The sequence below is a fragment of the Spirosoma arboris genome (assembly GCF_009754945.1).
In the GTDB taxonomy this organism is placed as follows: domain Bacteria; phylum Bacteroidota; class Bacteroidia; order Cytophagales; family Spirosomataceae; genus Spirosoma; species Spirosoma arboris.
Genome location: NZ_WPIN01000005.1, coordinates 288,357 through 346,027, shown reverse-complemented (window position 1 = coordinate 346,027; position 57,671 = coordinate 288,357). Strand labels below are relative to the sequence as shown.

Genomic DNA, 57,671 nt, shown 5'->3' with positions numbered 1-57,671 from the left:
GGTTACCACCAAGCGGGGTACAACGGGAAAGCCGGTCATTCGCTATAGTAACTATGTGGGTATCGAAAACTTCGCGCATATTCTTACGCCACGTAATGGGGCCGAATACGTGCAAAAATACGCCGACTACATGGCGCAAACGGGTCAGACATTGACCAACCCCGTTCCTAACTACAACGAGTTGCCGAATTACAAAGCCGGTATCACCAAGGACTGGTTTAAAGAAGCTACTCAAACGGGCGTTTTGCAGGACCATAACCTGAGTATTTCGGGCGGAACCAGCAATGTTCGCTACTTCATTTCGGGCGAGTTTCTGGATCAGAAAGGCGTAATCAAAGGCTACCAGTACAAGCGGGCAAGTTTCCGTTCGAACCTGGACATTAACCTGACGGATTATCTAACGGTAGGTACGTCGCTGTTTATCACCAATAACAACCGCGATGGCGGACGAGCCAATTTGTTGAATGCAACCGCCATGAGCCCGTATGGTCAGGAATATAATGCGGATGGGAGTTACACCATCTACCCGATGTTCCCGGAGCAGCTTTACACCAACCCAATGCTTGGCCTGAAAACCGATCGTCTTGACCGGAATACGAATCTGAACGGAAATGGCTATCTCGAACTGAAGTTGCCCGGCAAACTCACCGGCTTAAAATACCGTCTGAATGTAGGTTATTCGTACCTGCCTGCGCATAGAGCTAGTTATACTGGGCGGGCGGCCAATGACCTGCTTGGAACGGGGAGCACGTTTTATTCGGAAACCAGTAGCTACACGATTGAGAATATCCTCTCGTATGCTAAAGATTTTGGCAAGCACCACCTGGATTTCACGGGCTTATATAGTGCTCAGCAGCGGAAGTATTCGGAAGCCACCGCTACGGCAGTCGGCTTTGTAAACGATGAATTGTCGTACAATAACCTCGGCGCTGGCGCTACCCAATCGAGCGCTTCATATGCTGACCGCTATGGTCTGAACTCGCAGATGGGTCGGATTAACTACACCTACGACAGTCGCTATCTGTTCACGGTAACGGCTCGTCGCGATGGTTCATCAGTATTCGGTGCCAACACCACGAAGTACGGTTTATTCCCTTCGGCGGCTATTGGCTGGAATATCAGCAATGAATCATTCATGAAAGATATGCGTGCTGTCAGTAACCTGAAATTGCGTTTCTCGTATGGCAAGTCGGGTAACGAAGCTATTAGCGTCTATCGAACCATTACAACCGACGGAACCGTACGTTCGCCCTTCAATGGCATCAGCACAATTGGTGCGCAGCCCGGCAACTTAGGTAACGCTAACCTCCAGTGGGAGAGCACCATAAGTGCGAACCTTGGCGTGGATTTCGGCTTCTTCAATAACCGAATCAACGGTAGCATCGACATGTACAAGAACGACACGAAAGGGCTGCTACTGCTGAGAAGCCTCCCAATCATTACTGGCTATTCGAGTGTGTATGACAACCTGGGCGAAACATCGAACACAGGTATCGAGCTGACATTGAACTCCCGCAACGTAACGCAGGGCGATTTCAAATGGGAAAGCACCGTCATCTTCTCGTCGAACAGAAACCGGATTATCGACCTCTACGGCGACAAGAAAAATGACCTTGGTAACCGTTGGTTCATTGGTCAGCCAATTAGTGTTATCTATGATTACAAAATGGTCGGCGTTTGGCAGAAAGGTGAAGATGCGTCTGTGCAGGACCCTGGGGCTATAGCTGGTGATCTGAAGTTTGCCGATTTGAACGGCGATAAAAAAATTACGGCGGATGGTGACCGTATGATTCTGGGGCAAACAGCTCCTAAATGGACTGGAGGCCTGACAAACACATTCCACTACAAAAATTTCAATTTGAATGTGTTTATCCAGACTGTTCAGGGGGTAACCCAGAACAACGCTGACCTGACCTATGCCGATGAGACGGGCAAACGGAACACGCCGGTTGCCGTCGGCTACTGGACGGCCGAGAACATGAGCAATAGCCGCCCATCACTGGCTTTTAAAAATCCACGGGGGTACGGCTATGCATCGGATGCCAGCTACACACGTATCAAAGACGTGACGTTGAGCTATGTATTCAGCCAAAAACTGCTGGATAAACTGCGGCTGGGCAATCTGACTGCCTACGTGAGCGGACGTAACCTGTACACCTTTACGAACTGGATTGGCTGGGACCCTGAGGCAGCACAATCTACCCGTGGATCGGGCGACTGGACGAACAACTATCCATTGACCCGCTCATTTGTGCTTGGCCTGAACATCAGCCTTCGTTAATCATCGATTTAATTTAGTAGATACAATGAAACTTTACATTAAGCTACTCATCGTGTCGGTTGTGGTACTGGCTTCGTCCTGCAAGGATACGTTCCTGGACGAAAAACCCTACTCATCCTACACCCCAATTACGCTCAACGACTCGTTGGGGTTCGAAGCCTCGCTGGTGGGCCTCTATAACCATACCAGCACTATTTTCTCCTGGTCCGATCAGCAGGGATGGCCCAGTGTTTGGCAGGTTGGTACCGACGTGGCGAATGCGACGGCTCAACAACAGGGTGTCGAGATTCCGTATTACAACTACGCGCTTTTGACGCCTACCGATAATGCGGCAGCCCGTACCTGGAACCGGAACTATATTATGGTGAATCTGACTAACGTCATCATCAATGGAGCCGAAGCGCCAACGTTGACGGCGATTAGCACAGGTGGGAAAGCAAAAATCAGTGCCGAAGCGAAGTTCTTCAGGGCGTATGCTTACAACAATCTGGCAACCTGTTTCGGTGGTGTTCCACTCTTGACGCAGGCACTAACAGGACCTAAAACCGATTTTGTGCGGGCACCGCTGGACGATGTCAATAAACAGATTGTTGACGATCTGACCTTTGCCGTTGCGAATCTGCCAGATATCGAAAGTGTTAAAACCAACACGAGCGGAGGAAAGCTCTACGGACGGGCCAACAAGTTCATGGCCATGCAATTACTTGCCGAAGTTTACCTGCGCATGGATAAGCCCGATCTGGCCGAAGCACAACTTCAGGCGATTATTAGCAGCGGTCGGTTTAAGCTCGTAAAAAGCCGTTATGGTGCTCAATCAACTGCACCGGGCGATTATTACCATGATATGTTCATCTACGGTAATCAGCGCCGGGTACAGGGCAACACCGAAGCCATCTGGGTTCTGGAACAGGAAAATCCAAGCACTGTAGTAGGGGGTATCACCGACAATCCGCAGCAACGTCGGGTATGGGGAGCTTCGTACCACAACATTTCGGGTATGGCCCTTTCCGATTCAACAGGAGGCCGGGCATTGGGCCGATTACGGCTTAGCAACTGGGTTTTGTATAGTCTGTACAAACCGGGTGATATCCGCAATTCGCAGTACAATATCCGTCGCCGGTACGTGTACAACGATGCAACAAAACCGGCTACGTATGGTAAACCCGTTCCTTACACGGGCAGCGATACGCTCTATAACATCGCTCCACACACTACTAAATGGTATCAGTTTAATCCGAACGATAGCTTCGGCTATGCAATGATCAAGGATTTTATCCTGATGCGCTTGGGCGAAACGTACTTGCTGCTGGCCGAAGCCCAATTCAAACAAGGCAAATTGGAAGCAGCTGCTACCAGCATCAACGCCTTACGTGAGCGATCGTTCGCAGGCTATCCATCAGTGGGCCAGGTAACCTCCGCCGACATGACACTGGACTTTATTCTAGACGAACGGGTTCGTGAACTCGTTGGTGAAGAAAATCGTCGAATGACGCTCATGCGCACCAAAACATTAGTGGATCGCGCTACGCGGCTTAATTCAAACAGCGCCGTTAACAAGACCGTTGGCCTGACCAGTACACACTTGCTGATGCCAATCCCCTTAACGGAAATCCAGTTGAACAAAGACGCTGTGTTGACGCAAAATCCTGGGTATTAATTCGTTTCACCTCACCCCCAGCCCCTCTCCTGTTTTTCAGGAGAGGGGGGAACACCTGCCTTTTTGAGCCCCTCCCCTTGAAATAAGGGGAGGGGGTGGGGTAAAATAATGTCGAGGCACTAACTTCACATCAATCAATGAAACTCTTTTCCGCCACCTTACTAACAATTACCCTAACGGCTTCCGCTTTCCTCTGCCAGGCCCAAACTGTACCTCTCCAAAAACAAGCCGAATTTAAACCCGGCGAACGCTGGTACGACGATAAAGGCGAACTCATCAATGCTCACGGCGGAGGCTTGCTATATGACAACAAAACGTACTACTGGTTTGGTGAGAAACGAGGACAGTCAGCTTCGGAAGGTGTTACGGTTTATTCGTCGAAAGACCTGTACAACTGGAAGAACGAAGGGTTAGCCCTGCCAAAGTCAACCGATCCGCAGAGCGAGATTGCCGTCGGTGGGCTCATCGAACGTCCCAAGGTTGTCTTTAATCCGAAGACGAAAAAGTACATCATGTGGTTTCATTTAGAACTGCCGGGTCAGGGCTATAAAGCCGCCCGCGCCGGGGTGGCCATTAGTGACAAGGTTACGGGACCGTACCGATACGTAAATAGTTTCCGGCCTAATGGGCATATGTCGCGGGACATGACGCTGTTTGTCGATGAGGATGGTTCGGCTTATCACATCTATTCCGCTCGCGAAAACTACGACTTGCGACTTGTGAAACTAAGTGATGATTATCTATCGGCGACCACGCAGGACACACTCTTGTTCAGTAATCATCGGGAAGCACCGTCCATTTTCAAGAAAGACAATTACTATTACCTCATAACGAGCGGTTGTACAGGCTGGGACCCAAATCAGGCCAGTTTGCATACCGCAACTTCACTGTTTGGTCCCTGGAAACTAGTTGGTGATCCAATGAAAGGACCTCTGGCCGACAAGACATTTGATGGGCAATCGACCTACATTCTGCCGGTACAAGGAAAAAAGGATGCATTCATTTTTATGGCCGACAAGTGGAATCCGAAAGATTTGAAAGACAGTCGTTACTTATGGTTGCCGGTGAAATTTGAGAATAATCAGCCCGTAATTGAATGGACAAATGAATGGGATTTGACGATCTGGAAACCTCAAAAAGCAAATTGATACGAATGACGAAGCACAACTATGTACTGGCGTTGCTCCTGTTGATTAGCGCAGGTGCCTGGGCTCAGCAGAAACCATCGGCACCAGACGTTCTCAAAGCGATTAAGCAGGCAAACGACTATTGGCAATCGACGAACCTGACTCACGGACGGGCTTTTTGGGATAATGCGGCTTACCATACGGGCAATATGGACGTTTATGCCCTAACTAAAAATGAAGCCTATCGTCAGTATTCAGAAGCCTGGTCGGAACACAATCTGTGGATGGGCGCTAGGTCAAACGATACGTCAAAATGGAAATATTCCTACGGCGAAACCGATGACTATGTACTGTTCGGTGATTGGCAAATCTGTTTCCAGACGTACATCGACTTGTATAATCTCCAGCCCGACAATCGGAAAATTGCCCGTGCGAAGGAAGTGATGGACTACGAGATGAGCACCTCAAATGTCGATTACTGGTGGTGGGCCGATGGACTGTACATGGTAATGCCCGTAATGACGAAGCTCTACAAGGTGACGGGCAATAAGCTCTATCTGGATAAGCTTTATGAGTACTTCATGTATGCCAACAGCATCATGTATGATGCCGATGAAAAGCTTTATTACCGCGATGCGAAGTATGTGTATCCGAAGCACAAGAGCGTCAACGGCAAAAAGGATTTCTGGGCAAGGGGCGATGGTTGGGTGTTTGCTGCTTTAGCGAAAGTATTGCAAGACCTACCGAAAAACGACCCGCACCGCAATGAATACGTAGCGAAATACAAAGGTTTAGCCGAAGCCATTCGTAAATCCCAACAGCCCGAAGGGTACTGGACCCGAAGTATACTCGATCCTGAACATGCTCCCGGTCCGGAAACCAGTGGTACGGCTTTCTTCACTTACGGCTTGTTGTGGGGAATCAATAACAGCTATCTAAACGAAAAAACGTGCTTACCAACGGCCCTGAAAGGCTGGAACTACCTATCGACAGTAGCGCTGCAACCCAACGGAAAAATTGGCTACATCCAACCCATCGGCGAAAAAGCTATTCCGGGCCAAGTCGTTGATGCCAACTCAACTACCAATTTCGGCGTCGGTGCTTTTCTGCTGGCCGGCTGCGAAATGCATCGATTTTTGACCAGGTAGAGACCCTCTGCATCCTCGGTCGTGTCCTCACAGAACGCCAGAAGTTAGCGTTTACAAAAGCATTCTATGAGGACATAGACTGAGGATACAAGATATGCGACCCCGTCGGGGTCAAATGTTTATAGTCAAGTTTGTTTCTATAAACATCTGACCCCGACGGGGTCGCACAAAATAGGTTTCGATATAACTCTGCGTGATTACATAACTCCATGTTATGATAAAGACCATCCAGGAATGAAGAATTTCAACACCCGTTTTTTTATCGCCTGCCTGCTCATCGTCATGGCATGCAGTGCTACATACGCCCAGAAAAAAACAACCACCAAATCGGCAAAAATTGCCCCGACCGTCAGCGACCGTCAGTTCTGGCTGGCTGAGATGGATAAGATGGTCAGACCAGTTATTTATAGCCTGGCTCAGGACAGCTTACGCATCGTTATGCCGAAAGTGGTCTCTAAGCGAATTGACAATAAGGAGCATCGGATTCAGGTTCAATACGTTGAAGTGTTGGGTCGTGTACTGAGTGGTATTGCGCCCTGGTTGCAGGGCGAAGGTGGAAGCGCCGAGGAAGTTGCGTTGCGAAATCAGTACCGGAAATGGGTGATCAAAGGACTATCGAACGCGTTGGATTCGACCGCTAAAGACTACATGTATTTTAACATCGGTGGTCAGCAGCTGGTCGATGCGTCGTACATCGCGTATGCATTTGTGCGAGCGCCCTGGTTGTGGGAGAATCTGAACAAAATCGACCAGCAACGACTGGTTAAAGCCTTGAAAACCACGCGTCAGTTTAAACCGGTGTTCTCCAATTGGCTGCTATTTTCGGCTATGACCGAAGCGTTCTTCTGCAAATACGGCTATGAATGGGACCCGATGCGGATTGATTACGCGCTTCAGCAACTGGAGCAGTGGTACGTTGGCGATGGCATGTATTCCGATGGAACGTCCTATGCTTACGACTATTACAACAGTTATGTGATGCATCCGTATCTGGCGGCTATCACGGAGATTGTCAGCAAGAAGACGAATGCGTATACGGGTATGATTGCCAAAATCAAGCAGCGGAACGAGCGTTATGCCATTATTCAGGAACGGTTAATCAATACTGATGGTACGTATCCAGCCACCGGTCGTTCGATTGTGTATAGGGGCGCGGTATTTCAGCACCTGGCTGATATGTCGTGGCGGAAAGCGTTGCCCGAACAATTAAAGCCCGCTCAGGTACGTTGCGCCCTGACGGCTGTGATTAAAAAAACGCTGGAAAGTCCTTCTACCTATCAGAATGGCTGGCTGACCATCGGCCTATACGGTTCGCAACCTGATCTGGCCGATTTTTATAACAACCAGGGCAGCCTGTACATTGCCACCAACATTTTCCTGCCGCTTGGTTTGCCTGATTCAGACCCGTTCTGGGCCGATGCACCGGAAAAATGGAGCGCGCAAAAAATATGGAGTGGAGAAGATTTTCCGCACGATCATAGTGTGGATTTACGATAACCGTTAGTGCCTTTTTGGGAGGATTTCATGCGACATTATTTCTTTTGGCTACTGTTTTCGACTAGCCTAACAGCTTCTGCCCAATTACTGGCACCACCTACATCCTTACGTACCGATTTGCTGCTTCATACCGATAAGGTCTGGAGCAACGGCTTTTTAACGAACCTAACGCTCGATGCCGCTGACTCATCCCGGTTTGCCGGACAACTTGCCCTCATTCGTAGTGCCCGCCCTTCGTTTAGTTGGGTGCTTCCCAATGCTGGTGTTAATAGTCGCCAGACAGCTTATCGACTGATTGTAAGCTCTTCCGGGAAAACCAGCCAAAGCAATGTGGGCGATGTATGGGACTCGGGTAAAATTGTGAACAGTCAAAGCGTAGGCATTCTGCTGCCCGCCGATCATCGACTGGAGGCTAACCGGATTTACTACTGGAAAGTGAAAGTCTGGACTAGTCAAAATGGCGAAAGTGATTTTTCGCAAGCGAAAGCGTTTCGCACGGCATCCCAACTAGCGGACTATGAAACGCCTTATTATCCTGTTGTGAAAGCTGAAGAAGCACCCGTTTCGCAGAAATCAGTGGGATCGAAACGGATGGTTTATGATTTTGGGAAGGATGCGTTTGGGCAGGTTTATCTTACCGTGAATAGCCCCGCCGAACAGGATACACTGATTTTGCACGTGGGTGAGGCCATTATGCCCGATGGCCATGTTAACCCCAAACCAATGGGTGTACTTCGGTACCGCCGAATACCGGTTCTGTTACAACACGGGACGCATCGATACGCCATTCAGTTTAAACCCGATAAGCGCAACACAGGACCGAAAGCCATTCTGATGCCGGATTATATTGGTGAGGTTTTGCCATTTCGCTACGTTGAAGTCGAATTGCCGACGGATACTATTCGTGTTGAGCAGCTTGTTCGTCAGGTTGTTACGTATCCATTCGATGAAACGGCTACGACCTTTACAAGTTCAGACACAACATTGAATCGTGTCTGGGGAATCTGTAAACACACCATCAAAGCGACCACGTTTAGTGGCTATTACGTTGATGGAGATCGTGAACGGATTCCGTACGAAGCCGACGCGCTGATTAACCAACTTTCTCATTATGCTACTGATTCGGAGTATAACATCGCCAAACGGTCGTTGAACTACCTGGTTTTTCACGCAACCTGGCCAACAGAATGGTCGTTGCAAAACGTGTTGATTGCCTGGTATGATTACCTGAATTCCGGCGATTCACGCACGATAGAAGCGCTTTATCCTGAACTGAAAGCTAAACTCCTGCTCCCGCTGGCCCGCCCGGATGGGCTGATCAGTACCCGAACGGGGCTTCAAACGGCTGAGTTTAAAAAGTCGATTCACTACGATACGTTTGATGGTCGACCGACGATTCAGGACATCGTCGATTGGCCGCAGCAGGGCGTTCTGGGATTGGGTAAAAAAGAAGTTGGTGAAACGGACGGCTTTGTTTTTCGGAATTACAACGCTGTCGTCAATGCCTTTCACTATCAGGGACTGGTTTTTATGGCGCAGGTCGCGAATCGTCTGGGTAAATCTGACGATGCTATTTTTTATGCCGACCGCTCAAATCAGGTTAAGAAAGCGTTTCAGGCCACATTTATTAATTCTAAAACTGGTTTGGTTCGGGATGGCGATAGCACCGATCACGCGTCGCTTCATGCTAACATGATGGCGCTGGCTTTTGGACTGGTTCCCGAAAAATATCACTCAAGCGTGCTGGCTCATATTCGGTCGAGGGGTATGGCGTGTAGTGTGTATGGGTCACAGTTTTTGCTGGATGCGCTCTACAATGCCAATGAAAGTGCCTATGCATTGTCCTTGCTAACCTCGACTGACGAACGCAGTTGGTACAATATGATCCGTACCGGCTCAACCATGACAACCGAGGCCTGGGATACTAAGTATAAACCCAATCAGGATTGGAATCATGCCTGGGGAGCGGCCCCGGCCAACATCATCGTGCGAAAATTAATGGGTGTCGAAGCCTTGAATCCCGCTTTTGAAACGGTTCGGATCAAGCCTCAACCCGATACGTTACGACAGGCATCGCTACAGCTGGCCACCTTACGAGGCCCAATCTCTGTCGCCTTTGACAACTCCCCCGACCGGTTTCAGTTGCGTGTTACCTTGCCTGCCAATACCAGCGGAGTCGTTTATTTGCCTCGCAGAAAGGCGAAAAGCCAGGTATGGGAAAATGGGAACGTAGTAAAGACCACCGCTGAAGGTAATTTCTGGAAGATCATGGGTGTTGGCTCAGGTACGCACGAATGGGAAGTGCGTTGAATTATAAAACTATCAAGACATAATTGCGTTCTATTGAGTTATTCTGAGAGTAATTCAATAGAACGCAACTATGAAAACAATCCAATTCTTCGTCAGCTCCTGCATTATTGGGCTATTTCTAAACAGCTGTCAATCGAAAAACGAGCCTCTGCAAACAAACTGCCAGCCGCCAGCTACCCTTATTGCCAAAGCGCCCTGCGAAAGTGGTTATCAGGGTGTTCAACTAGTAGCCTCGAATTATGTGGGGAGTACAGAAATGCAGTTCGTTTATAACATCTTCGTTCAGAAAGACACCCTCTCTGGTGACCTGACCAAAAGCTCTTATGCCAATGCGTCAAATCAGCAAATCATAATTTCCGAAACCATTCTAAAAGATGCTCCCAAGTTTGTCGCACAGGTAACGATCAACTGTAATGGGAAGGAACTGGCATCCAGATATTTTGCCTTTGTTAAACGACCTGCCACCAATACAGGATGTTATGTTTGGGCGTTGCAAAATCAATAAACGTATTACAACTACTGACCGATTTGTGGGCCGTAGACAATGTACCGCTGTGATTGAATGGCTGGCATGTCGACTACTTCCACTTTGCGAACAATGGTCTGCCGTCCATCGCTGATTTCAAACTGATATTGCCCGGTTTCCGACTCGTTGAATTTGAATTTCAGGTGGTGGCTTTTGGACGCTTTTTTCAGATAATCCCGATACAGAATGGCGTTGTTAGCATCCCTCAACGTAACTACAACTTGTTTCGGCTGGTAAATTGCCAGCATGATATTCACCGTCCAGTCGTTGCCCATGTAGAGGCCTACCTCAAATGAATTTGGTTTCGTTGTCGAATCGCTAGGGGCGGTGCCCGTAGCTTGTGCATTGATTATTGGGGCTGTCATGAGGATACTCAGGAGCAGTACGTTCATAAATTGTCGTGTTGTTTTCATTTTTTTAGTACGGTTTTACCGGCGTTAAATTGATGGCTCAAAGGTGGCGGGTTTTGATATATTAGTAAAGCGAATTATTTTTGTTGAAACCATGAATGAAATTCATCAATGGAAATTCGACATCTTCAGATGGTGAAAGAAGTGGCACTCTGTGGCAATTTGACGAAAGCCGCTGATCGCCTATTTCTGACCCAATCGGCTCTGAGTCATCAGTTGAAGGAATTGGAAAGCTACTTCGACACCCAACTGTTCATCCGGGAAAAAAAGCAGATGTTGCTGACTCCAGCGGGCGAAGTCGTCGTACAGGCAGCCGAGAAGATCCTGCGGGAAGTTGCCGAAACACGGGCTACAGTTCGATGCCTGACCGACAAGGAAGCGGGCGAGGTCCGGCTTTGTACGCAATGTTATACATCGTACCACTGGTTAGCTGGTTTTCTGAGGGAATTTCAGACGCTTTACCCAAAAGTGGACATCAAGGTTGAATTGGAGGCTGCTTCGCAGGATGCTGACCACCATTTGCTAGCCAATAAGATTGATGTGGCCATTACGGAAGGCGACGAAAATCCGAAGTTTGCGTATACGCCACTTTTTCAGGATGAGTTTGTAGCTATTGTCGCCCCCGATCATTCCTGGGCTGGCCGTCCCTGGGTTGAAATCGATGAGTTTGTCGATCAGAACTACATCATGTACAACATTCCGGATCAGGAAAGCTCGAATTTTATGATGCTTTTCAAGAATCGTCGCCCGGCCAAGGTGTACAAGATCACACTCACCGAAGCCATTCTGGAGATGGTGAAGGCCGGGCTGGGTGTGGCGGTACTGCCTAATTGGGTGGTTAAACCGTATTTGCAATCGGGCCAACTGGCAGCTGTCCAAATTACCGGAAAACGAGTGCTGCGAACATGGTATGCAGCTACGCTAAAGAGCAAACAACTGCCGCCCTATACAACGGCGTTCATTGAGCAATTGGCCTGCTACATGAAAGAATTAGATGGCTACGCCTGTCCTGCATGAAGAAGACTGCTTCTGAGCCTATTACCAAAATCTTTTCAAAAATCCCGGCCTGCCGTTACCTGTTCCCGACTGCTTTAGTTTAAATTTACAGACGGACAAAATCCTGTAAATCCTAAAATCAGGTCAATCCCGGTTCAGACAATGCAATTCTCACACCTCCACTGCCACACGCAATACTCGCTGCTCGACGGTCAGGCTGATATTAAGAAGCTGATTAAGAAGGCCAAAGCCGACAACATGCCTGCCGTCGCCATTACTGACCATGGTAATATGTTCGGGGTATTTGAGTTTGTGGCCGAAGCAAGCAAACAAGGAATCAAACCCATTGTTGGCTGCGAGTTCTATGTTGTGGAGGATCACCATAAAAAGCAGTTTACCAAAGAGCAAAAGGACGTTCGTTACCACCAGCTCTTGTTGGCAAAGAATGCACAGGGTTATAAAAACCTGGCGAAACTCTGTTCGCTGGGATACATGGAGGGACTTTATGGTAAATACCCTCGTGTTACAAAAGCCCTTATTGATCAGTACAAAGAGGGTTTGATTGCGTCCACTTGTTGCATCGGCGCATCGGTTCCGAAAACGATTCTGAAAAAAGGGGAAGAAGCTGGGGAAATTGAATTCAAGTGGTGGCTCGACCGCTTTGGCGAAGACTACTACGTTGAACTCCAACGCCACGAAATTCCTGATCAGATAAAGGCTAATGAAATACTGATCAAGTTCGCCCGGAAGTATAACGTTAAGATTATTGCGTCCAACGATTCGCACTATGTCGATCAGGACGACTGGGTAGCACACGATATCTTGCTGTGTGTCAACACCAACGAAAAGCAAAGCACACCGTCGATGAAGGATTTCAGCGATGATGATGTGATGCCTAAAAATACGCGCTTTGCCTTCTTCAGCGATCAGTTCTATTTCAAGAACACGCAGGAGATGACGACGCTTTTCCATGACCTGCCCGAAGCCATCGACAATACCAATGAGATTGTTGGCAAGGTAGACACGCTGAAGCTCAAACGGGACATCATGTTGCCCAACTTCCCGATTCCAAAGGAGTTTCAGCAACACACCGATGATGTCCTGAATCAGTGGGAATACCTGCGTCACCTTACCTACGAAGGCGCCAAACAGCGCTACGTCGATATTCTGCCGCACATTCAGGAACGTCTTGACTTCGAGTTGTTTACCATCAGAACGATGGGGTTCGCAGGTTACTTTTTGATCGTGTCTGACTTCATCAAAGCCGGGCGTGATCTGGGCGTTATGATTGGCCCCGGACGTGGGTCGGCGGCTGGTAGCGCGGTAGCCTACTGTACGGGAATCACCAATATCGATCCCATTAAATACGACTTACTCTTCGAGCGGTTCCTGAATCCCGACCGGAAGTCGATGCCCGATATTGATACGGACTTCGATGATGAAGGCCGGCAGAAGGTCATTGATTACGTGGTGCAGAAATACGGTAAATCGCAGGTGGCGCAGATTGTGACCTATGGTACCATGGCCTCAAAATCGTCGATCAAAGACGTAGCGCGGGTTATGGATTTGCCTTTGCAGGATGCCAACGCTGTGGTGAAGCTTGTGCCGGACAAGCCGACCTACAACATGACGCTCAAGCGTATCTTCGAAGATCCGATTGACGGGCCGGGTGGTTTAGCCAACGTTATTCAACCCGAAGAGGTTGATAATGTGAAACGGATGCGCGCCCTCGAAGCCGGCGACAAGAGTGCGGCTTTGGCCATGCGCATCGTGGATTACGAAAAGGTCTCGGCAGTACTCAAACAAGCCCGCAAACTCGAAGGTACTGTTCGCAATACCGGCTTGCATGCAGCAGGAATTATCATTGCCCCCAGCGATTTGTCGGATATTGTTCCGGTATCGACTTCGAAAGATACGAACCTGATTATCACGCAGTATGAGGGTAAAGTTATTGAGGATGCGGGTGTAATCAAGATGGACTTTTTGGGTCTGCGCAACTTGACGATCATCAAGGAATGTCTGCGACTCATTCGACAAAATCACGGTGGATTTTACGTCAATGGCGTCGAAACCGACATTGACGATATTCCGCTAGACGACGACGAAACCTACAAGCTCTTCCAGCGTGGCGAAACCAACGCCGTCTTCCAGTTTGAATCCGACGGCATGAAAAAGCACATGAAAGATCTGAAGCCTGACCGCTTTGGTGATCTCATTGCGATGAATGCGCTATACCGTCCGGGCCCGATTGCCTACATTCCGAACTACATTAACCGGAAACACGGTCGCGAAGAAGTCAAATATGATATGCCAGAAATGGAGGAGTATTTGGCTGATACATATGGTATTACCGTTTATCAGGAGCAGCTGATGCTGCTCTCGCAAAAGCTGGGCAACTTCACCAAAGGTGACGCCGACATACTGCGGAAGGCGATGGGGAAGAAGGATAAAGCCACGCTGGATAAAATGAAAGGCAAGTTTATGGATGGCTGTGCTGCCAATAACTTGCCTCTGAAAGTCTGCGAAAAAGTCTGGACCGACTGGGAGGCCTTTGCTTCGTACGCTTTCAATAAATCGCACTCAACCTGCTATGCCTTCGTCGCTTACCAAACCGCCTACCTCAAAGCGCATTACCGCTCGGAGTACATGGCAGCCGTTTTAACGAGCTGTCTTGGTACGATTGACAAGATTACGTTCTTCATGGAAGAATGTAAGAATATAAATATTCCAGTATTGGGGCCCGACGTAAACGAATCCGAACGATTCTTTGGCGTTAACCAAAAAGGTGAAATTCGCTTTGGTCTTGGTGGTATCAAAGGAGCGGGCGACGCTGCCGTAGAAGCCATTATTGAGGAACGCAAAGCTGGCGGCCCGTTCAAGGATATTTTCGACTTCGCCATTCGGGTCAACCTCCGGACGGTGAATAAGAAAACGTGGGAATCACTGGCCTACGCTGGTGCGTTCGACAATCTGGACGAGTATCATCGGGCGCAATATTTCAACATGGCAGAGGGTGATACGTCGCCCTTCCTGGATAAAATTATCCGATACGCCAACAACTACCACGCGGAAAAGGCGGCAGCTCAACAGTCGTTGTTTGGGGCCATGATGAATGGAGAGCCCATGCTTGCCCGTCCCAAAGCGCCTACTGTAGAGGAGTGGAACCAGATCGAGAAGCTCAAATTTGAAAAAGACGTTGTTGGGTTTTACATCACCGGCCACCCACTCGATGAGTTCAAACTCGAAATGGACGGATTCTGCAATTGCACACTGGCCAATATTTTTGAGACTAAGCAGCCTGAAATTAAAGTCGGAGGTATTGTGTCAGCGGTACAAATGCGGGTAACTAAAAGTGGAAATCCGTTCTGTATCTTCAAAATTGAGGACTATAATTCATCGCTCGAAATGGCACTTTTCGGAGATGACTACGTTCGGTTAGTGCAGTATATTGAGGTAGGGCGATTCCTTCACATTACGGGCAAGACTCAAAATAAATGGGGTTCTGAGCAATTGGAATTCAAGCCCGTGAGTATCCGGCTCCTGAACGATATGCGTGAAAAATTCTGCAAAGAATTACGCGTATCCTTAACGCTTGATGCCTTGAACGCCCAGGTCATTGCTAAACTTAATGAGTTGGCGAATGCACATCCCGGCACCTGTACACTTTCGTTTAACGTTGTCGATCCAATCGAACGTATTGAAATAAGTTTGCAGGCACGAACGCTAAAGGTTTCCCCAGCAAACTCGTTCCTAAAGGCATTAGAAGCTATTGATGGTGTGACGTGTAAGGTGGCGTAAAAGAATCGCAGCTACGATTCTTAGCCTTTCCGCCAGGCTTTATAAGCGCCAGGTAAACAGACTGCACAAGGTCGAAAACCTTGTGCAATAGCTTCGGTTTCATTCCGGAAGAACACCCGATTTTCTGGCTTCATTCGTTTACCCGTCCGGCAGGTAAGCGTGCCATAAATCTTTCCGGGCCGGTGACCACCTAGCGTAACCGCTTCACTTGTTACCAACTTTACCAAGACTCGAAGTTGGGCGAAACGGGTTGGCCCAAGAGCCGTTTGCCGGATCATGCTGCGTCGTGAAAAATGAGGCCTACGGTCATCCTCCGGCCTGTTTTTACTTCACTGACGCCATGTCGAAGGCCAATTCGATGATAGCCTCGTGTCCCTTTTTGAGGCCGAAATTTCGTGGTGAATATTAAGATCTGCCCTTGCTCAGGTTGCAGCACAATTGCTTTAGACTGCATCCGTGGACGTTGTTCCATCAAGACAAACTCGCCCCCGGAAAAATCCTGACCGGGTTGATTTAGAAACAGAACGGCCTGAAATGGAAAATACAATTCACCATAAATATCCTGATGCAACGCGTTCCAATCACCCGATCCGTACTTCAAAATCAAGGCGGTTGGACGTTTCTGGCCAGCTTGGTGACAACTAGCTAACCACTCGTCCAGGTCGGTTGGGTAACGTTGGGCGAGGCCGAGTTTCTCGTTCCAGTCGTTGGTCACTGGAGCTATCTGTGTGAATAGTTCATGCCGAAGCGTGTCGATAATGGGTGGTAGTGGATAGTTGAAGTATTTGTACTCGCCACTACCATAACCATGTTTTTGCATCACAATCGTTTTGCGATACAAGTCTGGTTTATCAAACAAATTGGCCAACTCGTGGCATTCATCAGCCGATAGGGCAGGAGGAAGCAAGACAAACCCTGATTCAGAAAGGAGCTGTTGGTGAGATGGCCAGTTAAGAATTTTGTGAGTCATTGGTATAAGTCTTGTGTCCACAGAGATACAGAGGGCACAAAGAATGTTTGCCTACAAAGCTTTGTGCCCTCTGTATCTCTGTGGTTAGTGAAATTTATCCATCAACGCGCGCAGCTTCCCAGCCAAGCATGGCTTGCTTGCGTTCAACTCCCCAACGATAGCCACCGAAGAGACCAGTTTTCTTAATGACCCGATGACAGGGAATTAAATAGCCAATTGGGTTACTGCCAATGGCTGTTCCAACTGCCCGCGAGGCCGTGGGCTGTCCAATGGCTTCGGCAATTTGATCGTAGCTGGCCAATCTCCCTTCAGGAATTTTGAGCAGCGCTTCCCATACTTTTAGCTGAAAAGCCGATCCTCGTAGTAAAACCGGCAGCGGATGGCTCATTGTTGCATTGGCGGTTGTCGGGAAAATCTGGTTGACTAGCTCATGGAGGGCTTCAGCATCCTGACGAAGAGTAACTTCGGGCCAGGCGTTGGCTAGAATCGATTCTGGCTCGTCGCCATCATTCAGAAAATGAAGAAGCGCAATTTTTCCATTAATCTCTCCCAACACATACTTCCCAAACGGACTATCGAACACGCCATACGCAAGTACCAACCCCGAACCCGCCTGCTTAAACTGTCCTGGTGTAACCCCTTCGATTGTTACGAATAGATCGTGTAACCGACCCGTTCCCGAAAGTCCGGCTTCATGCGCGGCATCACTCAGTGGGGCGCCCTTGCGAAGTTGATTTTTGGCGTGTTCGAGGGTTAAGTACTGGCTGAATTTCTTCGGACTTACGCCCGCCCACTCGGTGAAGAGCCGTTGGAAGTGAAACTCACTCAGGTTGGCTTTTTCGGCGAGTTCGCTTAAAGAAGGCTGCTCCCGGAAATTAGCGGTAAGGTGTTCGATAGCGCGGGCAATTTGCTGATAGGTGTAGGTGCTTGCAGTTGTCATATAGCATTGTTGTTTGACCTATACAAATGTCGGCATAACCCAGTTGGAGAGAAACCCGATTCTTGCGGAGATTTTTGACCGTTGAACAGCCCATATCCGCAATTGCTCACATTGGTTTATGCTTTGCAAAAACTATTAGGTAAGTTAGACTAGTAATTTAACCAACTGATAATAAAAGCTATGCCTGTCAACGCGAAACATTTAGCCACATTTATTCTTGGTGCAGCTGCTGGGGTGGCTCTCCATAAATATGCCCAGACAGAGGATGGTCAGAAGATGGTGTCTGACCTGAAAGAAAAAGGGATGCAACTTAAAACAGAGGCCGAAGGCGCTATTGATAATGCCCCTGAGTATTTCGAAAAATTGAAAACTCAGCTCGCCGAAATGCTGAAAACGAATTTCCCGGATGCTGAAGCGGCTATTCACGATGTACTGGGTAAGAAGCCTGATGCACCAGATCCGGCTGCTCAAGGGTAAGTATATCTATAAGAAAACCCTCTGAATATTGTAGCTAATACTACAATATTCAGAGGGTTTTGGATTTCATAAGCACTCCTGCAATTGGAATGACTCATGATTTTTATTGAAAACCTAATCGATTGATTAGATCGTAGCGGGTTCCATAGCGGCTACCAGCTTTTGTTCCAATACACCTTTAGATGTAGCGCCAATTACTTTATCGACCAGTTGGCCATTTTTGAATACCATCAGCGTAGGGATGCTGCGGATACCAAATTTAGCGGGTGTTTGTGAGTTTTGGTCAACATCCATTTTAGCGATAACGGCTTTGCCTTCATATTCGCCGGCAAGTTGCTCAACGATTGGGCCGACCATACGACAGGGGCCACACCATTCTGCCCAGAAATCGACTAAAACAGGTTTGTCAGAATTTATAAGTTCGCTGAAATTAGCGTCGGTTGCTTCTACGGCATTCGATCCTGCTGCCATGATTGAAATGAGTTTATTAAGTTGAACTTGTTTCATGGACATAAACCGTTTTCATACCGATTAGTTCCGAATTCTGCCAGACCTTAGCTGTGTGCTTTATTTTTCGATCAGCACATTTGTTTGTGCATTCGATTCGAATGTATTGGCGGTCATGACATCGGTATTGACGGATGAACCATAGCTGACAAACAGACCATAACCACCGCTGCCGCTGATGCGTGTATTTTTGATGGCCATTTTTGCACCAGTTCCATAAATAGCGACGTTGGTCTTTTTAGCTGATACAATTACTGAACTACCAGCATTACTGATGTCAGCATTGTCGAGGATATTCTGTGCGCTGGCCGAATAACAGATAATGCCTTTCCAGAAAGCGGCCGTACGCTCGGCTCCGGTAATCGTAATTTTATTCGTAGCTGTTCCTCTCGCGCTGAGATAACCATCCGTATTAATTCGAATCACAGCATCACGAGCCATTTCGAGCGTAACTCCTGGATTTAACCACCAGCCTGTAGTTACAGTCAATTCTCCATTGATGCGATAAGGGGTTTTATCTGTAAACGGAGTCCACTCTACTTCACTGGTACCCTTAATCGTAGAGCCCATAACCTCCACGACATTGCGTCCGTTTCCACCTGTAAAAACAGAGGCCACATCTAATACAGGTACATTGTCGGCGCTAAGCATCATGCCTGATTCGGTGTTGTTTGAAAACGTATTCTGCGCAAACTCACGAATAATGCCGCCATCCTGCACATATAAACCGTAGCCGCTGTTTTCGGCAAATAAGCTGTTTTTAATGGCAATCTGGGCTTTCGTTCCGGCAATATACATACCCGCTTTTATCGTAGAATAGAGCGTACGACTACCAGCATGCAGCACTTCCACGTACTCAAATACGTTGGCGTTGCTGCCGGAATAAAGCGTTAGACCAGCCCAAAATCCTTTCGTTTTTTCAACACCTATGAAGCGAATCTTGCGATTTGCTTCGCCTTTAGCGATGATCAGACCACCGTTGTCATTGATGTTCATTCGCGTATCCCGTTCAAAGGCAATCACTACGCCCGGATTGATCGTTAGCTCGGCCTGAATATCAACGGCTTTCGTTACAATATAGTCGGGCAGATCTGGGTTGATGATCCGGTCGGTCAGAACAGTTTTGACCGTTATACTTTGACTGATGGTGACAGGCTGCGCTGCTGAAACGACTATAACCACATTATCGGTACTCTTGCCATTTTCATTGGAAATAGTCAATTGCAGCTCATACTCGCCTACTTCATCGGGCGTAAACGTTGGTTTGGCAGTTGTAGTACCAGTTAGCGTTACCGTACTTTTGGCTGGTTTGCGAACAATAGTCCATTGCATTGTAAAAGGTTTGCCCTTGCTATCCTGCGAGGACCCACCATCCAGCGAAACAACCTGACCAACCTGCACCTGTTGATCAGTTCCAGCATTGGCTGTTAATGTTCCCGCCGGATTTACATCGGTTTCTTTTTTGCAACCCGTTAGGAGCAGAGCTAGTAGAACAAAGAATAGAAAGAGTCCCTTTCTCAGGATATGGATTTGTTCAATGTGCGGGTTCGGATACGATAATGTGATAGCTTTCATATAAAAAGAGGAAGTCCGTTGTAGCGGAATGTTTTGGTTTAACAGTCCAAAAGTAGGAGTCGTCTTTACCGGGCCCCGGTACAAATCTCTTGAAACGGAAAAAGCCCTGGGTGAACTGTCACAGGGTCACAACCAATTGATTGGCGCTGTAGCTGGTCTGGCAGTTATAGCGACATTAAAAATTCGTTCCTTGCTGTACTAGAAGAAACATTTGCCAGATAGGATGAGTAAGTTTGGCGAACGCTAGGGCCTCAGAAGTAAGACGTTAGATCGTCTCGGTGCTACTTATTTATTCGAAAAAGGGATACTATACTGGTTTAGCTTCTTCAAACATGGAGAAAAAGACAGAGAGCCAACTGACATATCGGCAAAAATGGCAGCTCGCTGCAACTATTTTCGCTATCTATTGGCCAATTCGACTGTATGTGCATATCAATCATTTCTCGATTGAACTGGTACAACGAGTATGGCCTTTATGGATCATGGAAATTATTGTCACAATTCTCTTCTTCGGACTCTGGCTGACGGTTACGGATTGGATTCAGCAGCGATTCTTTAGTAAGATGAATAGGGAATTTCTTATTGAGTTTGACTTACCCGCTCAGCTGGCTACTTTAGTAGTGGCTGGTGCATTAGCTGCCTTATTTAATATGGCCTTTCACCGGATGTGGGTAACAATGGCGGGGGTAGAACGTTTCCATTTTTCACAACCAGCCCGTATTACGGCCCCGTATCTTAATGCTGAGGAGCGTAATCAGCGTCGAAAATATGACAATGGGCTAACGATCATGGCCATGTTGTCAGCTTTCTATTTGGCTGCTAATCGCAGAGGTTACAAACGATTGGAGGACATACGGGTCAAGGCAGAGCAACTTAAACAGGAAGCTACCCAAGCTCAGTTTATGGCCCTTAAAAATCAGGTTAATCCTCATTTTCTGTTCAATAGCCTTAGTATTCTTTCTTCTTTAATTGAGCCTAATCCTAAACTCTCCATTCAATTTGTTGGGCAGCTCGCCAAGGCATTTCGCTATATATTAGAACAGCGTGAAACGAATTATATCAAACTTCATGATGAGCTAACCTTTACGAATGCCTATACGTTTCTGCTTCATATTCGCTTTGGCGAAAAGTTGAAAATTACCACGGATGTATCTTCGGGAACAGCTACTAAGTACAGTATTGCCCCATTGACTTTACAGTTACTGATTGAGAATGTGGTAAAACACAATCAGATGTCAAGCGAAGAACCCTTACAGGTAATTATTAAAACGGAAGGTGATTATTTATTGATCACCAACCTCATACGCCTTCGACCCCAGAAAGAGGTTTCAACAGGCTTGGGTTTAAAAAATATTACAGATCGTTATCGATTACTTACTTCGCGCCCTGTTTGGTTTGGCGATCAGAATGGCATGTTTATGGTTAAAATTCCACTGCTCTAGACGTTATGAACGTATTAATAATTGAAGATGAATCATTGACGGCTCATCGGCTCACTACTTTGCTGGGTGAGTATGATCCTGCTATTCAGGTGTTGGCTCATCTGCCATCTGTGGCCAAGTCGGTCAATTGGTTCAAATCCTCACCACCAATTCAGCCAGACCTGATTTTTCTGGATATTTTTCTGGAAGACGATTTGGGATTCAGCCTTATTGAGCAACTCAATCTGACCATTCCAATCATTTTTACGACTGCTCATGATAATCATGCGTTGCAGGCGTTTAAAGCAAATAGCATTGACTACCTGCTTAAGCCTATTGAAATCGATGAGCTGACAGCAGCCTTAAATAAATTCAAATTGGTACGTCAGGCACCTGCTGAATCGATTCCAGAGGAACATGTTATGGACCAATTGATAAAGCGATGGAGCCCACCTGCCTATCGCGACCGATTTATGATTAGTGTTGGCCCCAAACTACGGAGTATTCAAACCGATGCTATAGCTTACTTCTTTTTTGAGAACAAAGCGACTTATTTGATGCCCCAAGGTGGATCGCCGATATCAATTGATTATAGTCTGGATAAGTTGGGACAATTGCTTGACCCTGGGCAATTTTTTCGGGTTAATCGCTCATTTCTAGTGGCAATTTCTGCCATTCAGTCTGTTCATACGTATTCGGGTAGTAAGCTTAAAGTCGAACTTCAACCCGTGGCGCGACAGGAAGTCTTTGTCAGTGTTGAACGAGTTACTGAATTTAAAGACTGGCTAGGACGGTAAGCCGTAAGTACCACTTCTTTCTCATTGCCTATTGGTTTCAACTGCCAAAACCCCTAATTCAACCCATTAAACCTGTCATCAGTCATTTTTTTTTTCGTCTTCGATAATCGACTGGCAAACTTAGTGACGCTTTCCATTTGGTTTTCTGAAGAATGGATAAACGTGTATGACGGTTGATAGGCTATTGTTCTATCTGTCATCAGTATCTCTCAACGATATACTCAAATGACTATAGGGTTATGAATTATTATTTCTATGCGTATTTCCGCAATCCGAAAGTAACGCTACATGTAGGAAACTGCCGCTTTTGTAATAACGGTAAAGGTATGCAGTCCAAAAAACTTGGCTACTTAACGGGCCGTTGGCGGGGAGGCTATTCAAGTTTTGAGCTTGCTCTTGAAGCTGCTCAGGGAATCAGCCAGGGACTAGGAGTAGAACCCGTTTATTGTCAGCGTTGCTTTCCTGGAAATAAGGAAACGAATTAGATTCAGCCGTCTTTTCTGCAACTTCTCACGTTATCCCAAGGCTCTAAGAACGGTCAGATTTTGCTCGTTTTTACTATCAAAATTCCAACTGGGAAGATATAGTAGTTTTCTTTTTTAGTGCCGGGATTATTAAAAGTCAAACGTACTTCTTTTTTAGTAGATCCTGAGTAATTTACTTGAGTATTAACACTTAATTTTAGCTAAGAAACTTTATTTTTTAATAAAAAAAGACCGTAAAAATCAATTAATTCCATTTTGGGAAAAATTGATTTTTACGGTCTTTTTTTATTAAAAAATAGGACAAAAGTATTTTCGTTAATTAAAATTTAATTTATTTAAAAAAAGATAATTTAATTAACATAATTTAAGGTATAATATATTGATAATCAGTGAATATAGTATATTAATTTTTAACTTTTTTTATAACTGTTTTTATTTTTAGAGAATTATCATTAGTACTATTTATAGATCTTTTTGAAATATAATTTCTGTCCCATAATATTGAGGTGTTTACTCATTTTTAAAACCAACCTAATCTTCATGAAAGCAACGTTCTACAGGTTTCTGCAGACCGCTTTTTTGGGTGCAGTTCTACTGCTGGGAAGCTTAAAAGCGTCCGCCCAAGACCGTCAGGTGACGGGAAAAATTACCGGTAATGATGGACCGGTTCCAGGTGCCAACATTGTACTGAAAGGTACACAAACCGGTACATCAAGTGATGCCAGTGGTAACTTTAAAATTACGGTACGAGGCACTAATCCAGTGCTAGTAATTTCGGCTATTGGTACTAAAACTCAGGAGGTTGCCGTAGGTAATCAAACTAACGTCAATGTGACGCTCGAGGATGACGCGACTGCTTTGAGTGAAGTGGTCGTAACGGGGTACTCCACCGAAAATCGCCGGGATGTAACCGGAGCGGTTTCGACCGTCAAACCGGCCCAGTTAAAAGTGGTTCCTTCGGCTAACGTGGAACAGCAATTACAGGGTCGCGTAGCCGGGGTAACCGTTATCACCAACGGACAACCTGGTACCTCTAGTCAGGTTCGGGTTCGGGGCTTTGGTTCCTTCGGGGGTAACCAGCCGTTGTATGTGGTTGATGGGGTGCCAACCCAGAACATCCAGTACATTTCTCCGGATGACATTGAAAGCACCACCGTACTGAAAGATGCGGCCTCGGCTTCGATTTATGGAGCGCGGGCTGCTTCGGGGGTGATCGTGTTGACCACCAAGAAAGGACAGCGTCGGGCTCAGAAATTAAGTGTTAGCTACGATGGTCTGTTTGGGGCTACCGATCCAGGCAAAAGCCTGCCTATTCTGAATCCACAGGAGCAGGCTGATTGGACCTGGCAGGCGCGTAAAAACGACCTTTATCAGGCAGGCACAACCCCTGATGCGACGAGCTTTGCGGGTATTGCCGGTGGCCAATATGGCTCAGGTTTAACCCCAGTTCTGCCTGATTATCTGCTAGTTGGTAGCCGGTCAGGTTTGGCAGCTTCGCAGGTCGATTTAACGGCAGAAGCGGCCAAGTACAATGTGAACCCCGCGAACGGTGCGATCTACAACGTCATTCCCGCGAACAAGGCAGGTACCGACTGGTACGGCGCCATTACTCGGGTAGCTCCTATGATGCGGCACTCACTCGGTTTCTCGGGTGGTACCGAATCCAGCCGTTTTTACGTTAGTCTGGCGATGCAGAAACAAGCGGGTATTGTTATCTTCAACGATTTCTCACGTTATACTCTTCGTGCTAACACCGAGTTTGATATCACCAAGAAACTTCGGTTTGGTGAGAATTTCCAACTGGCTTACATCTCTAATAAGGGTGTTTTGGGTGGCGTAGGGAACCAGCTTGGTAACGCAACCAATAACAACTCGAGTTCTTCTTCGGATGAAAATGAGGTCTTGACGGCTTTCCGTACACCTCCAATTATCCCGATTTATAACTCCTTCGGTGGGTATGCGGGTACAGCGGCTCCTGGCTTTAACAACCCTCACAATGCAGTTGCTGACCGGACGGCTAACGCCAACAACGGTAACTTCAACATCTACGGCTTTGGTAATGCGTATTTAGAGTACGATGTCATCCCATCTTTAACTCTGCGTAGTAGCATTGGAGGTACTTATTTTACCAATTACTATAACAGCTACGGTCGGGTCCAGTACGAAAACTCGGAGAACAACACGACTTATACCTACAGTGAAGGTTCTGGTTATGGCTTAGCCTGGACCTTTACCAACACGGCTACCTTCAAGCAGAAATTCGGTCGTCATGATGTGTTTGCCTTAGGTGGTATCGAAGCTTTGAACAATGGTTTAGGTCGTAACATCAGTGGTTCGGGTCAGAATCCATTCTCAACTGACCCTAACTATGTAACGATCAACACGACCACGCCAGGTGCTACTCGTCAGGTAGGCAGTAACTATTATCTCGGGAATAAATTCTATTCCTTGTTTGCTCAGGCTCGCTATACCTACAACGATAAGTACATCCTGACCGGCGTTATCCGGCGCGATGGTTCCTCGCAGTTTGCTGCTAGCAACCGCTACGGGGTGTTCCCAGCCGTGTCAGCTGCCTGGCGCTTGTCGTCCGAAGAGTTCATGAAGAATCTGCCCTGGGTGTCGGATTTGAAAGTACGGGGTGGCTATGGGATCATGGGGAACTCCAACTACCTGAGTGCCACCAACCAATATAACCTTTATGGCGGTGGAGCTGGTCAGGGGTATGACATTGCTGGTACCAACGGCTCGATTGCCTCTGGTTTCTACCGGAGTCAGATTGGGAACCCAGCGGCTAAATGGGAATCCAGTATCACCTCCAACATCGGTATTGATGGATCGTTTTTCAATAACAAGTTAGAAGTCGTACTCGATTTGTGGCAGAAAGACACCAAAGACCTGTTGTATCCGTTGACGTTGCCCGGCGTAGTCGGTGTTCGTTCGAGTGCTCCCTACAAGAACGTAGCGAGTATGAGCAACAAAGGGATCGACATTTTGGTGACCAACCGGGGAACTATCTCGGGCGATCTGACTTATGAAGTAACGGGTATTGCCAGTTTCTTAAGCAACAAAATCACCGCGATTGACCCATCAGTTCCTTACTTCACAGCGGGTGGTACTCGTTTGAGCACCAACGTGGTTCGCAACCAGCCTGGCTATGCGCTATCTTCCTTCTACGGTTACAAAGTAATCGGTCTGTTCAACAGTAAGGAAGAAGTGGCCGCTGCGCCAACGCAGGATGGAGCAGCTCCAGGTCGTTTCCGCTATGCTGACACCAATGGCGATGGCAAGATCAATGATGATGACCGTCAGTTCCTGGGTAACCCAATTCCGAAATTCACGGGTAGTATCACCCTGACACTGAAGTACAAAGGGTTCGATTTGAACACCAACCTGTATGCATCGCTGGGCAACAAGATTTTCAACAACCAGCGTTGGTTCACCGATTTCTACCCATCCTTCACAGGTGCGGCTGTCAGCGGTCGAGTGAAAGACTCTTGGTTGCCCACTCACACGAATACGACCGTTCCCATTTTCGAAAGTGCATCTAACTTCAGTACCAACACCCAAGCGAACTCGTACTACGTAGAGAACGGCTCATACGCTCGGATGCAGTATCTGAACTTAGGTTACACTTTCCCAGCGGTGGTTCTGAATAAAGTGAACCTGAGTCGCTTGCGGTTATCGGTATCCGCGACTAACCTGTTCACCATCACCAAATACTCGGGCTTAGATCCAGGTGTAGGAGGCTCGGCTGACCAGAACTTCGGGATCGACATTGGTAACTACCCTGTACAACGGGGCTACAACGTAGGCTTAAGCTTTGGTTTCTAATTTATTCGATACTAACGACAGGTTGTGGAGTGTAATTGAATTCAACAACCTGTTGTATAAACACAAACTCATCTTACAAATCGCACGATGAAAAAATATATAACCAAGGGAAGTCTGGCCACCGCAATGCTGGTCATGGTGACCTTCGCTTGTCAGGACAAATTCCTTGATGTACCGGCCACCGGCCAGTTATCAGGAGCTCAGTTAACCTCCAAAGCCGGACTCGACGGACTCCTGATTGGGGCTTATGCCCAGCTCAACGCCCGTGGATTTTCCCAATCTGCCAGTTCCTTCAACTGGGTACGGGGAAGTATCTCCGGTGGAGAAGCCAACAAAGGCTCCAACTCCGGGGACTTTAACGCCTTGACCCCTTATCAGACCTACCAGATTCTGGCTACCAGCGGGGAAGCAAATGCGAAATGGCAAGCCATGTATGAAGGTATTGCCCGGTGTAACTCGACCCTGCGCTCACTGGCTACAGCAGGTTCCGATGTTACGGCTGCTGACAAAGCCCGCATCTCGGGAGAGGCTCGCTTCCTGCGTGCTCACTACTACTTCGAGTTGAAGCGTAATTTCAACATGGTGCCTTACGTGGACGAAACCAAAGATTACGGCACGGGCATCGAAGCTGTACCCAATAGCGCTGACATCTGGCCAAACATTGAGGCTGATTTCAAATATGCTGTCGATAATCTACCGGTTGCTCAGGGTGCCGTAGGGCGGGCCAACAAATGGGGAGCTACCGCCTATTTGGCCAAGACGTATCTCTACGAGAAGAAGTATACCGAAGCTAAAGCCCTCTTCGATCAGGTTATCGCCAGTGGGGTTACCTCTGATGGCAAGAAGTATGCGCTAGTGACCAACTTCCAGGATAACTTCAATGCCGCCAAGGACAACAGCTCGGAGTCGGTCTTCGCCATTCAGGCAGCAGCCAACACGGGTAGCTCTGATAATGCCAACCCGGATCTGGTACTGAACTTCCCCTACAACACGGGTTCGAACGGTCCGGCGGGTTGCTGCGGATTCTTCGCCCCTAGCTTCGAGTTAGCTAACTCGTTCCGGGTGGATGCCAATGGATTGCCTTTGCTAGATGGCTCATACAATGTGGGCGCTAATCAGTTGAAAACCGATGAAGGTATTGCGTCGAGTGCTCCTTTTACGCCGGACGCTGGTCCTGTAGATCCTCGTTTGGATTGGTCAGTGGGTCGTCGGGGTATTCCTTACCTGGATTGGCAGGTGCACCCAGGTCTGGACTGGATTCGTGACCAGACCTTTGCCGGTCCTTATTCGCCCATCAAGTTTGTGTTCTACAAATCGCAGGACAAATCGTTGACCGATGGAAGCTCGTGGACGGATGGGTATTCAGCCATCAACTACAACATCATTCGGTATGCGGATGTGTTGCTAATGGCCGCTGAGTGTGAAGTGGAGGTGGGTAGTTTAGCCACGGCGTTGAGTTATGTGAACATGATTCGTAGTCGGGCTAAAGGGACAGCTTATGTGAAGACGGCGGCTGGCGCCAATGCGGCTAACTACCAGATTGGTCTGTACACCGCATTTGCGGACAAAGCTTCGGCTCGGACAGCTGTTCAGTTTGAGCGGAAGTTGGAGTTATCGGGTGAAGGTCACCGGTTCTATGATCTGGTTCGTTGGGGCACGGCCTCGACGGTGTTGAATGCGTTCATCGCTTACGAAAGCAAATTGCTACCTGTAGGTTACACAGGCGCTAAGTTTACTGCCGGTAAGGATGAATACCAACCGATTCCTCAGCAGCAGATTGACTCTCAGGGCAAGAGCGTTTTGGCTCAAAACCCTGGTTATTAATCGGATTGCTTAACTAGAGTATAATTCAAAAAGCCCATCCTATCATTTAGGACGGGCTTTTTGAATTATACTATCTGGCCTTTAGGCCTTATTGGTTGGATAGATAGTATAGGTGGATATCACGGCCGTGTATCAGCAATCTTTTAAGATCTTCTTTAATACAGCTACACTCTGCTCCAATTCTACTTCAGTACTTGAAGCAAAACCCAACCGCGTTCCATTGAGTCGCTGACTCGGTGGATTATGGGCTATTCCATTCGATAAGGACAATCCCGCGCGAGCGGCCTGTTGGGCCATTAATTCCATATCTATAGTAGGATCGAATGTTGCCCAGACAGCCATTCCGCCATCGGGTTTGGTAAACTGAATAATGTCCGATAGTTCTGTTGTCAATAACTCACAGAAATGGTCACGTCGGGCGTGGTAGGTGCGTAGGGCTTTACGGAAATGACGTTTCAAATCGCCAGTTTTAAGTAGCTGTCCAATAGCAAACTCAAGCATTGGATCGCCTTGTCGGTCGATGATGCGTCGAAGCCGCGCGAGCTCGTCAATCAAGGCTGTTGGAGCCACTACGTACCCAATTCGAAAAGCTGGGGCAACCGATTTCGTTAGTGAGCCTACATAAACAACCATACCATGCTGGTCGGCACTAGCCAGCGGGAGAATTGGTCGGCTGAGGTAGTGAAAATCGTAATCATAATCATCTTCCATGACCACAAAGCCATACTGTTCAGCAAGTTGTAATAGCCGAGCTCGCCGATCAGCGCGAAGGGTTACTGTCGTGGGATAGTGATGATGGGGCGTTACAAAGACCATTCGAATTGGTTGTTTTTGGCAAAGAGTCTCTAACGTATCAATGTCCATACCGTGTTGATCGACAGAAACCGTCAGCACCGACGCGCCTGTTTTTAGTATATTCATCGTGGCTCCTGCCCAGGTCGTTTCGCCTGTTACAACTACATCACCCGGACGTAATAACACCTGACAGGTGAGGTGTAAGCCCATAATACTACCGCGCGTAATCAGGACATTGTCGGGTGTTGTGCGCAGACCACGGGTTTCATTCAGATGAATTGAGAGCTGTTCCCGTAATAACAAATGTCCTTTTGTATCACCGTATCCAAAGTGTTTCTGCGGATTTCCCCAACTAAAATACGAGCGATATGCCCGGCTCAGCTCATCCATAGGCGCCAACCTAGTATCCGGAAATCCATCATCCAGTCGTAATCCTGCCTGATTGGTGAGTACAGGCCGCATCAGAAAACTGATTGATTCAAAAGCATAGCCAGGTTGTTTAGTAGGGATGTCAGAACTTAAAGGTGTGGCATCTCTATCATTTACAACCAACGCCTGTGGGTTAACCTCCGCAAGGTGAGTTGCTACATAGGTGCCACTACCAGAACGGCTTTCAAGCCAGCCCTGCGCCAATCCTTCATCATAAGCCGCTACGATCGTTTGACGATTTAAGGAAAGCAGCTCCGCTAGTTGACGTGAACCCGGCAAGCGATAACCCGGTAGTAATGTGCCTTTACGAATAAGCTGGCTTAGTTGATCGCTCAGTTGCAGAAAAACAGGAGTGGTCAATGCTTTGTCGACCTGAATCAGCGATTTGAATGGTAGCATAACTGGACTATCTATTTTCTTCAAATTGGACGATTCTACTAGTCCGGCAAAGAACGACATTTGTCTTAGAAATTACTAGAACACATAAATGGACGCCAGGGGTGGCGTCTCTACGATATGCAAACCGCCCGCACAACTCCCAGCCGATTGGCCAAACGCGCTCATTACGATGAGGCTACGATCCACCCTATTCTGGACGAAGCTTTATTCTGCACTGTCAGCTTTGCCGTAGATGGCCAACCTATGGCCATTCCTACTGCCTTTGCCCGACAAGGCGATAAACTTTATATTCATGGTTCGGTGGGGAGCCACTTTATTCGCGCTATTGAGCATGGTGCGCCGGTTTGTATCACGGTCATGCTGGCCGATGGACTGGTATTAGCTAAATCGGCATTTCACCATTCGGTCAACTATCGGTCGGTGGTGATATTTGCCAATGCGGAGAAAGTGACGAACGAAACGGAACGAATGAATGCGCTGGCTTTGATTACGGACCATCTTATCCCTAATCGCTGGGATGACCTTCGACCGACTACCGATAGTGAAATGAGGAAAACAACTGTGCTCCGTTTTTCACTGGCCGAAGCCTCAGCCAAAGTGCGTACTGGTGGTCCTAACGATGATCCTGAAGATGAAAACCTGCCCACGTGGTCAGGCGTGATTCCGCTGAAAACGGTACGCCAAACACCCATTCCGGCAGGGACTAGCTTAGAAATACCTTTGCCCGATTATCTGTCATGAAACTGATTGAATTAACCGCCACGGAAAATTTTGGCTACCGACAGTTTTTGGTAGAGGGCATAAGAAAACACCAGGATTGTTTTCGAAGTACCCCCGCCGACCAACTCAATAAACCTTTTCCGACAAATGGCACGCCAGATAGTTTTACGCTCGGCATACTCAACATTGCCAACGAACTGGCAGGTGTGGTGAGTTTTCAGCGTGAAGGTCAGTACCATGAGAAATTCAGACACAAAGGCTTACTTTTTGGGATGTATGTAGCCGATAAATACAGTGGTCAGGGTTTAGGACGTATTCTGTTAGTGGAAACCATTCGACGGGTACGCTTAGTCACTGATCTAGAACAGATTACCCTACAGGTTTTGGCGAACAATAGCCGGGCAAAGCGGCAATACGAGAAGTTAGGTTTCCGCTCATTTTCGTTCGAGAAAAATGCTATTAAAGATGGAGATATGTATTATGATGAAGAGCTGATGGTCTTGTTTATGAACAACCAAAGTGCTCCAATCTAACCTATAACACCATGCTCCCTATCAACGATTTACTACTGTTTGCGCTGGCTGCGCTGGGTTTGGTGCTTAGCCCTGGGCCGAACATGATTTATATTATTTCCCGATCCATTACGCAGGGACGGCGTGCCGGGTTTCTCTCACTAGTGGGTGTGTTGACAGGCTTTTTAGTACATATCTTTCTGGTATCCTTTGGACTGACAGCCATATTTATGGCTATTCCGATGGCGTATGAAATCCTGCGTTGGTTTGGTATTGGCTATTTGCTCTATCTGGCCTGGGAAGCCATCAAACCGGGTGGGAGTTCTCCTTTCGAGACACGGAAACTAGCTCACGACTCAAACCGAAAATTGTTTCAAATGGGCTTTCTTACTAATGTATTGAACCCCAAAGTAGCCGTCTTTTATCTGTCCTTCTTTCCACAGTTTACCCGGCCAGAATATGGCTCGTTGCTAACACAAAATATTGAATTGGGGCTTACACAACTGCTGGTTAGTGCTACAGTTAATTTTATGATTATATTATCGGCGGCACGTATGGCGCGCTGGTTTCAGGCCCGCCCGGCCTACATACGAGCGCAAAAATGGATTATGGCGAGTATCCTGACTGGGTTGGCTGTGCGGATGGCCATTGATAAAGGAAAGTAACCCATATTCACTTAATTGCATTAACAACGATAGCTATGTATATCCCTAAAACTTTTCAGGAAACGGACCGTGAGACCTTGTATCAGTTCATTCGAGACAATTCGTTTGGGTTGCTAGTCACAACGGGCAATGATGGGGTTCCCGTTGCCACACACATACCCATCGAACTCCAACCCGATGCAAATGGCCAATTTCGACTAGTGGGTCACTTGTCGAAAGCGAATCCACAATGGAAGCTATTAAGTAGCGATACACCAGCTCTGGCCGTCTTCTCTGGCGCTCATAGTTATATTTCTTCCTCCTGGTACGATCATGTGAATGTGCCTACCTGGAACTATCTTGCGGTACAGGTTACGGGTCGAACAAGCATTTTATCAGAAGATGAAGCACTGGAAGTTTTACGCCAACAGGTTGACAAATACGAAGCTCACTCGAAATGTCCAGTCTCGGTTGACAGCATGACAGAAGACTATGTCCGTAAAGAAATGCGCGGTATTGTTGCCTTTACTATGACCATAGATTCTATACAGGGAGTGGCTAAATTGAGCCAAAATCGTGACGACAAAAACTACCAGAATATTGTTTCGGAACTACGACAAACGGGCAATTCTGGTGCTGCTGAACTAGCAGATGAAATGGCCGCCCGACGACCAGAGGTAGGTAAGTAAACTGAATAGAACTTGGTTTAGACGAGATTAGCAATGGCAAAACAGCATCAATACGCACTAACAACAACATGGACTGGCAATAAAGGAGAAGGGACAAGTACGTACCGCTCGTACGAACGAAGTCATACTATTTCCGTCGGAAACAAGCCAGATCTTCTGGGCTCATCGGACCCTTCTTTTCGGGGTGATAAGACAAAGTACAACCCGGAAGAGTTATTGGTTGCATCTCTATCCAGTTGCCACATGTTGTCATATTTGCACCTGTGTGCAGTTGCTGGCGTCGTCGTGATTGAGTATATCGATAACGCTACGGGAGTTATGACCGAAACGCCAGATGGGGGAGGGCATTTTACTGAAGTTACACTGTATCCAACTATTATTGTTGCCGAGGAATCGATGATTGCCAAAGCCAATGAATTGCATCATCAGGCAAATAAACTCTGCTTTATTGCCAACTCCTGCAACTTCCCGGTTCATCACCAACCAACTTGTAATGCAATAGATACAGTGAAGTCAGATTTAAGAATCTGACTTATGAGGTTTCTCAAAACCGATCGGTGTAAACAATAGGTTTTGAGAAACCTAAAGTGTCGGTTATAAGTACCGCGCAGGCGGCCCCGCCGACACCACACGACACCGCCCAACTTTCACTTTTCTTTGTGGTAAACCAACACGGGAACCTCCGATTTTTCAATCAGTTTGGCAACGTGATTGGGATGAAATAGACTATCCAGAAAACCCGATGCGGGATGTAACTCCATCACAATCAGGTCGACATGGGTATCTTCCAGTTGATCCTCGGTCAGAATAAGCAGTTGTGCATCAAAGGCTTTCACGAGTGAATCTGTCTGGAAAGACACTTGAGCCTGCGTCGTTTCAGGTTGCATAGCATAGGCAATCGTATGCACCTGAGCCGGACGAACTGCGTGGCCTTCGGGTGTAGTGGGCACAATGAGAACCGGGCACCGGGCCTCATCGGCTACATCAGTAACGGCACTACCTGCCAATCGGTCGAAGAAGGTGCTCAGATCACTTCGGCCCATTACAATCAGATCGATCGAACGTTCTTTTGCTGCATCCAGGATGCCGTCATCGACAAATCCAATGCGCCATTCTACTTCTACAGAAAGACCTTCAGCGCGAAGTTCGTCGGCTAATTGGCCCAATCGTTGCCGGCTAATGTCTTCAATTTCCTGCGAAGCTATAAAGCCCAATCCCGGATCGCCCATGGTTGGTAACGTGGAGTCGGGAATCATGGGTTGAAAAACGTGCAACAATGTAATGGTTGCGCCCGTTTTGTGGGCGAAAAGTCGAACCCAATCCAGAGCAGCTGTCGTGTTGGTCGAAAAATCGGTAGGGAATAGTAAGTCTGTCATATACTGAAAACCGTAAATCGCAAACTATGTTTACCTCTTGGCTGGTGTCGATGGTGGGGTAATGATACCACCTGAGCCGCCACCTCGGTTCATCGTTTCAACGGCAAGTAGCTGTTTCATTGTTTTCTCCATACCTTCAGTTGAGCCATCGAGGAAAATAACATTGCCCTTCCCGTTCTCGGCAAAATGCTTTATGGCTTCGGTCCAGATCGAGAACAAAATTAGGGAAGCATCCAGATTGGCCTCGTTCATTACTTTTGCCGATTCAGCCATACCTTTGGCAACTTCTTCCCGGAACAGAGCCACACCCTGACCACGTAATTGAGAGGCTGTTTTCTCCGCTTCGGCCGAAATCTGAATCGCATTCCCCTCGGCCTGAGCGGCTTTAGTTTTAGTAATCAGCAGCGCTTGACCTTCGTTTTCGGCAGCTGCTTTCAGGTTTGAGGAGGCTACTACCTGCGCCATCGAACGCATAATGACTTCATCGAATGCGATATCGTTCAGTTGTAAATCGGTAAGGTGATACCCCCAGCTTTCGAGTAGAACATCGAGTTGCGATTTAACGTGTTCGATGATTTCGGAGCGCAACGCCAGAATTTCGGACTGGCGTTTGGTAGCCACAAAACTACGGATAGAGCCTTCGATGGTTCGGATGAGTGCCTGCATAAATGAGGCTTCGTCAATGAATTTGAATGCTACGTTTTTAATGACTTCTTCACCCTGATTCAGGACTGAATAAACCAGCATCGCCTTAAAGTTCACATTAGCCTGATCTGCAGTGATGGCCTGAAACGCCAATTCGGCAGAGCGGTTCTGGATCGAAATGCGTCGGTAAATAAATTCAATAAACGGAATTTTAAAATTCAAACCCGGTGTCATCACACGGGAATATTTACCAAAAACGGTAATAACTGCGACTGTGCCCTGTTGCACAATGACGACGGAAAGATAGACGACAATAATCGCCAGTACCAGAAGTATACCCAGAAAGCTCATGAATAGAAAGGTTAAAAAAACAAAAACGGATTCCGTCTCAATGTACGGAATCCGTTGATAGTCTAAGACTAATTTTGTTTAATCGGTCGTTGCTTAGTGTCCGTGCGATAGTTCGAAGTTTTCGGCTTCCTTCTGCCGGAAGTACATCATCATCGCCATGATAAAACCAGTAAACGCCAGCATGGCGCCCACCAATTGAGGAGACGTATAGCCTAAGCCGGCAGCAATGGGTAATCCACCTAAGTAAGCACCCAGCGCATTTCCAATATTAAATCCTGCCTGACTAACCGATGACGCCAGCATTTCGGAACCATTAGCTGCCCGAATCATTAAAATCTGGATTGGAGCGCCCAACGAGAAGGCAATGGCACCCGTAATAAATGTCATTCCCAATAGTGGTATCTGGAATGGTGCGACATAATAAACCACAAAGAGACAAATGCTCATCAGCAATAGAAATAAAGCGGTCGCTTTAATGGGTGAAATACTGTCGGCGGTACGCCCGGCAATGAGGTTGCCCGCTGCCATGCCTAAACCAGCCAGTACCAGAATCCAGGTAATCTGGTCGCTACCAAAATGAGCGACTTCGGTCAATAATGGCGCTATATAACTGAACCAGGCAAATAGCCCACCGGTGCCAATGGCTGTAATACCCAAAATAAGCCAGGGTTCTACGTGGGTAAATAGTTTGAGGTCTTTGCGAAGATTAGACTCACTTGCAACCGGCATAACTGGCAGCAGCTTTTGGATACAAGCCATTGTGATCAGGCCAACAGACGCAATAATCACGAACGTTATCCGCCAGCTCATGGTGTGACCAATGTAAGTGCCTAGAGGAACCCCAATGATATTGGCTACAGTAAGCCCCGCAAACATCATCGAAATGGCCTGCGCTTCTTTGCCCTTACCTGCTAACCGGCTGGCAACCACAGCTCCCACACCAAAAAAAGCACCATGCGGCAAACCCGACAACAGGCGGGTTATCATCATGATCTCATAATTAGGCGCAAAAGACGAAAGCACATTACAAAAGGTGAACAAGGCCATCAGGCCCAGCAGAATTTTCTTAGGTGGATAATTTCCGGCAATGCCCACCAATAGGGGAGCACCCAACACGACGCCAAGTGCATAGGCCGAAATCAGATGGCCAGCCGATGGAATCGAGATGTTTAGGGAGTTTGCAATATCGGGTAGAATGCCCATCATGACGAATTCCGTCATGCCAATACCGAAGCCTCCAATAGCGAGGGGTAACAGACTTTTTTTCATTTGCAGCGTACTATTTTCTGACAGCTCGTGAGTTACTCCAACTTGGAAAACTCACAATAAACCTCACGATATGAAGCCTATTTTGTTAGGAAAATAGAAAAAGTGCAAAATTGTTCCCTACTCTAAGAAAGGTCTAATTTATTAGTTAGTCAATGCAATTGAGAGGAAAATTAACCGCTACCGCACTCGTTTGCCCGGCATATTCTGCCCGTTCTGATGTAGGATTAATTGTTGAACTTCGCCTTTGTCGTTGCTCTCAAATGTTACCTGCGCATCCACGACTTTGAGATAAAACTTTGTTTTCGATTCGGCGAATAGTTCAAATTTGGGTTGCCCTGTTGCCTGTCCGAAGAGTTTATCGCCATCACGCGTGATCGCGATAGCAAAGGAGGGAGCTAGCTCATACTTGCCTACATACGATTCTAACGTAGTAGCATCTACAGTAATGGCTACTTCTTTTGGCGCTTCAACTGTTTCGCCCAATTCTTTCAGCTTATCGAAACCATTCGTATTACGTGGGTTGAGCTCTACCGATTTTTTGTAATCCTGAATAGCAGCCGCCTTGTTCCCAGCGGTCATGTAGGCTTCTCCCCGGCTATCATACACGTTGTATGATTTTGGATAAGCTTCGACGTTAAGCGTAAACACGTTGATTGACTCAGGTAGCTTTCCATTACCCATGAGTTCATAGCCCAAGCTATTGACATCATCTTCATTTACGTTATAGGCTTTATCAGTTTTCCAAGCATTGAATTTCTCCCGCGATTTGGCCAGCGGCTCCGACAAGATCGACTGCCGTAACAAGTCTGTAATCGGCTTTTTGGGGGGCTCAATAGGCTGATTGTAAAGGATATTGAGAATGTTTTTGCGAATAGCGCCAAGCGGGGCACCGCCCGTATTGTTAAGCAAAACAACCAGTTGTTTGTCTTTAGGAATTCGACTGATGATTGTATTAAAACCGTTGATGCCGCCTGTGTGCTCAATTACCAACAAACTGTCTTTTAAGTCGCCAATCTTTGTTTTTCGCACTCCCCATCCGTACGCATAACCATCCAGAAACGGCGTAAACATCGTTGCTTTTGCGCTGGCTGACAGTAGCTTATCCGTATATAAAGCCTGATCCCAGCGGTACAAATCCTCTACGGTGGAGTATAAAGACCCGGCAGCGTATGGAATTGTCATATCCAGATAAGGGGAATTCACGTAGTTACTGCCCTGTTTTTCGTAGCCGGTTGCCCGTTTAGGGAGGATTGGCGCAAACAAATCGTAGCCTGTATCCGTGAGTTGCAAAGGAGTGAGGATATTCTCTTTCAAAAGGTTAGCATACGATTTTCCTGAGACTTTTTCGATGAGGACACCCAGCAGGAAATAGCCGGAGTTACTGTATGAAAATTTTGAACCGGGTTCAAAGTCAAGTGGCATATCGGCGAATTTTTTTAAGAACTCACTGGGTGTAGCTGGATTCCGACTTTCCATTTCAAAAAACTTCGGAAAATTGGTGTAATTGGGAATCCCCGATGTGTGCGTGAGCAGGTGATGTATGGTGATTTTGTCGCCGTTGGCTTTTGGGTAATCCGGCAAATAATCAGTTACTTTTCCATCCAGTTTGAGCTTCCCTTTCTCGACCAGCTGCATAATGAGCATGGCCGTAAACTGTTTGGTGATGGAACCCAGTCTGAATTTGGTATCGGGCGCATTTGGAATATTCCACTCCATATTGGCCATACCATATCCTTTTTTGAAAATTACCTGACCATGTTCGGCCACCAATACACTACCATTAAACTGCCGGTTAGCAACATATTGCTGAACGAGAGCGTCAATTTTAGTAGCTTTTGTCTGGGCGAAAGCAGAAGACGTAGTTAGCAGAATGACAATGATAGCCAGACCTAGGTGCTTGTGTAGCAGTGTCTTTTTCATAGGGAATACATGATGGTTCTCCAAGATTGCTTTTTCATTCTTCTGATAGCGGACAAATTTATTAGTCGGCAGAAGGTCAGGATAAATGGTCAATGAACAAAAAAAGCCGCCTTATCTGAGTTAACATAAGACGGCTTTGGATAAGCAAAAAATAAAGTTCTTCTATCAGTGCGCCAACAACCAGTTCTCACCAGTACCAATACCGGTTTCCATCTTAACACCCATTGGGATGGCATTGCGCATGATGTCGTCTACGCGCACACGGAGGATCTCAATTTCGTCGCGGTGAGCGTCGAATACCAATTCATCGTGTACGGTCAGGATCATTTTTGATTTTAGACGCTCCTGTTGCATGAATTCGTGAATCCGAATCATGGCAATCTTGAGCATGTCGGCGGCACTGCCCTGGATGGGCGCATTTACGGCGTTACGTTCGGCAAACATCCGGTCAGTCTGGTTGCGGGAATTGATGTCGCGTAGGTACCGGCGACGGCCTAGAATGGTTTCTGCATAGCCAAAGCCTCTCGCTTTTTCAATGCATTGATCGATGTAGTCTTTCACCGCCGGGAAGCCCGCAAAATACTCGTCGATAATCTGTGCCGCTTCTTTACGGGGAATCTTTAGTCGCTGCGACAGGCCGAAAGCCGAAATGCCATAGATGATCCCAAAGTTGATGGTTTTGGCTTTCCGGCGCATCTCGCTCGTTACCTCATCCAGGCCAACGTGGAAGACTTTGCTGGCCGTTTGCGTATGAATGTCAACACCATTATTAAACGCTTCCAGCATCGTTTGATCACCACTGAACGCTGCCATAATTCGTAGCTCGATCTGCGAATAGTCGGCCGACATGATCACGAACTCCGGTCCGCGTGGCACAAACGCTTTACGGATTTCCTGCCCACGTGGCGTTCGAATTGGGATATTTTGCAGATTAGGATTGACCGATGACAAGCGCCCGGTTGCCGCAACGGCCTGATTAAATGAGGTATGAATCCGGCCTGTGCGTTTACTGATCAATAAGGGCAGTACGTCAACGTAAGTATTCTTGAGTTTGATTAACTCGCGGTAGTCCAGAATCTTCCGGGCAATTTCGTGCTCGGCTTCCATCTTCGACAAAATCTCCTCGCCCGTTGCATACTGGCCCGTTTTAGTCTTTTTGGCGTTCTTATCGAGCTTCAATTTGTCGAACAAAACTTCACCTAACTGCTTGGGCGACCCGATGTTAAAAGGCTCACCTGCAATGTCGAAAATCTCCTGCTGCACCTGCCGCATGTCTACTTCCAGCGTGGCCGACAGTTCAGCCAGAGCGTTCGTATCTAGCGTAATGCCTTCCAGCTCAAGGTCGGTGAGTACCTGCACGAGCGGCATCTCTACCTGATCGAATAGTTTGTGAAGGCTATCTTTTTCGAGTCGGGGGGCAAAAACATCTTTGAGCTGAAGCGTAATATCGGCGTCTTCGGCTGCATAGTCGACTACTTTCTGGAGATCCACGTCGCGCATGGTCAACTGACCTTTTCCTTTCTTTCCGATCAGTGCTTCAATCTCAACCGGACTATAGTTCAGGTAGGTCATGGCCATCATGTCCATGTTATGGCGCATTTCTGGCTCAATCAGGTAGTGGGCAATCATAGTGTCAAACAGCTTGCCTTGTACTTCCACACCATACTTTTTCAGCATGAGCAGATCATACTTCAGGTTCTGTCCAATCTTGCCGATACTGGCGTTCTCGAAGACAGGCTTAAACTGATCCACAATCGCCTGTGCTTCATTACGATCAGCAGACACGGGAACGTAGAACGCTTCGCCCTTTCGATAGGCGAACGATAAGCCTACCAAATCAGCTTCTACCGGGTCAATCGCTGTCGTTTCTGAGTCGAAACAGATGCTTTCCTGAAGTCCCAGATAATGTACTAAACTAGCCCGTAGCTCGGGTGTATCAACTAAGCGATAGTCGTGCTTGACCGACATAATCGTCTTTCGACGTTCAGGCTGATTTGGATCTAGTTCGTAATCAGGATAAACATCTAAATAAGCTGGCTCTTCTGTACCTGTGGAATCGTCCGTCGTAGTTGTATCTGTTACCTGATTAGGCGTAGCTTCTGTAGCCGAAGCAGTCGGGACACTAACTGGTGTCCGTTTCGATTTCACACCCCTCTCCTGGTTTGGGCGGTCCGCCGTTGCGGGAGGGGCCGGGGGTGAGGGTACACTACCAAAATCAAACGGCAAATCATCCGCTCCCGATGGATTAGCCGCTCCCATGTTCGGGAAAGGCATGAACGCTGGCGAGTTCCCTCCGGGCGAATCGAACAGATTCATTTGCGACGACGCAGGTGCTTTAAACGCAGCAGGCAGTGGTTTTTCGTCAAAATCAGCTCCCAATAGGCGAGTTTTCATCTGCCGAAACTCAAGTTCATCCAGAAGCGCAGCCAGGCGAGGTTTGTCGTATTCGGTATGACGAAGGTGTTCTTCGTCAAAGGGTACCGGAACGTCTAAATGAATGGTTGCCAGCTGTTTCGACAGCAGACCCTGCTGGGCAAAATTGACAACGTTTTCTTTGAGTTTACCTTTGAGTTCGTCGGCACGGGCAATCAGATTTTCAACCGAACCAAAGTCGGTGATGAGTTTCTGAGCCGTTTTTTCGCCAATGCCCGGAATCCCCGGAATATTATCGACCGAATCACCCATCAGCCCCAGCATGTCTGTTACCTGATCAATCCGTTCAATTTGCCAGCGGTCCAGCACTTCATTTACACCCAGTTTCTCGGCGGGTTTGCCCATGAAGGCGGGCTTATAAATGTGAATGTGCTCTTCCACCAACTGACCATAATCTTTGTCGGGGGTCATCATATACACCTCGAAATCGGCCAGTGCTGCTTTCTTGGCAATCGTGCCGATGATATCGTCGGCTTCATAACCTTCCAAAATCAGAATGGGAATGTGCATGGCTTCCACAATCTGTTTGATATAAGGCATGGCCACGCTAATATCTTCGGGTTGCGACTGCCGAGTGGCCTTATACATCGGAAACTGCTCGTGCCGGAAGGTCTTCTTGGCCGAATCGAACGCGACACCGATGTGGGTGGGTTTTTCCTTCGTCAGAACCTCAATCATGGCGTTCATGAAGCCAAATACGGCCGAGGTATTAATGCCGCGCGACGAAATTCGGGGGGCTTTGCTGAAGGCAAAATGAGCGCGGTAAATGAGAGCCAGCGCGTCTAGCAGAAAGAGTTTTTTTTGTGGTTTAGCCATTCGAAACGATCACAGATCAAGACTCCAAAGGTCGACAGTCTCACGGACAATCGCGCACTTTGGGCTCGACAAATTGCGAAGTTATGGAGGAGAAATTACCTATAACTAGAACAGTCAATAGTGGGTTTTGATTCCTCTTTAGTTAAACGCAGAGTGCGCTAAGAAGGCGTAAAGTTCGCAAAAGAATAGTAGTCATATCCTTGCGAACTTTGTGCCTTCTTAGCGCACTCTGCGTTTAAAAATTTATCTTTTTAAGGTACCAACAATCGGTCAATGATATGCACCACGCCATTGGTTGCGGTTATGTCGGGTCCGGTAATGTTTGAGGGTGTATTGGCGTTTCCTCGGCCAGTGACGGTCAAGGCTGTCGTACTAATTCCAGCGGTAATGGTACCTCCCTGCAACGTGGTCAGGCTCGAACCATTGGTGATCAATGGTGTGTACGTACGGCTATTAAGCACGTGGTAGCTTAACAGATTTGTCAACAAGCCAGCGGGCGCTTTAGCAATCGTTGCCGAATCATAGCCTACAGCTGTAAATGCGGCATCTGTAGGCGCAAAAATCGTGATCGGGCCTGTTCCGATTAATATACTACCAACACCCGCTTTTGTCACGGCCGATTGCAGGAGCTTAAACGATGCGGTGGGTAATAGGATCGGAATGCTCTGAATGGTAGCAGCAACGTTGCCAAAAATAGGCGGTAACAATACCCGATCTATAGCATAAATAACACCGTTACTGGCCTGGCCATCAGCTTGTAAAACATGAGCACCATTTACTGATAAAGTAGTCGACGTAGCTGAAGTAGAGGAAGTTGAAGTAACTTTTGACGTATAGAGCACTGCGTTGGCAAGTAATGTTTGCTGGGCCGTGTTGACCGCTACAGGTATGGCCGATGACATCAGTTGGGTTCCCAGCACATGGTATTGCAAAACGGCCTTCAATACATCGACGGGAGCGGCATTGATCGCAGCGGCATCAGCATAGCCAAACAATTTAAACGCGTCGTCTGTTGGAGCAAAAACTGTATAAGTGCCAGGTTGACTTAGCGTACCATCTAATCCAGCTCGCACAAGAGCCGCTTTCAGGAGCGTAAATTTACTCCCAGTGTTGATGATTTCTGAAATCGTTGATAAGGTTGGTGGGTTATCTTCCTGTTTTTTACAGGCAGAAAAGGAAAGTGTCAGAGCTGTAAATAACGCGAGTAGAAGGCCCCAACTACGTCCAGCGGACGTGTATTGATGGATGAACATAATGAATTGGTGATTAGTGAATAAGGTAGAGTAGCTTACTGCCTGTTGGCAGAACAGACATTCGGTTGTTTTGTTCACCTGGGAACAGCATTAATTTGGTAGTTTCTACTGATTTGACATTATTTCATCGGCATTATGTTAGTTACCACTAACCGATATCTCTGCAAAATCGAAGCCAACAAACAGACCGTGTGCTATAAAACTTTGTACCCCATTTGCCCAATTCGGTTTTCGTTGGTTGGTTTGTAGCCGAACAATGACCCGGCGATCCGATTTACTAATCCCCAACCAATGCCTCAACCCAAATACGCCCGCGAATCCATGACGGTGATGACCGAAATGGTACTGCCCAATGACACCAACACGCTGAACAATCTGATGGGTGGGCGACTGCTACACTTCATGGACATCGCGGCAGCCATTGCTGCTCAGAAACATTCGAATCGCATTGTCGTAACGGCATCAGTCGATAATGTATCCTTTTCGGAACCAATCCGACTAGGCAACATTGTGACCATGAAGGCGCAGGTGACCCGGGCATTCAGTTCGTCGATGGAAGTATTTATTGAGGTTTGGGCGGAAGATATTCCAGCTGGCATTCGGGTCAGTACGAACAGCGCATTTTATACATTCGTAGCTGTCGATCAGAGCGGTCGCCCAATTGAAGTTCCCGCCGTTATGCCCGAAACGGATGAGGAAAAAGACCGCTACGCCAGCGCGCTACGTCGGCGGCAGTTACGTCTGGTATTAGCCGGGCGAATGAACCCACAGGATGCTAAGGAATTACGGGAGTTTTTGAAAGTCTGAACCGGGATTTAGCAGATTGATGGATTTGCAGGATTTTGTTTTTTAAATGATTCGCTTCGTAGAAGCGCAGAACAAAATCCTGCAAATCCATCAATCTGCTAAATCCCGGTTCTACTTCGTCAGCTTCAGCGACTGCCACGCTACCATTTGCCATTGCCCCGCATTCTTGACATAGACCGACAGATACCGCAAATGGTTATTGAGTGGTTCGCCATTGCTGATTGCTTTCAACTGACACATGCCGTTAATGAGGGCCGTATTGCCATATATCCGCACCTTCTGCTCTTCGATGTCGATGGACGTATACTTTGTTTTTCCGTCCCGCATGGATTGGATGTACGTCTGTTTCGTGTCGGTATTGCCATTCGAATGGGCGTAGATCAGATCATTGGCCAGAACACGATTTAATATGGCTTCGTCGACATTTATCTGCGCCGTGAACCGTTGCTTTTCGGTTTCGATAACGGCTTTTTCATCAGGCGTTTGTGCCCGTACAAATTGGATTGCAAAAAAAAGACCCAGGGTCAGGAAAAATTTCATTGGATTAATTAATAGGAATAGGTGGTTATGGTCGATACTACGGGTTTGCCCTGGCCGGGATACTGCGAAAACTCAATTTGCTTAACTAAACGTCGTTGGGCATCATACGTATTCTGATAGGTTGAGACATAAGCATTAGCCTGGCTCTGACTACCATAATTGACGGTTCGCTTCACAACCGCATTTTGGCTTGTTTCCCCTAGAAATGTAAAATAAGCCGGGGGAGCGTAGTAATCCATATCGTATACAAAAGCCGTTGCGTTATCCAAATTACCTGTCCTGTTACTATATTCATCAATTCGGGCAATATTCTTTTTATCGATTGTAATGGTCTGCCGATTTGATCCTCTGACCACTCGTTGCAGAATGCCATCGGCTGAATACTGCCTTAACGTATCGAGGAGGGCCGACGCATAGATAGGTCCAGAAGCGGTATAGATACGTTTGGTATAGGCAAGAACCCGGCTCTGGGTACTATCGAGCCTAAACGAGTAAGTTTGCGTACCACCATCACTGGTTTGGGTCTCAGTCATTCGACCGTTAGCGTACACATAACTGTACTGGTTTTTGTGCGTGTATACGCCAATATCGGAAGCACTAGTTTGAATCAAAGCGTGACTAACTAACCGACTCTGAGCATCGTACTGAAACGTGTAGGCATCCGCCCCGATGAAGCTATAAATCTTCCCATTTACCGTGTCCTTTCCTACATAGTTAGTGCTTGCCAGCGGAGAGGTATAATATACCGTCATTTTACTCACCCGCTCAACGGGCTGTAGAAATTGCCTTGCAGAAATAGATACCGGATCTGAATCGGGCGTATGACAACTGTAAAAACCAATACAGGTGATGAGCAGAGATAGGGTTGAGCGAATCATAAGACTATACTAGTTAAGGACCTGATACATTCATTTTCCTAATGACCTGAGGTAAATTAATACGATTGAATCAAGCTAATTTCCCGGCGGGTCATTTCAGGTTGCTCTTCGGTATAAAAGCATAGTCAGTCGATTTTGTTTATTTATATACGTTTACAGATACAAAAAAACCGGCCTGTGGGCCGGTCAGTTAGAATCTACAGAATCTGTATTGATCAAGCTTCAGTTATTTCTTTGTCCCGGTAATTGATTCGTACCGACTAATGCGCCCGCCCTGAACGGTTTCGGTAGTTGTAGTGATAGCAATCTGATTCGTATCAAAAACACCAGTTGCCGTAAAATCACCGGTAAACGTTTTATTAAGCACCGCCATCTGATCCTGGTTGCGATCAATCACGGTAAAGGCCTTGCCTGTATCGTCTAACTGAGCAGTTACTTTTAAGGCTGTGGGCCGTGGGACGTTTGTTTCGATATAAATTTCCTTCGGATTCGACCCTTTGGTAATGGTAATTGTAGCCGTTCCTGATTCTGGAGCACTTTCGACACCACCCACCGTAAACGAGGTTTGAAACCCTCCCACATAGGTACCAACGTACTGATCGCGTGGATCAACGTTATCAGAACCTCCAGATTTTTTGCAGGATGTAGTAAGCAGGCCGATTGCCAATAACAGAAAGAGCGCATTCCGGAAAGGCCGGACGGCGTAAGAAGTAGCCATGGTTTGGTATAGCTGAGTTATGTTCATAAGTTGTCTATCAAACGACGTGCCGGGTTTGTGAAGTATAAACATGCGTTAAAAGTGCAAATTTACGTAGGTAGGGGATAAACTATTCGGAAAATACAGAGAAGTGGAGGAACGAGAAATGGCAGAATTCCGAGATATTTTTTGAATCGGTGAACCCACTTAGATTACTTATTTGCCGCCTGATGATGTATTTTAATTTTATACTTTAAAGAAACAATAGAATTATTAGTACAACTAGTCGTATCTAGGCAAAATTATATTTCGAATATCCGTAAAATTATATACTTTCCTGACTGGTTCGGTTGGTTCTTCTGTCTATACAGCAATCTGACGGCGATTAACTACCGCAAATACATATTCTAAACGCAGGAAAAGCTCTTGAATCGACGAGATTTTATGCAGGTAGCGGGCTTGGGCACCGGTACGCTGATGCTATCGCAACTACCCGTTTTCGGGCGCCCAGTCTCCGAAGAAGCCTTACTGGCACCCGGTCTGGACGTAGCCATAAAGAAACGACTGGCCGATGCTGCTCTCAATGCCGCCAAATCGAAAGGAGCTTCTTATGCCGATGTTCGCATTGGCCGCTACCTGAATCAGTTTGTCATTACCCGCGAAGACAAAGTCCAGAGTATTGCCAATACCGAATCGTATGGCGTGGGCATTCGTGTCATTGCCGATGGATGCTGGGGATTTGCGGCCGTTGGTGATGCCAAAACCGAAGCAGAATTAGCCAAAGCAGCCGAAAAAGCTGTAGCGATGGCCAAAGCAAACGCCTTATTGTTGTCGGATGATCCGGTGCAACTGGCTCCACAAAAAGGCTTCGGGGAAATAAACTGGAAAACGCCCATCCAGAAAAACGCCTTCGAGATTCCCATCAAAGAGAAGGTGGATTTGCTGATGGCGGTTAATGGAGCGGCTACGAAAAACGGCGCCAGCTTCGTGAACTCACAGCTGTTTCTAGTGAACGAACAAAAGTATTTCGCATCGACCGATGGCTCGTATATCGATCAGGATATTCATCGTTTATGGCCCAGCTTCACGGTCACGGTTATCGATCCCAAAAGTGGTAAGTTCGAAACGCGCGACGCCCTGAGTGCGCCGATGGGTATGGGGTACGAATACCTGCAGGTTAATCCCGCCGACAAAATAATGGGCATCACAACGCGCTATAATAAAGGCTACGACATGCTGGAGGATGTGGTAGCGGCTGCCAAACAGGCAAAACAAAAACTCACTGCCAAATCGGTCGAAGCAGGTAAATATGACCTGGTTCTCGACCCGTCGCACACCTGGCTAACCATCCACGAATCCGTTGGGCACCCACTGGAACTGGATCGTGTGTTGGGTTATGAGGCCAATTTTGCCGGAACGTCCTTTGCCACGCTCGACAAATGGAAAACCCGGAAATTCAATTACGGCAGTGATCGGGTTAATTTCTTCGCCGACAAAACCCAGATTGGTTCGCTGGGAGCTGTGGGTTACGATGATGAGGGCGTGCAAACCAAACGCTGGGATCTAGTGAAAGATGGCATGCTGGTCAACTACCAGGCAATCCGCGATCAGGTGCATATTCTAGGTGAAAAGGAATCGCAGGGATGCTGCTATGCAGATAGCTGGGGCTCAGTCCAATTCCAGCGGATGGCCAATGTATCCTTGGCGGCTGGTAAAGAACCGCTATCGGTTGATGAGCTGATTAAAGATGTAAAACGAGGCATTTATATTATTGGTGATAGTTCTTATTCCATTGATCAGCAGCGTTATAACTTTCAGTTCAGTGGGCAGCTGGCCTACGAAATCAAAGACGGTCAGATCGTTGGTATGCTGAAAGATGTAGCTTATCAATCCAACACACAGGAATTCTGGAACTCCTGCGTGAAAGTCTGCGACGAACGCGACTACCGGTTAGGCGGCTCATTTTTCGATGGGAAAGGGCAGCCAATCCAGATCAACTCCGTATCGCACGGCAGCGCAACCGCTCGGTTCAATGGCGTCAATGTGATCAATACAGCCCGTAAAATATAAGCACCTACGTAATGTCTATCATCCTTACCGAAGCAGACGCAAAAGCGCTATTACAGAAGGTGCTTAAGTTCTCCAAAGCCGACGAGTGCGAAGTGAATTTGCAGGGCGAAGAGTGGAGTAATATCCGGTATGCGCTCAACAAGGTCACTACCTGCGGATCGAAAACATATAAAACACTTTCGGTTCAATCGGCATTTGGCAAAAAAGTGGGCGTTGCTACCATCGACGAATTCGACGATGCTTCCCTGGAAAAAGCGGTTCGCCGGTCAGAAGAAGTGGCTCAGCTAGCACCCGAAAATCCCGAATACATTGGTTTGTTAGCTCCCCAACAATACTTGCCTGCCAGCGGCTTCTTCAGCTCAACGGCGAACATGTCGGCAGTTGACCGGGCTAAAGCGGTTGCCCAAAGTATTCAAATCGCAAAGGCGCAAAAGCAAACCGTAGCGGGTTATCTGGAAGACCGGGTTGGCTATTCGGCCATGATGAACAGCAAAGGATTGTTTGCCTACTATCCTAGCACAAAAGTCAATTTTAGCGCCACCATTCGTACCGATAACGGAACGGGCTCGGGCTACGCTACGCAGGGCGTAAGTGATTTTCCGAAGTTGAACACGGCATCGGCCACGCAGATGGCGTTGCAGAAAGCGCTGGGTTCTGTAGGTGCGCGAGCCATAGAACCGGGTAAATACACGGTTATTCTGGAACCATTAGCCGCTGCCGTTTTGCTCGAACACCTGTTCCGAAGTCTGGATGCGCGCAGTGCCGACGAAGGCCGCTCGTTTCTGAGTAAGCCAGGTGGAAAAACGAAACTCGGCGAGCAAATCATGGACGAACGAGTCACAATCTACTCCGACCCGACGAATCCAGAATTACCCGCTTCCCCCTGGTCGGCAGATGGCCGGGCGCAGGAAAAGCTTAACTGGATCGAAAAAGGCGTTGTTAAAAACCTATCGTATTCCCGCTATTGGGCGCAGAAAAAAGGCGTCAAAGCCGTACCTGCTCCAACCAACTTCATGATGGTGGGCGGAACGGCTTCACTAGACGAGCTAATCAAAAGCACGCAGCGGGGAATCCTGGTTACTAAGTTTTGGTATATCCGCTCCGTTGATCCGCAATCGCTGCTGGTTACCGGCTTAACCCGCGATGGGACGTTTTACATCGAAAACGGCAAAATCAAGCACCCAGTAAAGAATTTTCGCTTCAATGAGAGTCCGGTTATCATGCTCAACAACCTGGAAACACTGGGGAAAGTCGAGCGGGTTGTCAGCAGCGAAGGCTCCTTTAGCAACTATCTCGTTCCCGCCATGAAAATCCGGGAGTTCACATTTACGAGTTTGTCGGACGCGGTGTGACAAATTGCCCTCACCCCAACCCCTCTCCCAAAACAGGAGAGGGGCGCTACTTTGCCATTTCAGTGATGTCGGGTTGGAGAACCTGACATCACGCCATCACACCCATTTTCGAAGGAAATCCTCCTCTTTTATTCGCCATGGCAATAGAATCTGATATTGAAGATCTAAAAGGAAAGTTTAATCGTAGAAAACTTTTAAAATACAGTGTTCAGGGCGCAGTTGTAAGTGCACTTGGATCTGCATTGCCTGCAAAAGCCGGTGTCGCCAGTTTCAGTAAAGAGCTAGCCAAAAACGGCAAGATCGTCGTGGTTGGTGCTGGGGCGTTTGGTGGCTGGACGGCCTTGCACCTGTTACGCAGGGGCTATAAAGTAACGCTCGTTGATCAGTTTGGAGCGGGTAACAATCAGTCGAGTTCGGGTGGAGAAACGCGCCTGATTCGAGCGTATTATGCCGACCCACTTTATGCCGATATGGCGATGCGTGCCCTGGCACTCTGGAAAGAGAATGAGCCGAAGATGGGGCAGAAAATCCTGAACCAGAATGGTCTTTTACTCTTCAATTATCCGTCAAGTAAGAACGAGGCCGAAGCAGCCGTTTCGATCTATAAACGGTTAGGTCTTCCGCTTGAGAAAGTAAGCCTGGATGATGCCGTTAAACGATGGCCACAAATCGGAACTGAAGGGCTGGATCATGTCATGTACGACCCAACGGCCGGGTTTCTGAACGCCCGAAAAGGTTGCCAGGCTGTTTGCGATTTGTTTGTCAAAGAGGGCGGCACGTTTTTACAGCAGCAGGTAAAACAGGAAACCATCAAGGGCGGTAAAGCAACCTCTATTACCCTGGCTAATGGCACTGTACTAGAGGCCGATCAGTTTGTATTTGCCTGTGGCCCGTGGGCGGTTCGCCTTTTTCCCGAATTGACGAAGAAACTCACCGTGACGCGTGCAGTCGTTTTCTTCTTTGCTTCACCGGCGGGTCAGTCTGATTTTATGGAAAACAGGCTCCCTACCTGGATGGATCGGGATATGGCTGGCCCGTTTCGCTCGTTCGGTGTGCCGGGAAGCGATTTTCGAGGCTTCAAACTAGGGTTAACACCCCCCGACAATAATATAACTGATCGATTTGATACGTATCACCGCTTTGTAAAACCAGAAGAACTGGAGATGGCGCTGGGTGTGATTAAACGAAGATTCCCTAAAATGGTAGGTCAGCCGTTGATTGAGCAACGGGTTTGCCAGGTCACGATGACGCCTGATTCAGACTTCATTCTAGACACGCATCCCGACGCAAATAACCTCTGGGTTATGAGCGGAGACTCTGGTCACGGCTACAAACAGGGCGCTTCGTTTGGGGAGATAGCCGCAAAAACAATAGCAGGGGAGCAGAAAGCAATAGAAAAGTTTGCACTCAAGCGATTATTGAGTTAATACTTTTAAACGCAGAGACACGGAGAACGCAGAATTGTTATCATCTCAATAACTCTGTGTTCTCTGTGTCTCTGTGTTTAAAAAAGCCTATTTATCGTCCTTCAATGTCGAGAGGAAACTAACCACATCCCGAATTTCCCGTTTTGTGAGCAGATACTTCATTTCGGGCATACTCGACGGCGAGTTCGTGCGCTTGGCAACCTGATTTTTAGGTACTGTTGTGTCTGGTTGATCGCCCACTTTTACCTTAATGTCGGTGCTGGTTTCGCCCTGTAGAATACCACTGACCGTTTTGCCATTCTTCAGCTTCAGATTGACTGTACCAAATCCCGGCGCTAAACGAGCACTTGGATTAATCAGCGCTTCGAGCAGTTGTTCACGTGTGAGTCGGCTGGCTACTCCATTCAGGCGCGGGCCAGCATTGCCACCGAGGTCATCATAAGCGTGGCAGCGTATGCATTGCGCCGTTTGATGCCGGAAGAAAATCCGCCGACCCAGATCCGGCTCGCCACCTAATAAACTTCCTTTGTAGGTAGCCGCCAGCGCATCGGGCGATAGCTTGGCCGTGATCGCTTTATACTTGGCCGTCAACTGGGGCGAGTGGCTGCTCTCGATGGCTTCCTCCAGTTCCAGTTGAAGTTCGGCGGGCATTGTACCTGCTGTCATTTTGGCCAGTAATTGATCGAATGTCTTTTGTGAATTGGCAATTGGCAGTTTACCCAATGTGAGCAGAGCGGCTTGCTTTTCTTCGGTTGTTCGGGTGTTGATCACCTCCGAAAGCAGACTCACCATTCGATCTTTGGGCATATCCGATTTCGCCAGTAAATCCAGTCCGGCTACCCGTACACTTTTTTCATTGTCAGCCAGTGCTGTTTCAATGGCTTTACTGACCTGTTTATCATTCATAGCAGCCAGCGCCCGCAAAGCGGCAATACGTACGGTTGCTTCTTTGTCGCCCGTTAATCGACTGAATAACGGTTCAGAGGCTTCTGTCAGGTTTAGCTTCGTGATCGCTTTGATGGCGCTTAACCGAAGAGCCAAATCTGAATGAGTCAATAGCTTGATATACAAATCAGCAGTCTTGGTTTTTAACGCAGCCGGGTCTCGTTCGATAACCCCACGGTAACGTCCGTCAACCCGATCCAGCACCGACGGTTTAGCCCAGGTACTCAGTGCTTCCAGCGCTTCTCCCCGCATGGCTACTGGATTTCCTTCTTTCTGTGCATAGTCAATCAGCGTCTGCATAGCCTCGGGCGAGCCTACCCGCAAGTTGGCATTGATCGCACGACGAATTAAGGCTTCGTTGGTAAATCGTGTGTTTTGTAGAACCTTACCCAGTGCAGGCAATGCATCTGGAATCGACAGGTCATCATTGATGCCGCGAGATGCTTCGGTAACAACAAATTCATCGCTATCCGCGAGGAAAGCAGCGATGCCCGGATCGCTCATACGACGAAGAGCTACCACGGCAGCAATACGTACCGCCCGTGATGAATTACTGGCCAAAGCAACCACAGGGGCCGCTTTACCGATACGAGCCAGAGCAAGACTACCCGCGTGCCGGATGTAAGTATCTTCGTCGTTATTGGCTTCCAGCAATTGAATAATGGGTTGAATAGCAGGCTCATAGGCGATTCGTCCCAGCGCTTCAGCAGCGAAGAAACGGGCACGACTGTAGGAATCTTTCAATAACGGAATCAAGGCTGCACCTGCTTCCTGATAACGAACATCGCCTAGCCATTTGGCAGCCTGTGCACGAATTTCGGGATCGCTGTCCTGAAGCAGTGGCATCAACAACTGACCATATTGCTTATCTTGACGAGTCAGTTGGCTAATGCCCCAAATACCATGCACACGCGCCAACTGATTGTCGGTTTGTTTGGTGGCTGCGGTAAAAATAGGCGCTCCTTTGGCCCCACGCTTGGCTAATTCAAACTGAGCTTTCTGCCGAACACGCATATCCGGGTTCTTGAGCAACTCGCCTAAATCAGCTTCAGAACGAGCACCAAACTTTTCAGCTAGTAACGCTTTTGTGCGCTGACGATCTGCCGAATTAGCGCCTGCTTTATCGTCCAGTTTCCAGATGCGACCATAGTCTTTGGCATCCCAGCCATTGATCCAGTCGGCAACATATAAGGCACCATCGGGCCCGAAATCAATGCCGGTCGCGAGCACATTACCAAGAATTTTCTTCTGATCGCCGAGTTCAAACGTAGCGCCCTTTGGCTTAAGTTTAAATGCGTGAATGCCCGAGCGAGCCGGATTTCCTACAAATTCAGCGATGAAAAACGTGTTTTTGTAAGTCGGGCTTAGCGCTGTACCCGGATTGTAGCGCATGCCTGCCGGGCCACTCACAAAGTTGGCGATAGTCGGTGTGATGTAAGCCGCCTGACCCGCAAAGCGAGGCTTGTACATCTGCTCGTCCATCCAGACTTTGTAGGTATTATTATTGGGATCGCGGTATTTACCGTACTGCCAGTTACTGCGCCAGCCTGTATCCGACCCATTAACGATATACACCAGACGCTCTTTTTCGCCGGGATGATCCCCGTCATTATCTTCGCTGATCAGGTTGCCGTATTCATCAAATACGAACTCGTGGGTATTGCGAACGCCATAAGCAAACACCTCGAAATCGCTACCATCGGGGTTGGAGCGCACGACGACGCCACTGTTGGGATGCTCCCATTTTTTTCCATCCGGCCCTTTGCCATTGAAGCCAATATCACCAATCTGCCAGTAGATTTTTCCATCTGGACCCATTTCGATTCCCGACATCCCGTGGCCACCAAAACCCACGTGAACACCATAACCGTGCGAAATAGACGTTTTTGTTTCGGCAATACCATCGCCGTCTTTATCCTGCATGCGCCACAGGTTGGGGGCGACAGCTACGTATAAATCGTCGCCATTGGTCATGATACCGCCAGCAACGTCGGTTACTTCCTCATGAAAATCATCGACCACTAATTGCGATAAATCGGCAACACCATCACCAGAGGTATCTTCAATTCGGTAGACATTCTCCTTCTCGACTGTCATGTCCCGCCAATCGTGGGAGCCATCGCCGTTGAGGTCTTTTAGCCATTCATTTTTCTTACTGTTCTCGGGAGACAAGACCCGGTGCAGGAACGCCCGTTTATCTTCAATACTCTGCAAACGGTTCGATTCGATTTCCCAATCCTGGTGACTCCGAATATCAAATTCCGAGTTCTTCTGCCGATTGGTTCGTGTGTAATATAGTCGGCCATTGTCATCAATATCAATGGCAATGGGGTCGGCAACTAACGAATCGACGCCCCACAAACGGAGTGTGAGTCCCTCGGCTAGTTCGGGAGTTACCGTGGCCTCGATGGCTTTGGCCAACTGAGCCGCTTTTTCGGGAGCCATGCGCTTGATTCGGCGATCTATTGGGTCTTTCTCCTGTTGATAGCCCGCCAAAATAAGCATTGGAGCCAGCGCACAGAGCCAGCCAAGTTTCCTGTTTTTTACTACACTCATGTTCCCTCTTTTCATTCTAAGCTTTAGTTAACACGTCTCGTTGCAAGCTACTAACGGTTTGATTGTAGTGCTTACTGTAATCACCTGTTTTAAAGACATTTTTTGCCCGACGCTACTTTAAGGGGCGCAAATGATAGCGCGAACGTCTCCGTTTGCGCTATCATGGATAAATCCCTAAACTCGATAGACTATTGCATAACTATCTGATAATCATTTTATTGATTTTTCTTGCAGAATTAAAATTTACTTATCAACTTTGTCGCACAATCTACGTTAATAAGCAAAGTGGCGCAGATTACTCAAGTCAGCCGTAGAACTGACTTCTTTATTTTTAATAATAATCTATTTAATATATAGATTAAGTAATTTTATCGAAACGACATAGAATATGACACTTGAAATGGTGAATGAATTAGGGGAGATTCGTGGGGTGGTTGTTAAAGATCGTCAGCCGATTGAGCGGGTTCGTCCTCTACTTACGGGTGAATCGGTTCCATTTTTCTCCTTAGTCGATACGGCTGATTATTGGCAGGCTTCTCTTATCACGGCAGGTTTATCGCATCAGACAGTTAGCCTGCCTGAATTGCTAACCCGTGGGCCAATTGTGGTTAGCTTCTATTGCCCTTGCTGGGGTGGCTACGCTCGCCCATTCTTAGCTGCATTGACAAAAATGGCTACAGAAGTTCGGGAAAAAGGTGGCCAGATGGTTGTCTTTACAAATGAGAACCCCAAATTCCTGGCAAAGCATGCTGATTTGTCGTCTATGCTGTTAGCCTATGATGCCGATAAATCAGTAGCTCGTCGGTTTGGCGTTTATTCGGAAACTGACCCGATCTGGGATCGCGTGTCTGGCATTTCAGAAGATGTATTTGTGCCGGCGATTTACGTCATTGATCGTTTCCGTCAGATTCAATATCATTTCCTGGATGAGAATTTTGAAGGCTTTACGCATCAGACCGATGTCCTGAACGCTTTAGAGCAGTGATTTTGGCATACTCAACAAAACGAACATGAATACTAATCTTGAGTGCCCTGTCGACGGAATACAGATCAATGAAACAAAGGTCAGAATGGTGGCTGGTCTGGTGTTGATTACCGGACTGGTGTACCTGGTCAGCGGCTGGTTGGTATTGCCATTGTTACTCGTCTTAGACTTTGGGCTGCGGAGTTTTGACTTCGGCAAATATAGTCTGTTCGGGAACGTAGCCGAGTGGTTAGTGAAGATACTTCGGTTGCCTTACAAAGCGACAGATCAGGCTCCTAAACGATTTGCGGCTCGTATCGGGTTTGCCTTTGGGGTACTGATTTCGACTCTTCAACTAGCAGGCGTCTCTACAATCATCCCGACTGGTGTGCTCGTCATTTTTGCCGCACTCGAATCCATTGCCGGTTTCTGTGCCGGTTGTTACGTCTATACCTTTTACATACGCCTGTTTCCAAAGGCTGCTTGATTCGAATTAAAACCCAAAACTTACGCCTACCGTATACCCACGCGTTACGGGGTAATTTCCTACATCAATCCCAAACGTAGCATCAGCCAAACCGCCAACGGCCGGATCTAATCCGCTATACCGGGTAATTGTAAAGAGATTCGTTGCAGATACATACACCCGAAGGCGACTGATAGTAAGACGCTTTATTAAGTCTGAAGGAAACGTGTATCCCATACTGATATATTGCAAACGGGCATAGGAGCCGTTTTCAACGTAGTACGAATTCGACTGCGTGTTGGTGCTGAAATTAGCTGCACTTTCGAAAATAGGAACGCTTGTATTTGTATGCGTCGGCAGCCAGGAATCTTTTACCCGGGCACTTACTGCCGCTCCTGTGAATGACGGATAGAAATCAGTGAACCAACGCTGATTGTTGAAAATCTGACTCCCCAAAGAGGTATATAAATTGGCGCTCAGATCAATTCCTTTGTAGGTCAAACTGAGGTTAAGACTACCTGTAAATTTGGGAATCGGACTGCCCAGATACGTACGGTCGTTATCATCAATTTTCCCATCGCCATTGATATCCGCAAAACGAAAACGGCCTGGTGCGGCCCCTGTCTGGATAGCCGCAGCCGCAACTTCTTCTTTGTTGGTAAAAAGCCCCATTACCCGATAGCCATAGAACGAAGACAATGCATGCCCCGGCTCGTTACGTACCACAGGCGTGCCCAGCCGAGTGCCCCCACTCGTAAAATAAGGTACCTGCGGGGCAATGGCCATGATTTGATTGTTCAGAAAGCTCCCGATGGCTGTCAGTTCGTAGCCTAAGCCTATACCTAACTTACCCCGAGTCGTTAGTTGTAAGTCTATCCCCTGATTACGCATGCTGGCTACATTCACAAAAGGCGCACTGGCTCGTACGCCTACTACGCTGGGTAAGGCTAGCTGATACAGCAGGTCTTTGGTATCCTTGCGCCAGAAGTCGAGCACTACTTCCAGACGGTTATTGAAAAAAGCGCCATCCAGACCAATAGTAGAGGTGATGCTAGTTTCCCATTTGGCATCAGGATTACCTATCTGGCTAGTGTAATACCCTGACGCAATGATGCTGTTCGTAGCTCCCAAATCATAACCATTAGCCGCATTAGAGGCAAACAGGTCGTACTGATTGGTTGAACTGAGATAGTTCGTATTGCCCATCTGACCATAGCCTCCGCGAATTTTCAGATCAGATACCCAGGGTAAACTCTTCATAAACGCTTCGGACGACAGTCGCCAGGCGGCTGAGAATGCCGGAAAAACTCCATACCGATAATGAGGGCCAAACTGCGACGAACCATCCCGACGAACCACCGCCGTTACGATGTACTTAGACTGATAGCTGTAGCGTGCTTGCCCAAAAAGAGAATAAAAGGCGTTTCCACGGTTCAATGTACTGTTTACCTGGCGAGTAGTACCCGCTGTAGTTGTGCTCAACGTAATATAATTTGGATCGGTCGAAAAGGGATTCAAACCTGAACCATTGATCGTTCGAACGATGCCTGTATTCAAGGCTTCAATACCCGCTAGTGCGCTGATTTCATGCTTTCCAACGGTTTGTTTGTACTGAGCTGTGTTGGTGAATGTCCAGGCCAGACCATAGCCCGAACCCTCTGTGTAGGTATAATTGGCAATGTTCTCGGAATTCTCGTAGGTAGCTCTCGAATAGCTAGTAGTATAATTACTGAAATACGTTCCGCCGAGGCTGCTTCGTACCGTGAGGGCGGGAATAAGGTCATACTCCAGATACGCATTTCCTAAAACATGTAGCGTAGCATTTAGATCATGCGCATGTATGGCGCGATTGGCGACCGGGTTCCGTGGATTACTAAATCCCGGTGCGGCCGTGCCAGCATAGCCGCCAAATGAATTATAAACCGGGATGATGGGCGCCATCCGCAAGGCCGTCAAAATATCATTTTCGTCCGAGGCCACACTTGAGTTGTTGTTTGTGCTGTTTCCCAGAGGATTGCCTACACTTCCCTGTAAACCCGTGGCTGATATATAAGTAAACTGGATAGTCTCGCCAAACCGCAGCTTTTTCGTTATACCGAACTCAGTATTGATTCGAAAACTATAGCGCGAGAAGTTATTGT

General features: G+C 47.6%; 44 protein-coding genes (2 of these 44 cut by a window edge). 26 read left to right on the top strand and 18 right to left on the bottom strand.

All coding sequences use genetic code 11. From position 1 onward, the window contains the following. The 7 genes from GO755_RS15505 to GO755_RS15475 all read left to right on the top strand — a co-directional run. Window positions 1-2,281 carry the 3' portion of a SusC/RagA family TonB-linked outer membrane protein gene (locus GO755_RS15505; protein ID WP_157586090.1) on the top strand. Its footprint begins 761 nt before the window's first position, so 2,281 of the gene's 3,042 nt are visible here — the last part of the coding sequence; its start codon lies off the left edge, out of view; it ends in the stop codon at window positions 2,279-2,281. A gap of 25 nt (window positions 2,282-2,306) precedes the next feature. Further along, window positions 2,307-3,938 (top strand): RagB/SusD family nutrient uptake outer membrane protein, encoded by a 1,632-nt coding sequence (locus GO755_RS15500; RefSeq protein WP_157586089.1) that lies wholly within the window; start codon window positions 2,307-2,309, stop codon window positions 3,936-3,938. 137 nt (window positions 3,939-4,075) lie between these two features. Next, complete coding sequence (locus tag GO755_RS15495) at window positions 4,076-5,086, top strand: glycoside hydrolase family 43 protein (RefSeq protein ID WP_157586088.1); 1,011 nt, start codon at window positions 4,076-4,078, stop codon at window positions 5,084-5,086. A gap of 5 nt (window positions 5,087-5,091) precedes the next feature. After that, complete coding sequence (locus GO755_RS15490) at window positions 5,092-6,213, top strand: glycoside hydrolase family 88/105 protein (RefSeq protein ID WP_157586087.1); 1,122 nt, start codon at window positions 5,092-5,094, stop codon at window positions 6,211-6,213. A 234-nt stretch (window positions 6,214-6,447) separates the two neighbouring features. Then, window positions 6,448-7,710: a DUF2264 domain-containing protein gene (locus GO755_RS15485; protein ID WP_227686965.1), complete on the top strand. Its 1,263-nt coding sequence runs from the start codon at window positions 6,448-6,450 to the stop codon at window positions 7,708-7,710. A 27-nt stretch (window positions 7,711-7,737) separates the two neighbouring features. Further along, entirely contained in the window at window positions 7,738-10,020 is a 2,283-nt protein-coding gene (locus tag GO755_RS15480) for a family 78 glycoside hydrolase catalytic domain (protein WP_157586086.1), read from the top strand. A 70-nt stretch (window positions 10,021-10,090) separates the two neighbouring features. Further along, window positions 10,091-10,525 (top strand): hypothetical protein, encoded by a 435-nt coding sequence (locus GO755_RS15475; protein WP_157586085.1) that lies wholly within the window; start codon window positions 10,091-10,093, stop codon window positions 10,523-10,525. Between the two features lie 11 nt (window positions 10,526-10,536). Here GO755_RS15475 and GO755_RS15470 read toward each other — a convergent pair whose 3' ends face one another. Beyond that, window positions 10,537-10,959: a hypothetical protein gene (locus GO755_RS15470; protein ID WP_157586084.1), complete on the bottom strand. Its 423-nt coding sequence runs from the start codon at window positions 10,957-10,959 to the stop codon at window positions 10,537-10,539. 108 nt (window positions 10,960-11,067) lie between these two features. On the opposite strand from GO755_RS15470, the gene GO755_RS15465 reads away from it, so the two are divergent. Next, on the top strand, window positions 11,068-11,973 hold the full coding sequence (locus GO755_RS15465; RefSeq protein WP_157586083.1) for a LysR family transcriptional regulator: 906 nt from the start codon (window positions 11,068-11,070) through the stop codon (window positions 11,971-11,973). 141 nt (window positions 11,974-12,114) lie between these two features. After that, entirely contained in the window at window positions 12,115-15,750 is a 3,636-nt protein-coding gene (gene dnaE, locus GO755_RS15460; RefSeq protein WP_157586082.1) for a DNA polymerase III subunit alpha, read from the top strand. A gap of 20 nt (window positions 15,751-15,770) precedes the next feature. Here dnaE and GO755_RS15455 read toward each other — a convergent pair whose 3' ends face one another. The 3 genes from GO755_RS15455 to GO755_RS15445 form a co-directional block, all read right to left on the bottom strand. Next, on the bottom strand, window positions 15,771-16,028 hold the full coding sequence (locus GO755_RS15455; RefSeq protein ID WP_157586081.1) for an Ada metal-binding domain-containing protein: 258 nt from the start codon (window positions 16,026-16,028) through the stop codon (window positions 15,771-15,773). Next, window positions 16,025-16,720, bottom strand: a complete 696-nt coding sequence (locus GO755_RS15450) for a 2OG-Fe(II) oxygenase (RefSeq protein WP_157586080.1) — start codon at window positions 16,718-16,720, stop codon at window positions 16,025-16,027. The genes GO755_RS15455 and GO755_RS15450 overlap by 4 nt, the downstream gene beginning before the upstream one ends. A gap of 94 nt (window positions 16,721-16,814) precedes the next feature. Beyond that, a complete protein-coding gene (locus tag GO755_RS15445) occupies window positions 16,815-17,660 on the bottom strand; it encodes a bifunctional transcriptional activator/DNA repair enzyme AdaA (RefSeq protein ID WP_157586079.1) in 846 nt (281 codons plus the stop codon). A gap of 180 nt (window positions 17,661-17,840) precedes the next feature. Between GO755_RS15445 and GO755_RS15440 the strand changes: the two genes are divergently transcribed. Beyond that, window positions 17,841-18,137 carry a YtxH domain-containing protein gene (locus tag GO755_RS15440; RefSeq protein WP_157586078.1) on the top strand — a complete coding sequence of 99 codons (297 nt, stop codon included), beginning with the start codon at window positions 17,841-17,843 and terminating at the stop codon, window positions 18,135-18,137. Between the two features lie 126 nt (window positions 18,138-18,263). Here the strand turns inward: GO755_RS15440 and trxA are convergent, their stop codons facing one another. Beyond that, window positions 18,264-18,608: a thioredoxin gene (gene trxA, locus GO755_RS15435; protein ID WP_157586374.1), complete on the bottom strand. Its 345-nt coding sequence runs from the start codon at window positions 18,606-18,608 to the stop codon at window positions 18,264-18,266. Window positions 18,609-18,704: 96 nt separating this feature from the next. Next, window positions 18,705-20,219, bottom strand: coding sequence for a PKD domain-containing protein (locus tag GO755_RS15430; protein ID WP_157586077.1), 1,515 nt, complete (start codon window positions 20,217-20,219; stop codon window positions 18,705-18,707). Between the two features lie 332 nt (window positions 20,220-20,551). Between GO755_RS15430 and GO755_RS15425 the strand changes: the two genes are divergently transcribed. The 5 genes from GO755_RS15425 (at window position 20,552) to GO755_RS15405 (ending at window position 28,577) form a co-directional block, all read left to right on the top strand. Next, entirely contained in the window at window positions 20,552-21,661 is a 1,110-nt protein-coding gene (locus GO755_RS15425; protein WP_157586076.1) for a sensor histidine kinase, read from the top strand. Window positions 21,662-21,666: 5 nt separating this feature from the next. After that, complete coding sequence (locus GO755_RS15420; protein WP_157586075.1) at window positions 21,667-22,437, top strand: LytR/AlgR family response regulator transcription factor; 771 nt, start codon at window positions 21,667-21,669, stop codon at window positions 22,435-22,437. Window positions 22,438-22,676: 239 nt separating this feature from the next. Beyond that, a complete protein-coding gene (locus tag GO755_RS15415; protein ID WP_157586074.1) occupies window positions 22,677-22,922 on the top strand; it encodes a hypothetical protein in 246 nt (81 codons plus the stop codon). 540 nt (window positions 22,923-23,462) lie between these two features. Continuing rightward, complete coding sequence (locus tag GO755_RS15410) at window positions 23,463-26,753, top strand: SusC/RagA family TonB-linked outer membrane protein (RefSeq protein WP_157586073.1); 3,291 nt, start codon at window positions 23,463-23,465, stop codon at window positions 26,751-26,753. An 87-nt stretch (window positions 26,754-26,840) separates the two neighbouring features. Further along, entirely contained in the window at window positions 26,841-28,577 is a 1,737-nt protein-coding gene (locus tag GO755_RS15405; protein WP_157586072.1) for a RagB/SusD family nutrient uptake outer membrane protein, read from the top strand. A gap of 132 nt (window positions 28,578-28,709) precedes the next feature. On the opposite strand, the gene GO755_RS15400 is transcribed toward GO755_RS15405, so the two are convergent. Continuing rightward, window positions 28,710-30,200, bottom strand: coding sequence for an aminotransferase-like domain-containing protein (locus GO755_RS15400; RefSeq protein ID WP_157586071.1), 1,491 nt, complete (start codon window positions 30,198-30,200; stop codon window positions 28,710-28,712). Between the two features lie 117 nt (window positions 30,201-30,317). On the opposite strand from GO755_RS15400, the gene GO755_RS15395 reads away from it, so the two are divergent. From GO755_RS15395 to GO755_RS15375, 5 genes are read left to right on the top strand one after another with little or no spacing between them, the layout of a single operon-like run. Beyond that, window positions 30,318-30,941 carry a pyridoxamine 5'-phosphate oxidase family protein gene (locus GO755_RS15395; protein WP_157586070.1) on the top strand — a complete coding sequence of 208 codons (624 nt, stop codon included), beginning with the start codon at window positions 30,318-30,320 and terminating at the stop codon, window positions 30,939-30,941. Next, complete coding sequence (locus GO755_RS15390) at window positions 30,938-31,453, top strand: GNAT family N-acetyltransferase (RefSeq protein WP_157586069.1); 516 nt, start codon at window positions 30,938-30,940, stop codon at window positions 31,451-31,453. Before GO755_RS15395 ends, GO755_RS15390 begins: the two co-directional genes overlap by 4 nt. An 11-nt stretch (window positions 31,454-31,464) precedes the next feature. Then, window positions 31,465-32,097, top strand: coding sequence for a LysE family translocator (locus tag GO755_RS15385; protein WP_157586068.1), 633 nt, complete (start codon window positions 31,465-31,467; stop codon window positions 32,095-32,097). A 35-nt stretch (window positions 32,098-32,132) separates the two neighbouring features. Continuing rightward, on the top strand, window positions 32,133-32,765 hold the full coding sequence (locus GO755_RS15380; RefSeq protein WP_157586067.1) for an FMN-binding negative transcriptional regulator: 633 nt from the start codon (window positions 32,133-32,135) through the stop codon (window positions 32,763-32,765). A 33-nt stretch (window positions 32,766-32,798) separates the two neighbouring features. Next, window positions 32,799-33,296, top strand: a complete 498-nt coding sequence (locus GO755_RS15375) for an OsmC family protein (RefSeq protein WP_157586066.1) — start codon at window positions 32,799-32,801, stop codon at window positions 33,294-33,296. A gap of 116 nt (window positions 33,297-33,412) precedes the next feature. On the opposite strand, the gene GO755_RS15370 is transcribed toward GO755_RS15375, so the two are convergent. The 6 genes from GO755_RS15370 to GO755_RS15345 form a co-directional block, all read right to left on the bottom strand. Then, window positions 33,413-34,141, bottom strand: coding sequence for a universal stress protein (locus GO755_RS15370; RefSeq protein ID WP_157586065.1), 729 nt, complete (start codon window positions 34,139-34,141; stop codon window positions 33,413-33,415). A gap of 30 nt (window positions 34,142-34,171) precedes the next feature. After that, window positions 34,172-35,137, bottom strand: coding sequence for an SPFH domain-containing protein (locus GO755_RS15365; RefSeq protein WP_157586064.1), 966 nt, complete (start codon window positions 35,135-35,137; stop codon window positions 34,172-34,174). Between the two features lie 93 nt (window positions 35,138-35,230). Then, window positions 35,231-36,406 carry an MFS transporter gene (locus GO755_RS15360; protein ID WP_157586063.1) on the bottom strand — a complete coding sequence of 392 codons (1,176 nt, stop codon included), beginning with the start codon at window positions 36,404-36,406 and terminating at the stop codon, window positions 35,231-35,233. A gap of 177 nt (window positions 36,407-36,583) precedes the next feature. Continuing rightward, window positions 36,584-38,326 (bottom strand): serine hydrolase, encoded by a 1,743-nt coding sequence (locus GO755_RS15355; RefSeq protein ID WP_157586062.1) that lies wholly within the window; start codon window positions 38,324-38,326, stop codon window positions 36,584-36,586. A gap of 165 nt (window positions 38,327-38,491) precedes the next feature. Then, window positions 38,492-41,575 carry a DNA polymerase I gene (polA, locus tag GO755_RS15350; protein WP_157586061.1) on the bottom strand — a complete coding sequence of 1,028 codons (3,084 nt, stop codon included), beginning with the start codon at window positions 41,573-41,575 and terminating at the stop codon, window positions 38,492-38,494. A gap of 251 nt (window positions 41,576-41,826) precedes the next feature. Beyond that, window positions 41,827-42,828, bottom strand: coding sequence for a fasciclin domain-containing protein (locus tag GO755_RS15345; protein WP_157586060.1), 1,002 nt, complete (start codon window positions 42,826-42,828; stop codon window positions 41,827-41,829). Window positions 42,829-43,119: 291 nt separating this feature from the next. Here GO755_RS15345 and GO755_RS15340 point away from each other — a divergent pair, with 291 nt between their 5' ends. Next, on the top strand, window positions 43,120-43,635 hold the full coding sequence (locus GO755_RS15340; protein ID WP_157586059.1) for an acyl-CoA thioesterase: 516 nt from the start codon (window positions 43,120-43,122) through the stop codon (window positions 43,633-43,635). A 111-nt stretch (window positions 43,636-43,746) separates the two neighbouring features. Here the strand turns inward: GO755_RS15340 and GO755_RS15335 are convergent, their stop codons facing one another. From GO755_RS15335 to GO755_RS15325, 3 genes are all read right to left on the bottom strand, one after another. Beyond that, the gene (locus GO755_RS15335) at window positions 43,747-44,175 is read right to left on the bottom strand and encodes a nuclear transport factor 2 family protein (protein WP_157586058.1); all 429 of its coding nucleotides are present in this window, start codon (window positions 44,173-44,175) and stop codon (window positions 43,747-43,749) included. 8 nt (window positions 44,176-44,183) lie between these two features. Continuing rightward, the gene (locus GO755_RS15330) at window positions 44,184-45,053 is read right to left on the bottom strand and encodes a hypothetical protein (RefSeq protein ID WP_157586057.1); all 870 of its coding nucleotides are present in this window, start codon (window positions 45,051-45,053) and stop codon (window positions 44,184-44,186) included. Between the two features lie 226 nt (window positions 45,054-45,279). Next, entirely contained in the window at window positions 45,280-45,771 is a 492-nt protein-coding gene (locus GO755_RS15325) for a hypothetical protein (protein ID WP_157586056.1), read from the bottom strand. Window positions 45,772-46,176: 405 nt separating this feature from the next. Here GO755_RS15325 and GO755_RS15320 point away from each other — a divergent pair, with 405 nt between their 5' ends. From GO755_RS15320 to GO755_RS15310, 3 genes are all read left to right on the top strand, one after another. Further along, window positions 46,177-47,820 (top strand): TldD/PmbA family protein, encoded by a 1,644-nt coding sequence (locus GO755_RS15320; protein WP_157586055.1) that lies wholly within the window; start codon window positions 46,177-46,179, stop codon window positions 47,818-47,820. A gap of 11 nt (window positions 47,821-47,831) precedes the next feature. Beyond that, entirely contained in the window at window positions 47,832-49,172 is a 1,341-nt protein-coding gene (locus tag GO755_RS15315) for a TldD/PmbA family protein (RefSeq protein WP_157586054.1), read from the top strand. Between the two features lie 137 nt (window positions 49,173-49,309). Further along, entirely contained in the window at window positions 49,310-50,599 is a 1,290-nt protein-coding gene (locus GO755_RS15310; RefSeq protein ID WP_157586053.1) for an NAD(P)/FAD-dependent oxidoreductase, read from the top strand. 87 nt (window positions 50,600-50,686) lie between these two features. Here GO755_RS15310 and GO755_RS15305 read toward each other — a convergent pair whose 3' ends face one another. Continuing rightward, window positions 50,687-54,100, bottom strand: a complete 3,414-nt coding sequence (locus GO755_RS15305) for a HEAT repeat domain-containing protein (RefSeq protein ID WP_394351026.1) — start codon at window positions 54,098-54,100, stop codon at window positions 50,687-50,689. Between the two features lie 388 nt (window positions 54,101-54,488). On the opposite strand from GO755_RS15305, the gene GO755_RS15300 reads away from it, so the two are divergent. Next, window positions 54,489-55,085, top strand: a complete 597-nt coding sequence (locus tag GO755_RS15300; RefSeq protein WP_157586051.1) for a redoxin domain-containing protein — start codon at window positions 54,489-54,491, stop codon at window positions 55,083-55,085. A 25-nt stretch (window positions 55,086-55,110) separates the two neighbouring features. Further along, on the top strand, window positions 55,111-55,551 hold the full coding sequence (locus tag GO755_RS15295; protein WP_157586050.1) for a DUF4395 domain-containing protein: 441 nt from the start codon (window positions 55,111-55,113) through the stop codon (window positions 55,549-55,551). A 6-nt stretch (window positions 55,552-55,557) separates the two neighbouring features. Here the strand turns inward: GO755_RS15295 and GO755_RS15290 are convergent, their stop codons facing one another. Continuing rightward, window positions 55,558-57,671, bottom strand: partial view of a SusC/RagA family TonB-linked outer membrane protein gene (locus tag GO755_RS15290; RefSeq protein WP_157586049.1) — the 3' portion only. The gene runs 1,531 nt beyond the window's last position; only the last 2,114 of its 3,645 coding nucleotides appear in the window; the start codon falls outside the window, past its right edge; the stop codon is at window positions 55,558-55,560.

What these genes read in the sequence shown, in the direction of transcription:
- GO755_RS15390 (WP_157586069.1), top strand. Translation starts at nt 30,938, where the DNA reads ATGAAACTGATTGAATTAACCGCCACGGAAAATTTTGGCTACCGACAG.
- GO755_RS15340 (WP_157586059.1), top strand. Translation starts at nt 43,120, where the DNA reads ATGCCTCAACCCAAATACGCCCGCGAATCCATGACGGTGATGACCGAA.
- GO755_RS15305 (WP_394351026.1), bottom strand. Translation starts at nt 54,100, where the DNA reads ATGAGTGTAGTAAAAAACAGGAAACTTGGCTGGCTCTGTGCGCTGGCT.
- dnaE (WP_157586082.1), top strand. Translation starts at nt 12,115, where the DNA reads ATGCAATTCTCACACCTCCACTGCCACACGCAATACTCGCTGCTCGAC.
- GO755_RS15470 (WP_157586084.1), bottom strand. Translation starts at nt 10,959, where the DNA reads ATGAAAACAACACGACAATTTATGAACGTACTGCTCCTGAGTATCCTC.
- GO755_RS15485 (WP_227686965.1), top strand. Translation starts at nt 6,448, where the DNA reads ATGAAGAATTTCAACACCCGTTTTTTTATCGCCTGCCTGCTCATCGTC.
- GO755_RS15355 (WP_157586062.1), bottom strand. Translation starts at nt 38,326, where the DNA reads ATGAAAAAGACACTGCTACACAAGCACCTAGGTCTGGCTATCATTGTC.
- GO755_RS15385 (WP_157586068.1), top strand. Translation starts at nt 31,465, where the DNA reads ATGCTCCCTATCAACGATTTACTACTGTTTGCGCTGGCTGCGCTGGGT.
- GO755_RS15335 (WP_157586058.1), bottom strand. Translation starts at nt 44,175, where the DNA reads ATGAAATTTTTCCTGACCCTGGGTCTTTTTTTTGCAATCCAATTTGTA.
- GO755_RS15455 (WP_157586081.1), bottom strand. Translation starts at nt 16,028, where the DNA reads ATGATCCGGCAAACGGCTCTTGGGCCAACCCGTTTCGCCCAACTTCGA.
- GO755_RS15360 (WP_157586063.1), bottom strand. Translation starts at nt 36,406, where the DNA reads ATGAAAAAAAGTCTGTTACCCCTCGCTATTGGAGGCTTCGGTATTGGC.
- GO755_RS15395 (WP_157586070.1), top strand. Translation starts at nt 30,318, where the DNA reads ATGCAAACCGCCCGCACAACTCCCAGCCGATTGGCCAAACGCGCTCAT.
- GO755_RS15415 (WP_157586074.1), top strand. Translation starts at nt 22,677, where the DNA reads ATGAATTATTATTTCTATGCGTATTTCCGCAATCCGAAAGTAACGCTA.
- GO755_RS15405 (WP_157586072.1), top strand. Translation starts at nt 26,841, where the DNA reads ATGAAAAAATATATAACCAAGGGAAGTCTGGCCACCGCAATGCTGGTC.
- GO755_RS15295 (WP_157586050.1), top strand. Translation starts at nt 55,111, where the DNA reads ATGAATACTAATCTTGAGTGCCCTGTCGACGGAATACAGATCAATGAA.
- trxA (WP_157586374.1), bottom strand. Translation starts at nt 18,608, where the DNA reads ATGGCAGCAGGATCGAATGCCGTAGAAGCAACCGACGCTAATTTCAGC.
- GO755_RS15400 (WP_157586071.1), bottom strand. Translation starts at nt 30,200, where the DNA reads ATGCTACCATTCAAATCGCTGATTCAGGTCGACAAAGCATTGACCACT.
- GO755_RS15330 (WP_157586057.1), bottom strand. Translation starts at nt 45,053, where the DNA reads ATGATTCGCTCAACCCTATCTCTGCTCATCACCTGTATTGGTTTTTAC.
- GO755_RS15480 (WP_157586086.1), top strand. Translation starts at nt 7,738, where the DNA reads ATGCGACATTATTTCTTTTGGCTACTGTTTTCGACTAGCCTAACAGCT.
- GO755_RS15490 (WP_157586087.1), top strand. Translation starts at nt 5,092, where the DNA reads ATGACGAAGCACAACTATGTACTGGCGTTGCTCCTGTTGATTAGCGCA.
- GO755_RS15310 (WP_157586053.1), top strand. Translation starts at nt 49,310, where the DNA reads ATGGCAATAGAATCTGATATTGAAGATCTAAAAGGAAAGTTTAATCGT.
- GO755_RS15430 (WP_157586077.1), bottom strand. Translation starts at nt 20,219, where the DNA reads ATGAAAGCTATCACATTATCGTATCCGAACCCGCACATTGAACAAATC.
- GO755_RS15345 (WP_157586060.1), bottom strand. Translation starts at nt 42,828, where the DNA reads ATGTTCATCCATCAATACACGTCCGCTGGACGTAGTTGGGGCCTTCTA.
- GO755_RS15300 (WP_157586051.1), top strand. Translation starts at nt 54,489, where the DNA reads ATGACACTTGAAATGGTGAATGAATTAGGGGAGATTCGTGGGGTGGTT.
- GO755_RS15450 (WP_157586080.1), bottom strand. Translation starts at nt 16,720, where the DNA reads ATGACTCACAAAATTCTTAACTGGCCATCTCACCAACAGCTCCTTTCT.
- GO755_RS15495 (WP_157586088.1), top strand. Translation starts at nt 4,076, where the DNA reads ATGAAACTCTTTTCCGCCACCTTACTAACAATTACCCTAACGGCTTCC.
- GO755_RS15445 (WP_157586079.1), bottom strand. Translation starts at nt 17,660, where the DNA reads ATGACAACTGCAAGCACCTACACCTATCAGCAAATTGCCCGCGCTATC.
- GO755_RS15380 (WP_157586067.1), top strand. Translation starts at nt 32,133, where the DNA reads ATGTATATCCCTAAAACTTTTCAGGAAACGGACCGTGAGACCTTGTAT.
- GO755_RS15315 (WP_157586054.1), top strand. Translation starts at nt 47,832, where the DNA reads ATGTCTATCATCCTTACCGAAGCAGACGCAAAAGCGCTATTACAGAAG.
- GO755_RS15440 (WP_157586078.1), top strand. Translation starts at nt 17,841, where the DNA reads ATGCCTGTCAACGCGAAACATTTAGCCACATTTATTCTTGGTGCAGCT.
- GO755_RS15325 (WP_157586056.1), bottom strand. Translation starts at nt 45,771, where the DNA reads ATGGCTACTTCTTACGCCGTCCGGCCTTTCCGGAATGCGCTCTTTCTG.
- GO755_RS15475 (WP_157586085.1), top strand. Translation starts at nt 10,091, where the DNA reads ATGAAAACAATCCAATTCTTCGTCAGCTCCTGCATTATTGGGCTATTT.
- GO755_RS15465 (WP_157586083.1), top strand. Translation starts at nt 11,068, where the DNA reads ATGGAAATTCGACATCTTCAGATGGTGAAAGAAGTGGCACTCTGTGGC.
- GO755_RS15425 (WP_157586076.1), top strand. Translation starts at nt 20,552, where the DNA reads ATGGAGAAAAAGACAGAGAGCCAACTGACATATCGGCAAAAATGGCAG.
- GO755_RS15410 (WP_157586073.1), top strand. Translation starts at nt 23,463, where the DNA reads ATGAAAGCAACGTTCTACAGGTTTCTGCAGACCGCTTTTTTGGGTGCA.
- GO755_RS15420 (WP_157586075.1), top strand. Translation starts at nt 21,667, where the DNA reads ATGAACGTATTAATAATTGAAGATGAATCATTGACGGCTCATCGGCTC.
- polA (WP_157586061.1), bottom strand. Translation starts at nt 41,575, where the DNA reads ATGGCTAAACCACAAAAAAAACTCTTTCTGCTAGACGCGCTGGCTCTC.
- GO755_RS15370 (WP_157586065.1), bottom strand. Translation starts at nt 34,141, where the DNA reads ATGACAGACTTACTATTCCCTACCGATTTTTCGACCAACACGACAGCT.
- GO755_RS15500 (WP_157586089.1), top strand. Translation starts at nt 2,307, where the DNA reads ATGAAACTTTACATTAAGCTACTCATCGTGTCGGTTGTGGTACTGGCT.
- GO755_RS15365 (WP_157586064.1), bottom strand. Translation starts at nt 35,137, where the DNA reads ATGAGCTTTCTGGGTATACTTCTGGTACTGGCGATTATTGTCGTCTAT.
- GO755_RS15375 (WP_157586066.1), top strand. Translation starts at nt 32,799, where the DNA reads ATGGCAAAACAGCATCAATACGCACTAACAACAACATGGACTGGCAAT.